Source organism: Pseudoalteromonas rubra, assembly GCF_001482385.1.
Classification (GTDB): domain Bacteria; phylum Pseudomonadota; class Gammaproteobacteria; order Enterobacterales; family Alteromonadaceae; genus Pseudoalteromonas; species Pseudoalteromonas ardens.
Genome location: NZ_CP013611.1, coordinates 2,882,434 through 2,940,104 on the forward strand (window position 1 = coordinate 2,882,434; position 57,671 = coordinate 2,940,104).

41 protein-coding genes, 2 tRNA genes, 3 rRNA genes and 2 pseudogenes (2 of these 48 only partly in view) are annotated in these 57,671 nt (G+C 50.0%); 21 read left to right on the forward strand and 27 right to left on the reverse strand.

Translation table 11 applies throughout. The features are described from left to right. The 5 genes from folE to AT705_RS12530 all read right to left on the reverse strand — a co-directional run. Positions 1-163: the beginning of a GTP cyclohydrolase I FolE gene (gene folE / locus AT705_RS12510; protein ID WP_058796844.1), read on the reverse strand. Its footprint begins 392 nt before the window's first position; only the first 163 of its 555 coding nucleotides appear in the window; its start codon is at positions 161-163; its stop codon lies beyond the left edge, outside the window. A 35-nt stretch (positions 164-198) separates the two neighbouring features. Beyond that, complete coding sequence (gene folM, locus AT705_RS12515; protein WP_058796845.1) at positions 199-906, reverse strand: dihydromonapterin reductase; 708 nt, start codon at positions 904-906, stop codon at positions 199-201. A gap of 127 nt (positions 907-1,033) precedes the next feature. Further along, entirely contained in the window at positions 1,034-1,870 is an 837-nt protein-coding gene (nadE, locus tag AT705_RS12520; protein ID WP_058796846.1) for an ammonia-dependent NAD(+) synthetase, read from the reverse strand. 114 nt (positions 1,871-1,984) lie between these two features. Continuing rightward, a complete protein-coding gene (locus AT705_RS12525; RefSeq protein ID WP_058796847.1) occupies positions 1,985-2,602 on the reverse strand; it encodes a YceH family protein in 618 nt (205 codons plus the stop codon). Between the two features lie 119 nt (positions 2,603-2,721). Then, entirely contained in the window at positions 2,722-6,033 is a 3,312-nt protein-coding gene (locus tag AT705_RS12530; RefSeq protein WP_237113726.1) for an ATP-binding protein, read from the reverse strand. A 253-nt stretch (positions 6,034-6,286) separates the two neighbouring features. Here AT705_RS12530 and AT705_RS12535 point away from each other — a divergent pair, with 253 nt between their 5' ends. Then, positions 6,287-8,578 (forward strand): penicillin acylase family protein, encoded by a 2,292-nt coding sequence (locus tag AT705_RS12535; protein ID WP_058796849.1) that lies wholly within the window; start codon positions 6,287-6,289, stop codon positions 8,576-8,578. Here the strand turns inward: AT705_RS12535 and AT705_RS12540 are convergent. From AT705_RS12540 to lptM, 12 genes and pseudogenes are all read right to left on the reverse strand, one after another. Further along, the gene (locus AT705_RS12540; protein ID WP_082668985.1) at positions 8,575-9,636 is read right to left on the reverse strand and encodes a GGDEF domain-containing protein; all 1,062 of its coding nucleotides are present in this window, start codon (positions 9,634-9,636) and stop codon (positions 8,575-8,577) included. The genes AT705_RS12535 and AT705_RS12540 overlap by 4 nt on opposite strands. A gap of 79 nt (positions 9,637-9,715) precedes the next feature. Then, positions 9,716-10,588, reverse strand: coding sequence for a multidrug transporter (locus AT705_RS12545; RefSeq protein ID WP_058796850.1), 873 nt, complete (start codon positions 10,586-10,588; stop codon positions 9,716-9,718). A 194-nt stretch (positions 10,589-10,782) separates the two neighbouring features. Then, on the reverse strand, positions 10,783-11,475 hold the full coding sequence (locus tag AT705_RS12550; protein WP_058796851.1) for a pseudouridine synthase: 693 nt from the start codon (positions 11,473-11,475) through the stop codon (positions 10,783-10,785). 43 nt (positions 11,476-11,518) lie between these two features. Beyond that, a complete protein-coding gene (locus AT705_RS12555) occupies positions 11,519-12,652 on the reverse strand; it encodes a retropepsin-like aspartic protease (protein ID WP_058796852.1) in 1,134 nt (377 codons plus the stop codon). A gap of 15 nt (positions 12,653-12,667) precedes the next feature. Further along, a complete protein-coding gene (locus AT705_RS12560) occupies positions 12,668-13,540 on the reverse strand; it encodes a dTDP-4-dehydrorhamnose reductase family protein (RefSeq protein ID WP_058796853.1) in 873 nt (290 codons plus the stop codon). 279 nt (positions 13,541-13,819) lie between these two features. Then, positions 13,820-15,319: pseudogene (locus AT705_RS12565) on the reverse strand (peptide MFS transporter). 119 nt (positions 15,320-15,438) lie between these two features. Beyond that, entirely contained in the window at positions 15,439-16,143 is a 705-nt protein-coding gene (locus tag AT705_RS12570; RefSeq protein WP_058796854.1) for an HAD-IA family hydrolase, read from the reverse strand. Positions 16,144-16,203: 60 nt separating this feature from the next. Beyond that, positions 16,204-17,148 carry a tyrosine recombinase XerC gene (xerC, locus tag AT705_RS12575; protein WP_058796855.1) on the reverse strand — a complete coding sequence of 315 codons (945 nt, stop codon included), beginning with the start codon at positions 17,146-17,148 and terminating at the stop codon, positions 16,204-16,206. Next, positions 17,145-17,789 carry a DUF484 family protein gene (locus AT705_RS12580; RefSeq protein WP_058796856.1) on the reverse strand — a complete coding sequence of 215 codons (645 nt, stop codon included), beginning with the start codon at positions 17,787-17,789 and terminating at the stop codon, positions 17,145-17,147. Before AT705_RS12580 ends, xerC begins: the two co-directional genes overlap by 4 nt. Then, positions 17,786-18,616, reverse strand: coding sequence for a diaminopimelate epimerase (gene dapF, locus AT705_RS12585; RefSeq protein ID WP_058796857.1), 831 nt, complete (start codon positions 18,614-18,616; stop codon positions 17,786-17,788). The genes AT705_RS12580 and dapF overlap by 4 nt, the downstream gene beginning before the upstream one ends. An 89-nt stretch (positions 18,617-18,705) precedes the next feature. Next, a complete protein-coding gene (gene lysA, locus AT705_RS12590) occupies positions 18,706-19,959 on the reverse strand; it encodes a diaminopimelate decarboxylase (RefSeq protein WP_058796858.1) in 1,254 nt (417 codons plus the stop codon). Continuing rightward, positions 19,960-20,157, reverse strand: a complete 198-nt coding sequence (gene lptM / locus AT705_RS12595) for an LPS translocon maturation chaperone LptM (RefSeq protein WP_058796859.1) — start codon at positions 20,155-20,157, stop codon at positions 19,960-19,962. It lies immediately after the preceding gene. A 127-nt stretch (positions 20,158-20,284) separates the two neighbouring features. On the opposite strand from lptM, the gene cyaY reads away from it, so the two are divergent. The 7 genes from cyaY (at position 20,285) to add (ending at position 27,168) form a co-directional block, all read left to right on the forward strand. Then, positions 20,285-20,605, forward strand: coding sequence for an iron donor protein CyaY (cyaY, locus tag AT705_RS12600; RefSeq protein ID WP_010387071.1), 321 nt, complete (start codon positions 20,285-20,287; stop codon positions 20,603-20,605). Continuing rightward, the gene (locus AT705_RS12605; protein WP_058797992.1) at positions 20,605-21,258 is read left to right on the forward strand and encodes an alpha/beta hydrolase; all 654 of its coding nucleotides are present in this window, start codon (positions 20,605-20,607) and stop codon (positions 21,256-21,258) included. The genes cyaY and AT705_RS12605 overlap by 1 nt, the downstream gene beginning before the upstream one ends. A gap of 17 nt (positions 21,259-21,275) precedes the next feature. Beyond that, complete coding sequence (locus tag AT705_RS12610) at positions 21,276-22,175, forward strand: DUF2914 domain-containing protein (protein WP_058796860.1); 900 nt, start codon at positions 21,276-21,278, stop codon at positions 22,173-22,175. A 19-nt stretch (positions 22,176-22,194) separates the two neighbouring features. Next, entirely contained in the window at positions 22,195-23,133 is a 939-nt protein-coding gene (gene hemC, locus AT705_RS12615; RefSeq protein WP_058796861.1) for a hydroxymethylbilane synthase, read from the forward strand. Position 23,134: 1 nt separating this feature from the next. Then, complete coding sequence (locus AT705_RS12620; protein ID WP_058796862.1) at positions 23,135-24,934, forward strand: uroporphyrinogen-III C-methyltransferase; 1,800 nt, start codon at positions 23,135-23,137, stop codon at positions 24,932-24,934. Next, entirely contained in the window at positions 24,931-26,034 is a 1,104-nt protein-coding gene (locus tag AT705_RS12625; RefSeq protein ID WP_058796863.1) for a heme biosynthesis HemY N-terminal domain-containing protein, read from the forward strand. The genes AT705_RS12620 and AT705_RS12625 overlap by 4 nt, the downstream gene beginning before the upstream one ends. A gap of 138 nt (positions 26,035-26,172) precedes the next feature. After that, the gene (gene add / locus AT705_RS12630; RefSeq protein WP_058796864.1) at positions 26,173-27,168 is read left to right on the forward strand and encodes an adenosine deaminase; all 996 of its coding nucleotides are present in this window, start codon (positions 26,173-26,175) and stop codon (positions 27,166-27,168) included. A 26-nt stretch (positions 27,169-27,194) separates the two neighbouring features. On the opposite strand, the gene AT705_RS12635 is transcribed toward add, so the two are convergent. The 3 genes from AT705_RS12635 to ubiD all read right to left on the reverse strand — a co-directional run bounded on the left by AT705_RS12635 (position 27,195) and on the right by ubiD (position 30,065). Continuing rightward, positions 27,195-27,605 carry a CBS domain-containing protein gene (locus tag AT705_RS12635; RefSeq protein ID WP_058796865.1) on the reverse strand — a complete coding sequence of 137 codons (411 nt, stop codon included), beginning with the start codon at positions 27,603-27,605 and terminating at the stop codon, positions 27,195-27,197. 129 nt (positions 27,606-27,734) lie between these two features. Beyond that, the gene (fre, locus tag AT705_RS12640) at positions 27,735-28,448 is read right to left on the reverse strand and encodes an NAD(P)H-flavin reductase (protein ID WP_010387081.1); all 714 of its coding nucleotides are present in this window, start codon (positions 28,446-28,448) and stop codon (positions 27,735-27,737) included. Between the two features lie 144 nt (positions 28,449-28,592). Continuing rightward, a complete protein-coding gene (gene ubiD / locus AT705_RS12645; RefSeq protein WP_058797993.1) occupies positions 28,593-30,065 on the reverse strand; it encodes a 4-hydroxy-3-polyprenylbenzoate decarboxylase in 1,473 nt (490 codons plus the stop codon). Between the two features lie 274 nt (positions 30,066-30,339). On the opposite strand from ubiD, the gene AT705_RS12650 reads away from it, so the two are divergent. Then, positions 30,340-32,982 (forward strand): sensor domain-containing protein, encoded by a 2,643-nt coding sequence (locus tag AT705_RS12650; protein WP_082668987.1) that lies wholly within the window; start codon positions 30,340-30,342, stop codon positions 32,980-32,982. Here the strand turns inward: AT705_RS12650 and AT705_RS12655 are convergent. Together AT705_RS12655 and AT705_RS12660 are read right to left on the reverse strand one after the other, a co-directional pair. Beyond that, positions 32,979-33,764 (reverse strand): tetratricopeptide repeat protein, encoded by a 786-nt coding sequence (locus AT705_RS12655; RefSeq protein ID WP_058796866.1) that lies wholly within the window; start codon positions 33,762-33,764, stop codon positions 32,979-32,981. The genes AT705_RS12650 and AT705_RS12655 overlap by 4 nt on opposite strands. A gap of 81 nt (positions 33,765-33,845) precedes the next feature. Beyond that, complete coding sequence (locus AT705_RS12660; RefSeq protein ID WP_237113727.1) at positions 33,846-35,279, reverse strand: M28 family peptidase; 1,434 nt, start codon at positions 35,277-35,279, stop codon at positions 33,846-33,848. A 155-nt stretch (positions 35,280-35,434) separates the two neighbouring features. On the opposite strand from AT705_RS12660, the gene dbpA reads away from it, so the two are divergent. Next, positions 35,435-36,820 (forward strand): ATP-dependent RNA helicase DbpA, encoded by a 1,386-nt coding sequence (gene dbpA / locus AT705_RS12665; RefSeq protein WP_082668989.1) that lies wholly within the window; start codon positions 35,435-35,437, stop codon positions 36,818-36,820. A 139-nt stretch (positions 36,821-36,959) separates the two neighbouring features. On the opposite strand, the gene AT705_RS12670 is transcribed toward dbpA, so the two are convergent. Next, positions 36,960-37,538, reverse strand: a complete 579-nt coding sequence (locus tag AT705_RS12670) for a DNA-J related domain-containing protein (protein ID WP_058796868.1) — start codon at positions 37,536-37,538, stop codon at positions 36,960-36,962. 86 nt (positions 37,539-37,624) lie between these two features. Here AT705_RS12670 and AT705_RS12675 point away from each other — a divergent pair, with 86 nt between their 5' ends. Beyond that, the gene (locus AT705_RS12675) at positions 37,625-40,486 is read left to right on the forward strand and encodes an ATP-binding protein (protein WP_058796869.1); all 2,862 of its coding nucleotides are present in this window, start codon (positions 37,625-37,627) and stop codon (positions 40,484-40,486) included. Here AT705_RS12675 and AT705_RS12680 read toward each other — a convergent pair. The 3 genes from AT705_RS12680 to trxA all read right to left on the reverse strand — a co-directional run bounded on the left by AT705_RS12680 (position 40,463) and on the right by trxA (position 43,771). Beyond that, the gene (locus AT705_RS12680; protein WP_058796870.1) at positions 40,463-41,749 is read right to left on the reverse strand and encodes a methyl-accepting chemotaxis protein; all 1,287 of its coding nucleotides are present in this window, start codon (positions 41,747-41,749) and stop codon (positions 40,463-40,465) included. The two genes, AT705_RS12675 and AT705_RS12680, sit on opposite strands and share 24 nt — an antisense overlap. A gap of 215 nt (positions 41,750-41,964) precedes the next feature. Then, complete coding sequence (gene rho / locus AT705_RS12685) at positions 41,965-43,224, reverse strand: transcription termination factor Rho (protein ID WP_010387091.1); 1,260 nt, start codon at positions 43,222-43,224, stop codon at positions 41,965-41,967. A 220-nt stretch (positions 43,225-43,444) separates the two neighbouring features. Beyond that, positions 43,445-43,771, reverse strand: a complete 327-nt coding sequence (gene trxA, locus AT705_RS12690; protein WP_010387092.1) for a thioredoxin TrxA — start codon at positions 43,769-43,771, stop codon at positions 43,445-43,447. 91 nt (positions 43,772-43,862) lie between these two features. On the opposite strand from trxA, the pseudogene rhlB reads away from it, so the two are divergent. The 7 genes and pseudogenes from rhlB to rrf all read left to right on the forward strand — a co-directional run bounded on the left by rhlB (position 43,863) and on the right by rrf (position 52,468). Then, positions 43,863-45,150 (forward strand): annotated as a pseudogene (gene rhlB / locus AT705_RS12695) (ATP-dependent RNA helicase RhlB). A gap of 38 nt (positions 45,151-45,188) precedes the next feature. Continuing rightward, positions 45,189-46,691, forward strand: a complete 1,503-nt coding sequence (gene gppA / locus AT705_RS12700; RefSeq protein WP_058796872.1) for a guanosine-5'-triphosphate,3'-diphosphate diphosphatase — start codon at positions 45,189-45,191, stop codon at positions 46,689-46,691. A 511-nt stretch (positions 46,692-47,202) separates the two neighbouring features. Beyond that, a 16S ribosomal RNA gene (locus AT705_RS12705) occupies positions 47,203-48,735 on the forward strand. Between the two features lie 76 nt (positions 48,736-48,811). After that, positions 48,812-48,888: transfer RNA gene (locus AT705_RS12710), tRNA-Ile, on the forward strand. A gap of 115 nt (positions 48,889-49,003) precedes the next feature. Beyond that, positions 49,004-49,079 (forward strand) — tRNA-Ala (locus tag AT705_RS12715). Between the two features lie 278 nt (positions 49,080-49,357). Then, positions 49,358-52,237: ribosomal RNA gene (locus AT705_RS12720) — 23S ribosomal RNA — on the forward strand. A 116-nt stretch (positions 52,238-52,353) separates the two neighbouring features. Then, positions 52,354-52,468 (forward strand): 5S ribosomal RNA (gene rrf / locus AT705_RS12725). The 16S, 23S and 5S rRNA genes sit together here with 2 tRNA genes alongside, the layout of an rRNA operon. Before the next feature lie 546 nt (positions 52,469-53,014). Here the strand turns inward: rrf and AT705_RS12730 are convergent. Then, positions 53,015-53,752: a substrate-binding periplasmic protein gene (locus AT705_RS12730; RefSeq protein ID WP_058796873.1), complete on the reverse strand. Its 738-nt coding sequence runs from the start codon at positions 53,750-53,752 to the stop codon at positions 53,015-53,017. Positions 53,753-53,863: 111 nt separating this feature from the next. On the opposite strand from AT705_RS12730, the gene AT705_RS12735 reads away from it, so the two are divergent. The 3 genes in view from AT705_RS12735 to AT705_RS12745 are tightly spaced (at most 3 nt apart) and all read left to right on the forward strand, a layout consistent with a single transcriptional unit that may run on beyond the window. Further along, entirely contained in the window at positions 53,864-54,556 is a 693-nt protein-coding gene (locus tag AT705_RS12735; protein ID WP_058796874.1) for a DNA-3-methyladenine glycosylase I, read from the forward strand. After that, positions 54,553-55,989, forward strand: coding sequence for a protein adenylyltransferase SelO (locus AT705_RS12740; protein WP_058796875.1), 1,437 nt, complete (start codon positions 54,553-54,555; stop codon positions 55,987-55,989). The genes AT705_RS12735 and AT705_RS12740 overlap by 4 nt, the downstream gene beginning before the upstream one ends. Before the next feature lie 3 nt (positions 55,990-55,992). Continuing rightward, on the forward strand, positions 55,993-57,671 hold the 5' portion of the coding sequence (locus AT705_RS12745) for an ABC transporter ATP-binding protein (RefSeq protein WP_058796876.1). 109 nt of this gene lie beyond the right edge of the window; only the first 1,679 of its 1,788 coding nucleotides appear in the window; its start codon is at positions 55,993-55,995; its stop codon lies off the right edge, out of view.

A 57,671-nucleotide genomic window follows, 5' to 3' on the forward strand; every position in this document is an offset into this window, starting at 1 on the left:
CTGCGTTGTTGGTCACATCACTAAGCTCCTGACGGTAGCCCTGAGTCAGGTATTCCATAGCCTTGGCAGCACGTTTGGGGGTATCAAGCAGCCCTTCACGGTCTTTATCTTCGCCTACGGCGGTAATGATCTGTTGGAAACTGCTTTTTAATTCGTCATGCATAATAAAACTCACTGTAGTTAATTCGCTCAGGCCTGCTATTTCAGGTGGCGGCCTCCGTCCACGGCCAAAGTCCGGCCGGTGATGTAATTACTTTTACGCAGCAACTCTACGGCGTCGATCACTTCGCGGCAGCCAGGTTCAATGCCCATAATGGATTTCTTCAGGGTCTTCTCTTTATACTCTTCGCTGTCATCGTCATTAAAAATGATCAGTGATGGGGCAACGGAGTTCACTTTGATATGCGGTGCATACTTGGCGGCAAAAGAACGACTGAGGTTATCCAAGGCAGCTTTGCTCGCGGCATAGGCGATATGTTTCGGGCTGCCTTTTTCAACCACATAATCAGTGATATGAATAATGTCGGCCGTACCTGAGTAGTTTTGTAGTAGGGGTGCGAGGCCCATATTGAGCAGATACGGTACTTTGGCATGGATATGCATCATGGCATCAAATAAAGCACTGTGATCCGGATTCTGCGCTTCACAATCCCAGCTTGAGGCATTGTGTATCACCGCGCGCAAGGTGTCGGTATGTTGCTGAACTTGGGCAATCAGCGTTGCGATTGCGTTTGCCTGATTGAAGTCCACCTGGATACAGATCACGCCTTGTTCAGTCAGGGTATCTATGATCGGGCGTTGTGTGCGATAGGTCATGATCACCGGAATGTCTTCAGCGATAAAATGCTGAACCATCGCCAGACCAATACGCTGTGCGGCTCCGGTGATTAAAATGGGCGCTGTCATTGGCATGTATCCTTCTTTGCAGAGTTAACGGGTGGCGAGTGACCCCGCGACTGTACCCGCAGTGTGCGTCTGGCCTTGTACGTGATTAAACGCAGGCCAGATCACTAAGACTATCTATGTCCGGGTATTACTCATCGTCGTAAATGGTGGGAATAGGCTTACGCTTGTGCTGAGTTTTTTGATAAATATCAACCAGCAGTTGCTCGACATCCAGGCTAATGGACTTGCCTTCCAGAAAATCATCAATGTCATCATAGCTCAGACCTAAGGCTTCCTCGTCAGCAAGACCCGGGCGGTCACACTCCAAATCTGCGGTGGGGGTTTTATGGACCAATGACTGTGGTGCACCCAGGTGATCGGCCAATGCTCTTACCTGGCGCTTAGACAGGCCAAACAGTGGTGCCAGGTCACAGGCTCCATCACCAAACTTGGTATAGAAACCAGTGATATTCTCAGCGCTATGGTCTGTTCCAACCACCAGACCGCGTGTCAGGCCGGCGATTTCATACTGGGCAACCATGCGTTGTCTGGCTTTTACATTCCCTTTCACAAAGTCGACCAGGGCTGCGCTCGGTAGCTCTGTTTCACTGACCTGAATTGCCTGAAGTGCCTGATCGTGCATGGCATCGGCTGCGGCTTTTATATTGACCGTTAAGCGTTTAGTGGGTTGAATGAAGGAGAGAGCCTGTTGGGCTTCATCTTCGTCAGCCTGGGTGCCATACGGTAAGCGCATGGCAATAAACTGATAACCCTGGCGACCTGGTTCGGCATTTAGTTCATCAATGGCCAGCTGGCACAAACGGCCGCAAGTAGAAGAATCAACACCGCCACTGATCCCCAGCACCAGGCTGTGACAATGGGCTGAGATCAGCGTTTGTTTAATAAACTGAACACGTCGGGCGACTTCCGCCGCGACATCAATGGTTGGCTGAACTTTCATTTCAGCAATGATAGCTTCACGCATGGGGTTTCCCTCTGACCAACATTATGTTACCTGGCTGGCCTAAATATGATTGATTGCCCTAAGTTTACTTGAAATTGTTACCAATTAGATCTGTTTCTTGCTGTGATCGTATGGTTACAGACCAAGATGTTGCTTGATGGCCTGAAGTTCCTGCTTAAGCTGATCGATTTCTTCTAGCAGTTCATCCAGGTTTACTGCGGGCTCAACAGGGCTGCTCTCGGCCTGTTCCAGGTCTGCTGTATCGCCGAATAAGTGCTGATAGCGAGCCTCTCGTTTGCCAGGCTCTCTGGCCAGGCGGGTGGCGAGTTCTTGTTGAATGAGTTCATTTAGTGCACTCTCAACTTCAACGACTGTGCTAAACTCGGCCAACCGGCCGCTTCGGGTACGCAGTTCGCCCGGTGTCTGGGGCCCGCGTAAGAGCAACAAGCAGACAACAGCGCGTTGCTGTTCAGTGAGCTTCAGGCTACCAAATTCGCTGTTACAAAAGCGATGTTTGTACTTACTTACTCGACCTGATAAGCCCTCATCGCAAACGACGATGCGTTTTTGTTCGAGTTGGCTCAGGGTGTCAAGCACGTCTGACTCAGACAAGGTCATGACCGGATCGCGGTTAGATTTTTGGTTACAGGCATTGGTCAGCGCGTTGAGTGATAAAGGGTACTGATCGGGGGTGGTGGTTTGCTTTTCCAGCAGACAGCCGATGATCCGTTGTTCAATCTTGGATAAATTCATCTCTATTCCCTATATGAAGTGCTGTGATACTTTGCAGCAGATCAGGTTGATTTTCATAACTTTACTCTATGCGATTTGCACGACCTTGCATAGTGGCGTCAGGTGAATAGCGAATAATTTCAATGTGTGACTCGGCACGCTTTGGTTTCAACGACCCAGCGCTGTAGCATTTTGCTCAGCGCGGCAAAGTTGATTGGTTTACTCAGGTAGGCATCCATACCGGCAGCCAGACATTTTTCTTCATCGCCTTCCATTGCATTGGCTGTGAGGGCAATAATAGGTGTTTGCTGATGCTGCTCTCCAGCGACGCCGGCACGGATCTCTTTGGTTGCGGTGTAGCCATCCATTTCGGGCATCTGGCAATCCATCAAAATAATCGCATACGCCTCTTCGCGGACTTTAAGGTGCTTAATGGCAGCAAGGCCATTGTGCGCGCAGGTGACATGTGCCCCCAATTTCTCAAGCAGTGTGGTTGCTACAGTTTGGTTTATCTTATTGTCCTCTACCAGCAGAATATCCACATCCAGGCAGACGTCCTCTGTGGTATTCGCTACCAGCGGCTCCTTGCGTTTAATCAAGGAGAGGGCATTAGCAGGAGTGAGTGGGCAGAGTAATAAGTTGTTCGCTGAGAACTGTGGCCAGGCCTTGGTTTCCTGCATGGTATGGCACAGCAGGGCGTAGCTGAGCTGCTTTGCTTTGATGTGTTTCAGCAGACTTAGGAGTTCCGATTCGGGCGTCGTACTCAGCACCTCTGTGGCAATGATCAAAGCGGGTTTGTGTGATGTATTTGCATCATATGCTTGAAGCATCTGTGTAACGCTTTCAAAATGCTCTGTTGGGATATGCCAGGCATCCAGCATGTGCCGTGCAGCCAGATCGGACGGAGAGTGTGCATCTATCACATACAGGCTGTCATTGTTGGTATCGAGCGCCCGAATCGGCTGGGGATCTTCGAGCGCAACGTAAAAGGTGAACGTGCTACCTATATTTGGCTTACTGTAGGCATTGAGTGCCCCGCCCATTAACTCGCATAATTGTCTGGCTATGGTCAGGCCAAGCCCGGTACCACCAAACTTACGGGTGGTAGAAGGGTCGGCCTGAGTGAAGGAATCAAAAATTTTACTGAGTTGTTGTTTGCTGATCCCGATCCCTGTGTCTTCAACACTGCACCACAAACGAGACTGCTCACTGGTCCGCTCCGTATAACAGGTCAGTGTGACTTTCCCGCCTTCGGTAAACTTGACGGCATTACTGATCAGGTTATTGAGGATCTGCTTGAGCCGATGGGGATCCGTTTTGGCATATTGGTATTGCATGTTGCGGCTATCAATGAACAACTCGGTCTGCTGGTCGTTTGCACGAGGTGCAAAGGCAGCAAAGCAGTCGCTAATTATCTGGATCAGGTCACATTCAATTTGTTCAATATTGAGCTTGCCAGCCTCAATTTTAGAGAAGTCCAGTATGTCGTTAATAATGGTTAACAGAGATTCTGCTGAGCTTTGCGCCAGCGCCAGATTACGTTGCTGTGTGTCGGTGAGCTGCGAATTGCCCAGGATCTCAAGCATGCCAATGATGCCATTCATGGGGGTGCGAATTTCATGGCTCATACTGGCCAGAAAGTCCGCTTTGATTTTAGCGGATTGCTCTGCCAGCTCTTTTTCAATGATCGCTTTGCGCTTAGCTTGCTGCTGTTGCTGGCCACTGAACAGGCTGGCTAACATCGCGGCGATGGCCTGAATAAAGCGCCGATCACTGTCAGTCCAGTCGGGGTAAGGATCGCCGTATTCAGTGCACAAAATGCCACAGACCGCGCCACGATGAAGGATGGGTGTGATCAGCATCGCTTCGACTTCAAATGGCTCAAGGTACTGATCAGCCAGAGGCCGGGTTATCGGGTGTTTAGTGGCCGTGCTTGCTTCTATGAGCTGCTTGCTGAGTACCGCCGAAAACAAGCCGGGTAGTGTCGCTTTGCGCCAGGGCGGGAAATGTTGCAGGCTGTCTCGTCGGGTATTGCTGAAGCAAGTGGGGTAAAGCTGGGCGTGATCTTCGCTGAGTAGCCAGATACTGGCGCGCGATGCGCGGGCTGCCTGGCAAACTGCATCGGTGCATAGCTCCTGTGCGCGTTCTGTGTGATTGTTGAGAATGGCTTCATGTGTGCTGAGTTGTGCCAGCAGTTCATTATTTCTGGCCACTTTATCATGTTCTATTGCCATCAATTTACGGTCATTGATGTTTTGTACCGAACCAAATACCTGTAACGTCCAGCCATTTTCTTGTTTTGTTTGGGCTTTAATGAGTACCCAGCATTCCAGTCCTTTTTGTGGCTGGACAATGAATTCATCCTCAAAGGGCCTGCCATGTTTGATTGCCTGGTTCATATAATCCTGAAACTTCTTGCGATGGGGGCCCTCTTTAAAAAATTCAGTGCTGCTCATCCAGGTTGGCTGATAATAGGGGGAGATAGCAAAAATCTGACGTGTGACTTCCGACAAAGTGATTTGATGGCTTGCCAGGTCAACAGACCAGGCACCGACCTGAGCCAGCGAGCCCATGTTGGTCAGCGCACTGGTTTTGCTCTTTAGTTCGGAGAGTAAGCGTGTGTAAAATGAAAATGCGAACAAAAAGAACAACACTATAGTCAATAGTGCCAGGCGAAATGGCCATAAGGCGGCGGAAGAGGCCTTCCAGCCGTAACGCGGTGCGGCGTACAGCACCCAGCTGCCCGATGGTACATGGATCGTGAAAGCGAGCGGGTTGTGTTCTTGTATCGTGGGAGAGCCATAGAAATATTCACCACTGTCCCCCAGACCATTTCTGCCCTGAATGGCAATCAGGTAATCACTCTCCAGGTTATTCAGCGACACTTGTTTGTACAGCTTGGGCATATCAATCACAACCGACAATAGCCCCCAAAATGTGTCTTTATCAACATAGACCGGGATGCGGGCGATCAGGGCTACCCCGCCCTGCACCAGCTCAAGTGGGCCGGTCAGCACAATGGTGCGGGAGTCTCTGGCCTTGATTGCGTCTTTTTTTTGTTGCGGGTGAGTGAGGTAGTTGAGCCCTATCGCTTTTTTATTCTTTTCGAGCGGGTAGATCATTTGTAGCACCATGTCCGGCGCGGCGCCGACATTGCGGAGCACTTGACTGGTCTCAAAGAGTGGCGCTGCAAAGCGTTCAAACTGCTTTTGGTCGAGGCGTTCTTGAGGTGCCAATGCAATGGCCAGCCCCCGAACTAGCTGAATATTTGCGGCCAGTGTACCTTCCAGCTGAGTGCGATAGACATTGAGCTCTTCAAATGTGCGGTTCTTTTCCACTTCGATCAGGCGACGTTCGTTTACCCCATCTATGTACCAACCTGCTGCCAGGATCACCAATAGTAATCCACCCACCATAAAACGGGTTAAAAAAGCTTTCCTTGACGACAGCACGTGTATGGTCTGCATGTAAACGTGAAAAAGTATCCTTGAATCATTTAACTATAGTTGTCTGTGTGAAAACTCGCCAAGACTCAGACGAATTTATGATGGAAAAACCTTCTGCATGCTAACTATTGGTGCGCATCTGGCGGAGTTCTTTGCAGGTAAGGCTGCGCCGGGTTAGATGTCACTGACATGTAATGCAATCGCGCTTAATTAACGCTAAGCTGGCTAAGGTCATTAATCAACCAAGTGAGGGAAAAATATGCTGATATGGCTGAAACGCGGGATTGCGGTGCTGGTGTTACTCGCACTGGCTGCCAGTGCAGTGGTATATGGCATTTTATCACTGAGTTTGCCCGCGCTCGATGGGCAGGGTCAGTCGACGGCGTTGAGTGCACCCGTGACGCTGGAACGGGATGCGATTGGTCAGGCGGTGATCACCGCGCGGAATCGACAGGATGCTGCCTATGCGCTCGGCTTTGCGCACGGTCAGGATCGCTTTTTCCAGATGGATCTATTGCGCCGCAATGCGGCCGGAGAGTTAAGTGAGTTATTTGGTGAAGCAGCGCTTGGACTGGACAAACGCTTGAGGTTTCATCGATTTCGTACGCTGAGTCAGCGCATATTACAACAGCTACCGCCATCAGAGCAGCGTTTGTTGGCGCGTTACGCTCAGGGGGTCAATGAAGGACAGGCGCAAAGTGGCGTACAGGGCTTTGAGTATCTCCTGCTCGGCGCAGAAGTACGACCCTGGCAACCAGAAGACAGCTTGTTAGTTATTTTTAGTATGTACCTGGATTTACAAGAAAGCACATTAAAAAGAGATGAAGCACTCATTTTGGTTGAATCACTACTTGGTGAGGAAATGAAGCATTTTATTATTCAGCCAAGTAATTATCAGGCGGCACTCGATAATAGCGAAGTCGTTAAAGGTGATCTCAAAACACCAAAATTAGACGACATTGCTAAATTGGAAGGTGTGACTCATATTGAAGAGCTTTCAATTTTTGGTAGTAATAACTGGGCAGTAACAGGACAGCATACTAAAACAGGATCAGCAATGCTTTCTGATGATATGCATCTGGGTTTAAACACACCTGCTATCTGGTACCGCGCTCAGCTTAATTATGACACCGCCTCAGGTGAGGTGATCCAGGTATCCGGGGTTACTCTACCTGGCGCGCCTGCTGTGGTTGTGGGCAGTAACAATCAGGTTGCCTGGGGATTTACCAATGGTTATCTGGATACGGCTGACTGGATTAAGCTGGACCCACAGGTCGACACTACCTGGCAAGTTACTGAACAACTTAAGTTACCGGATGGCAGGAGTGAGGCATTTACCCTGACATTAAGTGATTACGGGCCGGTTAAGCAGATCCGCGACGAAGCTTATGCATTGAGCTGGGTGGCGCATCAGGATTACGCGGTCAATCTGGGGCTACTGGGACTGGAGTTGGCAGGGAGTGTCGATGAAGCACTGGAACGTGCTGCACAGATAGCTATTCCGGTTCAGAATATGGTGGTTGTGGACGCCCAAGGGAATGCGGCCTGGCGCCCTACGGGGGCTGTACCAGGGCGCGCTATGCCTAGCGATACAGCCATACCCAGTCAGGCGTACAGTGACGGCTGGCAACGTAATGAAGTGCAGCGGCCGGTGGTTAAAAATCCAGCCCATGGCAAGATCTGGACTGCCAACTCACGAGTGGTATCGGCACAGCAACATCAGCGTTTTGGCGATGGAGGATATGCACTGGGGGCACGGGCAGTGCAGATCCGTGATCGCCTGATGGCGCAAAGTCAGTTTGATGAAGCGGATTTTATGCGCCTGCAACTCGACAATGAAGCGCGCTTTTTGGCCCCCTGGCATCAGTTGTTGAGTGCGCTGCTTGCCAGGCAGGGCGATAGTTATGCGCGAGACAGGGGGTATTTGTCTGATTGGCAGGCCTGTGCCTGTCCTGAGTCGGTTGGTTATACCTTAGTCAGGCGCTTTCGCGATCATACCCTGGACTTGCTGTTTGCACCGGTTGAGCACACGCTGCAACAAGTTGACGGCAGTTTGTCGCCCCTGAAGCGTTATCTTGAGCCTGCTGCATGGCAATTGATCCACGAACAGCCTGCACACTGGCAGCAGCAGTACAGCGATTGGGATGCCATGTTGCTGACTGCTTATGAGTCGGCGAAAACGCAGCTGCGTGAGATTGAAGGCCGGGATATGGCCGCGTGGCAATGGGGGCGGGTCAACCAGCTTGAAGTAAAGCACCCGTTTAGCAGGCAAATCCCGCTACTCAGTGGCTTGCTGGATATGCCGGTGGTGGCTGGCTTTGGTGACAGCTATATGCCAGCGGTACAAAAGCCGGCATTTGGCGCTTCTCAGCGTTTTATTGCCCAACCAGGTTATCTGGATAAAGCGATAATGAGTGTCGCGGGTGGGCAAAGTGGCCATCCGCTGTCACCCTTTTACCGGGCTGGCTTCAGCGCCTATGCGCAGGGCGAAGCTGTCCCTTTATTACCAGGGTCCATTAATCATCGCATCACATTTACACCAATCAACTAGCTGGTGTGGGCCGCAGTCACCCGATTGCGGCCCTGTGCTTTACTGGTGTAGAGTGCATCGTCGGCCAGCTGCAAAGCGACGGAAAAAGGCAAAGCGGTATGCCACAAAGCTACGCCAAAACTCATCGTTGTAGTGAGTTCTTCACCATTAAAGCGCTGTTTATCAAGGGTTTGTCGCAATGTTTCAATGCGTATGAGCGCTTCTTCCTGAGTACAGTCAACCAGCACCAATAAAAACTCCTCTCCGCCCCATCTGACGGCGATATCCTGATCGGTAACATGCTCACGTAAGATATCAGAGACGGTTTGCAGTACTTCATCCCCCATATCATGACCCAGTTGGTCGTTAATCTGTTTAAAATGGTCGAGATCCGCCATGACCACGCAGAGACTTTGTCCGTTGTGTGCACAGCTGCTGTGCGCTCTGAGGATCAGTTCTTTGGCATAGCGGCGATTAAACAGATTCGTGAGTGGGTCTCTGGCTGCCAGCTTAGCCAGCTGACGGCGCTGAATAAAGGTGCTTTCGCGCACATGGCCAATAACGTAGATCATGGGTAAGCCGCACACGAACACATTGATAAAGTGAATAGAGCGGGCGTACTCCTGGAGCATAAAAGGGGTATTTACGGTGCTGTAAAGCTCAAACAGCAGGGCAAATAACACAATCATGCTAAGGGACAGAACAATGGCCAGTCGTAGTTTTAGCTTCATATCCAGCAGCAACATACAGGCGATGGTCCACAGGTAATACTGGAAGCCATAATCCATCCCTAACGTGGCACATACCAGCACCGAGTGACCCGTCACTTCAACACAAAAAACCCGCAGTGCCAGGTGGCTGTAACCCCGGTTAAGCAGATAAATCCCCGTTGCCCAAGCTGCAACGCTGGCGATGTTGGCGATGGACAGGATATAGACATGGCTGTACCAAAAAGCAAAGATAAACAGCAAATGTAAGCATAAACAATAGTAAGCGACTTGCTTAAACAGCTTCACTTTGACCAGCTCTACTTCGTCCGGCTGACTATAAAAATGTTGCGCAATCGGCACGTAAGGCACTCAGTTATCATTGTTGCAATATATTCAGTATAGAAAGTGCCGGCGTTTTTTCCCTGAAAATTTATGCCAGACCAGTCACCTAACCCATCATAACCAGGGTCGCTGCCAGTGCGATGAGTAGTAACCCCAGGGTATCACGCCGGGCAACTGGTGTTTTCAGCCACCACACAGCGATGGCAAGCGAAAAGAATACCTCGATCTGGCCGAGTGTTTTTACATAGGCAACGTGTTGCAGACTCATAGCACTAAACCAGCCAACGGAGCCGATACAGCTGGTGGTACTGATGGCACAGGTGAGCCGGCGGTGTTGCCACAGTTGACGCCAGGAGTTTGATTCTGCATAGCTCAAGTAGCAAGCCAGTATTAAGGTTTGACAGGATAGCACCAGCAACAGCACCCAGGCCGCGCTGTGCGGGAAGGGTAACTGGGTGGCAATACTGGCTTCTCGTACCCACAAAGAGGTGAGGGCAAAGGCTCCGCCACAGGCAAGCCCCAACAAGGCGGTCGTCAGTTGAAAATGGCGCAGTGTAACACCGCTGAGTAACAGCACCGCAATACCGCCCAGCAGGACGCCCAACCAGCCCAGCGCGCTCAGATGAGAGCCAAAAAAGACCATGCCCAGGATGGCGGCTAACAAAGCCTCACTTTTGGCCAATCCGACACCGACCGCATAATTGTTTCGTTTGAACAATACCACCATGAGTCCGGTTGCAATGATCTGCATAATGCTCGCGCCTGCAACATAGCCTATCAGTGTTGGGTTCAGGGTGAGTGCGGGTGCTGTTTGCCAGTGGTACAGACCCAGCAGGTATAGTGCGGCCAGGGGCGTGGCCAGCAGAAAGCGGGCCAGTGTGACGCTGGCCACGCTGGCGTGTTGACTCAGGCGACTTTGTAGCGCATTACGCCAGGCTTGGCTGAAGGCGGCCAGGCAGGTAAAGGCAATCCATTCCATATTTTTCGGCTTTGATGAATATCGGAACACTGAAACTAACCGGACCTGCACAGAAATGCCAGACCCTTGAAAAATATTCAGTATAACGCGTGGAAATGATGGTGCGACAATATGCCGCAGTGTGCCGCAATCGGTTGCGCGCTATACTGTTTATTGATGCTACTTTTACCGCCCAGACAGCCGATTGGGCGGTACTATTTTTTTTCCTCTTCGAGCTTAAGCTGTGCCAACGCAATTGGCTGATAGTGCCCTGCTGGCAAAACTTGCGCATCGAGTTGCAGGTTTGCTATTCGCACCCGGTATAAATCCACCACCCGGTAACCGCAGTAACGTGCCATTTTACGGATCTGGCGATTTAACCCCTGCCTGAGGACAATGGTAAAGGTATCTGCAGCGATTGGCTCAACCCGGCAGGCTTGGGTTATCACACCGTCGACCGGCACACCCGCACTCATCCGTGCACAAAATTGGGCATCAAAGGGGCGGTCGACCACCACCCGGTACTCTTTTTCCTGATGATGTCTCGGGTGGATCAGGCGGTTACAAAGCTCACCGTCATTGGTTAGTAGTAGCAGTCCACGGCTGTCTTTGTCTAATCGGCCAATGGGGTAGACTCGCTCACCGGGTGGCAAATAGTGGCTCAGGCTACTTGGGTCGTCCGGGCGTAATTTACAGTCGATACCAACCGGTTTGTGATACATGTAAAGTTGTTTGGGGGCCGGCCCCTCAACCAACTGGCCGCTGACGAGAATATGGTCGGCCTCTGTGACGTGATCTATGTGGTTAGCCGGGTGGCCATTCACCGTGACCTCGGCGGCTTCGATCAATCGTGACGCCTGACGGCGGGAACAGACACCACAGTGGCTCAGATATTTGGCTAGGCGCATTGGCTGCATACAAAGGAAAACCGGGAAGCAAAAGTGCAGTATATCAATTCTGACTGCGGGGGCGCAAAATCAGTACGGCGTTACGCTGATCGATGTCAAAATCAAAGTGACGCAGAAAATTCATGCCCAGCAAACCCGGTCCGGCGCGCATTTCATTCATGACAGCAAACTGTATGGGCCCGCGCACTTGATCGCCAATCTGCATTTGCTCACTTTGGTAAAATTCTACATTCGCAAGTCCATTGGCTGTCGATACGGTCCGGGTGTCAAGGTAATCCACAGCCTGGATCAGCGTGGTAAATTGTTGTTGGGTCAGCGATGTGACGCTGGCGCCGGTGTCGATCATCAATTCGATGGCGGTGCCCGCCAGCTGGGCTTCAAGCACAAAATGACTACCGAGACGGCGCAATGGCACATGCGTAATCCCTTGCTGTAAAGCTTGCGCCTGCTGTTGCAACACTGCTGTTTCCTGATGGTGGCGCAAGGTGTCGTCTGCCTGTGCAATTAAAAACAGCGCTTCGTCAGGTTGAGATAAAGCCAGATGCGCTTTGACCTGGTGTGTCAGAAGCGGCAACATGTGTGGCTTTTCATCGTACCAGGGTGCGGCGAGGGTCAGCAGCTCATGCCATTGTTGTTGCTCGCTCAGTTCGACCAGGCGCGATACTAATAGCGTATCGACCAGAGACTGCCAATCAGCGTAATGGGGGTTGTGTCTGTACGCAATGAGGAGGCGGTTGAGTGCTTCGTCGGGCTGTGCAAGCGCCTGATATAAAAGAATCTCAAGACGCTGTGCTGCCAGTGCTTGCGGTTCTGCCCTGAGGAACCCCTGTACCAGAGCGAGCTGTGCAAAAAGCTGAGCGTGCGAAGCCTGGTCCAGCTTTGCGTTGATCCACTGCCACCACTGCTTAGCAGATTGGCTCACCGCGTGGGGGTGTGTTTCTCGCGCTTGCAGCAGACTGGCCAGAGCCTGCTCATAGTGAGCCTGCTGGAATGCTTGTTGTGCCTGGGTAATTAATATGGGTGTCTGGCGGTCATTAGGCGGGGTTGTCACGGCAACAGGGGTAGTTGATGTTGTGGGAGGGTTATCTAGCACAGCAGGTGAAGGACGATATAGCTGCCAGCCCAAATAGCCATTGAGTAGCAAAGACAGCCCTAAGAGCATCGATTTCACCTGCATTGTATATTACTCCTATTAGTGCCGGGCCAGCACAGCGGCAATCGCAGCACCAAATTCGCGCTGGTGAGTGATACCCAACAAATGCAGTCGAGTATCCTGGAGCGCACAGTTATGTGGCCGGGCTGCACTTTGGGTGGGTTCAGGGACCGCGATGAGCTGCTCACCATCTATGCCCAGCAGCGGTGCTATGGTGCGTGCCATCTGATATTTGGTCATCGCCTGGTTATCCGATACATGATAAATACCGCCCAGCTTTTCTGCCGGAAGTGCCACCAGGTCCGCCAGTGTCAGCGCGATATCTTCGACATGGGTAGGGTAGCGAATAGCCCAGTCATCATGGGCGCTCTTTGCATTTAGTTTGAGTTGCTCAGCGATCACTGTAACAGCCGACTCAGCCAGATATTCAACATCCCCGTACAGCACTGGCACTCGGATCACGCTATGTAAAGGGTCGCTCGATAGCACGGCTTGTTCAGCTTGTTGCTTGCTTTGGCCATAAAAGTTCAGCGGGTTGGTATGTGCCTGCTCAGTATAAGGCGGCTGAGTACCATCAAAAACGTAATCGGTGCTGATAAAAAATAAGCGAACACCCCTTTGGCTACACTGTGTTGCCAGGTGCTCACTGGCGGCCACATTCAGTGCGAGCGTCTGAGCATGATCTGTTTCACAAACATCAGGCTTTCGCTCTGCCGCAGCGTGGATGAGCACGTCCGGTGCATACTGATCGAGAAAAGTGTTGACGGCTTGTTGATCGGATAAATCCAACGACACCAGTGGCGGGGCGGCACGGCGAAAGCCACACCCTATGATTGTGTGCTGTGTCTCCAGTACTTTGACGAGTGCACGTCCCAGTAGTCCGGTCGCGCCGGTAATAGCGATGGTTTGCATAGCAACTCCGTTGATTGTCTGGCTGTTTTATACGGGGAGTGAAAATAATAGCACTCGCGAACGGATCATTGTGCCACACGTTTTTTGTCTTATTAAATAAGCGTTTCACATCGGCAAGGTCGCATGAATACGCGATGTATTTCACCGATCACCGTGGAATATGACAGCAACCTTGCCAGCTTACCCAATTTCCAGACAGTGTCCAGATGCGATGCCTGGTTTTTCACTACCTCTGTGAGGGGGCTTAATCCCGGGCCAGATGAGGCCGGCCCGGAGCGACTAAGCGGCTTGTTGCTGAGTCTGACCTTCCCAGATTTTGGCTCGCAAGCCAAACAGGCCAACCAGGATCCCCACGCTAATACAGAACAGGCTGATCTGCAGGTACAGGTTAGGCATCTGTTCAACGTTGTTGGGGTCAAAGTTACCGGCCAGCAGGCCTGAGATGATGTTTCCAATTGAGTAAGTTAACACAAACACGCCCATCATCTGTCCGGCAAAGCGTTTTGGCGATAGTTTGCTGACGGCACTCAGCGCCACCGGGCTCAGACACAATTCACCAACTGTATGCAGGAAGTAAGTGGTTACCAGCTACATAGGGGCCACTTTAAGTCCTTGAGCAGCATATTGCGCGGCAAAGAACATGACAATAAAGCCGCTGGCCATGATCACCAGGCCAATGGCGCATTTAACTGTGTATGACGGGGAAATCATGCGCTTTGCCAAGTTAATCCACAGGGCTGCAAAGAAAGGGGACAAGATGATGATAAAGAAGGAGTTGGTAGACTGGAACCAGGCAGTAGGAATGCTAAAGTCGCCTATGAGTCGGTCAGTGTAATCGCGGGCAAACAGATTCAGTGAAGATCCGGCCTGCTCAAACCCGGACCAGAAGCAGGCTGAGGCCACACAGACTAAAAAGAGTGCCCACATTTTGCGTTTCTCATCGTGCGCCAGGTCACCGGCAAAGTAGATGAACCCATAATAGGCGAAGAAGATGAGGGTAAACGCCACGGCCACATATTGGGCAACAACAACCGGGTTAATGATGAGCACTCCTGTATAGGTCAGTGCGACGACGCCAGCGACGACGGCAACCACTGCGCCTATGACTGACCAGGCCTTGCGTGCTTTCTCTGCAGACAGCGGGTTGCTGGGTTGATCACCAACATGGGCAATATTACCTAGGGTTTTACGATACTGGATCAGGCCAACGCCCATGCCCACAGCGGCTGCACCGAATGCCCAGTGCCAGCCCAGATTTTCCATGAAATAGCCACAGATGGTATACCCCAGCACAGAGCCTAAATTGATACCCATGTAATAAAGCGCATAGCCACCATCGCGCCGTTCGTCTTCATCACGATAAAGCTGACCAACCATCGCACTGATATTGGGTTTTAGCAGACCCGTACCGGCGGCGACCAGGATAAGCCCAATGAAAAAGGTCTCATGGGCGGGAATGGCCAGCACGATGTGGCCACACATAATGATGATCCCGCCATACCAGACGGTACGTTGTCCGCCCAGCAAACGATCTGCAATCCAGCCACCCGGTAAACCCAGAAAGTACACGGCACCGGTGTATAAACCGTAGATGGCAGCCGCTGCGGCGACAGTAAACTCAAGGCCTTCCTCTTGTAAAGACGCCGTCATAAACAGTACCAATAAGGCGCGCATACCGTAATAGCTCATGCGCTCCCACATTTCGGTGAAAAAGAGAGTTGAGAGGCCCCGAGGGTGGCCAAAAAACCCGGTATCCTGATGGGTATCCAGTGATGACATAATAGACTTCCGATTGTTGTTTTATTATACGAAAGTCTTATTAGTACGTGATTTGTTAAGATTTTGCAACTGATGCCGAAGTCGCCAGTCCGTTTGTTGAAATAAACGTGTTTGTGCGTTTAATCAGCCAACACAGACAGGGCATGAATGTCTGAAATTTCGAGATCAGCAAGGCCCAGATAACGATAGGAAGTATCCTGGTTATTGAGCCATACGCTGCGACATCCTGCCAGGTTTGCACCCTGTACGTCTGTATCCAGACTATCCCCAATGTGTAGCAACTGGTGCGGTGCCACTGCACACTGTTGGCATGCGGCATCAAACAGATCAGCATGGGGCTTGGCGCGGCCATCTCGGCCAGCCATGAGCACGTACTCGAACTGGCCAGCCAGGTTGAAGCGGTTAACTTCCACATTGCCATTGGTGATAGCGATGAGCCGAAAGCGCTTTCTCAGGCGTGCCAATAACGTCAGTATCGACGCGTCGACCACGATCTGACTCCGGGCCGTAGCAAAAGCCAGATAGGCTGCCTCGGCATGAAGATTTATGTCTGAGGCGCTGAATCCAGCTTGTTGTAAACCATAGCGCAGTGCAATCTGACGCCAACGGGTGACATCATGGGTGAGTTCTGGTTGCTGCAAGGCAACCTGTTGGCGACAAGTGAGCCAAAACTGTGGGCCCTGAGCACGCCAGGGTGCCAGTGCATTGACATAATCGTTCATCGCTTGGACCGCAGCGGCGATCACGGGGTGGTTGTTATACAGCGTATCGTCGAGGTCAAAACTCAGCACCTGAATCTCATCAATGGCACGGTTAAATCGCATAACATCTCTCTTGATTTTTTGGTCCGCTTGAGTGTACCTAAAGAATGCCTGAAAGCCTATTCAGTCTTTGCGTTGTTTGCGGGCTCTGGGGTGCGCGTTGTCGTACACTTTTGCCAGGTGGCCGAAATCAACATGGGTGTAGACCTGGGTGGCGGATAAACTGGTGTGGCCTAACATTTCCTGTATGGCCCGCAGATCACCACTGGATTCAAGTAAGTGCGTGGCAAAGGAGTGGCGTAGTTTATGTGGGTGAATGGTGCCCGTTATCCCCTGGCGGATCCCCCACTCCTGCATTCTGGCGCGCACATGGCGCACCGAAATCCGGGTTTTTCGCTTACTGACAAACAGCGCAGGCTCATCGGCATGGGCAAATTGCGGACGATGTTTTAACCACTGTGCTATGGCGTCCAGGGCTTTGGAGCCAACCGGTACAACCCGCTCTTTGTTGCCCTTGCCCAGTACCCGGATCTCGCCATCACGGATATCATGCAGGTTGGCGTTGACTAGTTCACTGATCCGCAGCCCACTGGAATACATCAGTTCCATCATGGCCTTGTCGCGTACGGCAAGCACATCGTCATCCTCTATATCCAGTAGTTGTGCCATCTGATCCACATCCAGACTTTTGGGGAGCGGCTTTTGAAACTTTGGTCCTCGTAGCCCTTGTGCCGGGTTATGGGTGTCATGGTTGACGGACTGCTTATGCTGCAGAAACTTGTACAAGCTGCGTACACAGCTGAGCTTTAGATTGATACTACGTGGATTATATTGTCGGCTGCGCAGTTGCACTGAGTAGCGCCTGACCAGCTCGCTGCTGACGGCCAGCCAGTGATCACAGTGTGGGGCAAAAAATGTGGCGGCTTGCAATAACTGGCGCTGATATTGCCCGAGTGTGTGTGCCGAGTACTGGCGCTCAAACTTTAAATAGGCAGCAAAGTCAGCAATTGGCTCCAGCCAGCCCGGACCGAGCGCGTTGGGGTTCGCATCAAGGTGCGGCTTGCTCATGCCAGATGCTGCAATCTGAGCTGCAAAGAAGACACCAGCTCACTGACGAACAGGTCCCCATTGTCGGGGGCGAAATGATCGGCGCAATGACTCGCAAAGAGTAATACCGCATGTGGGTTATCGCTCTCTCCGAGTGGATAGAGGGCAAAGGACTGACAGCGGGTGTCTGAGATCAGGCTGCTACGTTCCGAGGCGCTCAGGCGACCCAGATAACGGTTACACGCTTTCAGACGACTGTGCCTGAGCGCGTTGAGCGCACGGGCCTGTTCACTGTCGTCATTGAGGTTGACCAGTTGGCAGTGACTGACGTTAGGCAACTGTGTTAGTTCATCACTCAATAATACACTCAGTGCACCGACATCCTGACATTGCCATAGGCGTCGCTGACACTCGCTGAACAACCGATAAATCTGTTCATTCTCTTGTGCATGTACGACCATCTGCGCAATTTGTTTTTGTTGTTGCTGGTTTTGCTCACGCAATGTGCGTTGTTGCAACAATGCCAGGTTAGGTGCACTCTGTGTGTCGTTATACAGATTCAGCTCCAGCAACAGGTAAGGATGCGCCAGCAAAAAATCAGGATGCTGGTGGAGAAATGCCTGTACCTGCTCGGGTGTCAGAGGCTCTGAGGAGTGGCTCATAATGCAATTTGTCCGTCGAAGACGTGTTCTGCAGGACCGGTCATTTTGACACTTTGCCCTGGCCCATTCCAGCGGATCTGAATACTACCACCGGGTAAGTCGACTCGCACTGTACTGGCCAGTTTATCCTGAGCAATGCCGGTCACCACAGCGGCGCAAGCCCCACTGCCGCATGCCAGCGTTTCCGCAGCTCCCCGCTCCCAGACACGTAGCTTGATGTGTTCACGATTAATGATTTGCATAAAGCCAATATTAGCACGTTTTGGAAAACGTTCGTGTTGTTCCAGTAGGGGCCCTAACGTGTCGACGTCTGCCTGCTCAATGTCCTCGACTTCAATCACACAATGAGGGTTACCCATGGAAACCACGCCACAAAAGACGGTATGTTCCTCGGCACGCAAAATATAGGTTTGCTCTTGCTGCTTTGCTTTGAACGGAACCTGCGCTGGCGCAAACTCTGGTTTGCCCATGTTGACAGTGACCTGACCATCTTTTTCAGTGAACAGGGTAATGTTGCCACCTTTGGTGGAGACACTCACTTTATGCTTATTGGTCAGGCCTTTCATGCGCACAAAGCGGGCAAAGCAGCGCGCGCCATTACCGCATTGTTCTACTTCGGTGCCGTCGGCATTGAATATGCGGTAGTGAAAGTCCAGATCCGGGGAATAGGGTGGCTCAACCAAAAGCAGCTGATCGAAACCGATGCCAAAATTACGGTGTGCCAGTTTACGGATCTGGTCCCGTGACAAAAAGACATTCTGGGTCACGTTATCCACGACCACGAAGTCATTACCCAGACCATGCATCTTAGAAAAATTTACAAACATAAAGCCTTATCTATTTTGGTGTCGGCCGCCAGTATGCGCCGCACCTATTTTATGATTGTGATAACCCTACTTTGCCATGCTGTGCGCCATTACGGAAGCACTTGCTCACCCTGCCACAGTGATTCCAAAGTCTCTCTTTTGCGGATCAAGTGACAAGTATCGCCGTCGACCATGATTTCTGCAATCCGAGGGCGTGAATTGTAATTCGAGCTCATCGTAAAGCCATAGGCGCCCGCACCGCGTTGTGCCAGCAGATCGCCGGGTTGAATAGCCAGCGGCCTGTCTTTGCCGATAAAGTCACCTGTTTCACACACCGGACCCACAACATCATAAGTGTACAATGGGGTATCGTCCTGCCTGGGGGCAACGGCAATGATTTGCTGCCAGGCCTGATATAGTGAGGGCCGCAACATATCATTCATGCCCGCATCAACAATGGCAAAATGCTTATCTTTGGTTGGCTTGAGGTACTCCACCTTGGTGACTAACAGCCCGGCGTTGGCGGCAATGGCACGCCCTGGTTCAAAAATCAGTTCCAGATGTTGATAGTTTGCCAGTCGCGCTTTGACCTCAGCCGCATAGGCACTGGGATGAGGTGGCTTTTCGCTGTTGTATGGCACGCCCAGGCCACCCCCAATATCCAAATGCTTTAGTGTGATACCAGCTGATTCCAGCGTCTGAACCAGGGCCAGTACTTTATCCAGTGCGGCAATAAAGGGGGTAACTTCAGTAAGCTGTGAGCCGATGTGGAAGTCTATGCCCACCACTTCAAGACCCGGCAAAGCGCAAGCCAGCTGATAGACATCAAAGGCTTCTTTGATATCGATACCAAACTTGTTTTCTTTTAGTCCGGTGGAAATATAGGGGTGTGTTTTGGCATCGATATCCGGGTTCACACGAATTGAAATAGGCGCGAGCAGATTGAGCTCACTGGCGACTTCGCTGATGCGATGCAGTTCAGCAGCGGACTCGACGTTAAAGCATTTGATGCCTGTTTTGAGTGCAAAAGCGATTTCCTGTGCGGTTTTTGCGACACCAGAAAACACAATTTTGGCCGGATCGCCGCCAGCTTTGAGCACCCGTGCTAATTCCCCCTGGGACACGATATCAAAGCCTGCACCGAGTCTGGCGAGGACATTGAGTACCGCAAGGTTACTGTTGGCTTTGACGGCATAACAAACCAGATGCGGATGCCCCTGTGCGGCATCGGTGAATGCATGATAATGACGCTCCAGCGTCTTGCGTGAATACACATAACAGGGCGTACCATACTGTGCAGCGATGTCGCTTATGGGCACCTGCTCGGCATGCAATTGGTTATCCTGGTAGTGAAAGAAATCCATTTACGACTCCTGTTTCGTATCATCGTCTTCAGACGGTGTAGTATCCTGGGCAGGCTGAGGTGCTTGCTCGGGCGCATTGGTCGGTTGGGAACGTTGCTCGGGTAAATACAGAGGCCCACTCTGACCGCATGCACTTAATAGCAAGAGGCTGGTCAAGATCAGGGTAAATAGGCTAAATTGAGTGTATGTCGCTTTCATTAGATTAATGATGTCAGTGCCTTTATAATCGCAGAGTAACAGAATTGGTAAAAAAAGCAGCTTAGAAAGTAAATTTAATTCCGTCCGAGCGGCGGACTTTCGGGGTTTGCACAGTAAGGATCAAGCTATGACAGATCATGAATATCATGAGTTAGCCGATGCGTTAATGTTGACCATTGAGGAACAAATTGACGACTGCGAGGTCGACCTGGATTATGAATCGGCATCCGGGATCCTGGAAATTATTTTTCCGGACCGTAGTAAAATTGTGATTAACAAGCAAGCCCCGTTGCATCAGGTGTGGGTCGCCACTAAGTTTAATGGGCATCATTTTGAGTTGCGCGATACGCAGTGGATAGACAACCGTAGCGGCGCTGAGTTCTGGCAGTTTATGAGTGATGCAGCAACGCGTCAGGCCGGTCAGACCATTGAATGGCAGCACGACTGATGTTGCCGTTTGTAGAATACCCAGCCCAGGGAACTCACAGGGCAAGCGTAATTTGGTTACATGGCCTTGGTGATTCAGGAGAGGGCTTCTTGCCGATTGCTCCTGAGTTACGATTACCTGCCGACCTAGGCGTACGGTTTGTTTTCCCGCATGCGCCTGAGCAGCCGGTCACCGTGAACAATGGCATGGTGATGCGTTCCTGGTACGACATCAAATCCTTTGATCTGGATAAAAGAGCCGACGAAGCGGGTGTGAGAGACTCTGCGAAGTTGGTCGAGGCGCTTATTGAGGCTGAACTGGCGGCTGGTATCCCAGCAGAGCGCATCATTTTAGCCGGTTTTTCGCAAGGCGGGGTGATGGCCCTGCATGTGGCGCCGCGTTTCAAGGCGCGCCTGGGTGGCGTGATGGCGTTATCTTGCTATATGTGTGCCCCTGAAAAACTTGCGCAACAAGCAGTGCAAACCGACCTGAACGTGTTTATGGCCCACGGCAGCCTGGATCCCGTGGTTCCTATGGTTGCAGGGCGACAAGCATTTGAGACCTTACAAGCACAAGGCTATGAAGTAAGCTGGCAGGATTACCCGATGCAGCATCAGGTTTGTCAGGAAGAGCTGGAGGCAATTCGCACCTGGTTACTGGCTAGGTTAACGTGATAATAGAGTGATCCCCCATGACACAACGCATTGTGATTAAAACAGCGGTAACGAAAGCAAATGAGGCCCCGGCTAAGTCCATCACATACCAGTACCACTGGCGCCGCATTGGTGTGGTCGGCAGCGCGGCAGCTTGTGGCCTGGCTGCTTTGTTTTATGGGATCGTGAATTCGGTCAGTGCCGATGAGCAGCCTGTAACGGCGATGAATACCTATCAGCAAACGGCTCAGGTCGACAGTGTTATTGACACTGCTGATATGGACACATCTGAGTCTGTCAGTGAGCCCGATGGGCAGCTGGCCTTTGAGTCTGTCTCTGCACCATTAATATCTGAACCTGTAGTGGCTGCATTGCCGCAAGCCACAGCGAATTTAGTGGTGTCGGCAGCAGCGGAAAACAGTCAGGTTGAACCCGAGCTGACCGATGAGCAAGAGGTGGTCGCTGATGAGCAAGAGGTGGTCGCTGATGAGCAGGAAACTACTGAGCTGACCGTTGATGAAGACACCAACAACGCGCCGACTAAGCGTTTTGCTGAGGACGCACAGGTTGCCAGTGTGGCCATGGCTGCTCAGGTTGATACCAAGCACATTAGCCGTGCCGTGTTGACCACTGAAGTGATGAACCGGGAACCGGTGAATGTGCTTAAAGACAGTGTTGAGCAATCGGCCTTTTCGGATAAGCTGTATTTCTTTACTGAAGTACGTGGTTTGCAGGGACAAACCATTCGCCATTTATGGTTTCATCAGGATCAGTTAATGGCAGAGATTGATCTGGCCATCAGTGCGAACCGGCATCGTACCTACTCCAGCAAAAACATAATGCCCAGCCAAAGTGGTCAGTGGCGTATTGAAGTGATCACCGCAGATGATCGGCTACTGGCACAAAAAACCTTTAGAATTATCGCAACCGCTCAATAGTGAGCAGACTGAGTAAAGCATGACGACGAAAAAAAATGTGTTGCGCATCGCAACAAGAAAAAGTGCGCTGGCCTTATGGCAGGCCGAGTATGTGAAAGCTGAACTGGAAAAGTTCCACACTGACCTGACGGTTGAACTAGTACCCATGTCGACCAAAGGCGACAAAATCTTGGATACCCCCCTGGCAAAAATCGGTGGTAAAGGATTGTTCGTGAAGGAGCTGGAGCAGGCCATGCTGGAAGGCCGTGCGGATATTGCCGTACATTCGATGAAAGATGTCCCGGTTGACTTTCCTGAGGGTTTGGAATTGCACACCATTTGTGAGCGTGAAGATCCCCGTGATGCATTTGTTTCGAACCGCTACAAGGCGTTGTCTGAGCTTCCGGCAGGTGCTGTTGTCGGCACTTCAAGCCTGCGTCGCCAATGTCAGATCCGGGCCCAGCGTCCTGATTTGGTGATCAAAGATTTACGCGGCAATGTGAATACCCGCCTGGCTAAGCTGGATGCCGGTGAGTTCGATGCCATTATTCTTGCCGCTGCAGGCTTGATCCGACTGGAGATGGCTGAGCGGATCGCCAGTTTTGTGAGTGTTGAAGACTCACTGCCTGCCAATGGTCAGGGGGCCGTCGGTATTGAATGTCGTAGCGACGATGCGCAGGTTCAGGCCTGGCTTGCCCCGCTTGAACACAGCGAAACACGCATGCGTGTGCTGGCTGAGCGCGCAATGAACCGTCGTCTGGAAGGTGGCTGCCAGGTGCCGATTGGCGCTTATGCAGAAATCGACGGTGAGCAACTTACCTTGCGTGGGCTGGTTGGTGCGATAGACGGCAGCCAGATTTTACGCGGCGAGCAAAGCGGATCGGTTGCTGATGCTGAGCAATTGGGAGTCCGTCTGGCGGAATCTTTGCTGGCACAAGGTGCGGATCAAATTTTGGCTGAGGTTTACCGGGACAACTAATGTGAAACTAGCCATCACCCGCCCGGCAGGCAAAGGAACCTTGCTTGGTGAACAGCTTGAAGCACAGGGGATCAGCTGTGACTGCACCCCCGTGCTTGAGCTGGTTAAGCTGCCAGTCAGTGAGGCTGAACTGGCACCCATCATGGAAGCTGAACAGCTGATTTTCATTTCTCAGGATGCAGTGTATTACCTGGCACAGCATCAGCCTACCTTTTCTCCCGACTGTCAGTTTTTTGCTGTAGGTGAAAAAACCGCAGCGGCCATTGAGGCCTGTTTTGACCGCCGTGCTATGGTACCCGAGCAGCATGATTCAGAGGGATTACTCGCTTTGCCCGCACTGCAACAGATTGAGGATAATCGGGTTGTGGTGGTCAAAGGGCATGGCGGGCGCACGCTGATCAGCAAGATGCTCAAACAGCGCGGCGCCCGGGTATCACATTGTGTGGTGTATGAGCGGATCCCGGCTGCCACTGGATCTGATGTCTGGTTGGACCACTGGCAAAGGCAAGGCATTGACGGTATAGTGATCACCAGTAATGCGGCCATTGATGCCATCTTTAATACCCAGCAAAGCAAATTACTAAACTGGCTGAGCAGCCGTCGGTTTTATCTGGTCAGTCAACGCAGTGCAGAATACCTTCGCGAACAATATGCGATAAAGGACAAACAAATCGCCATCAGTGCAGGCGCCGATAACGATGCGTTACTGGCCTGCATTATGGATAATCAGCCCCGTCAAGGTGGAACTATGACAGAACAACAACAAAGTCAGTCAGGCCCTCAGGCTTCGGACAAGTCACCCAAACCCGCCGCTGTGTCGGGCAAAATCAGCAAAACGGCCATCCTGGCTCTGGTGGTGGCGCTGACTTCCGGGGTCGGGGCTGCGGGTGTCTATTATCTGGGACAACAGCAGCTGACTCAGTATCAGCAAACGCTGGCGCAACTGACTCAGGATAATCAGCAATTGCACGGTGAACTGGCGTCGAGTAAACAGACTCTGGCCGAGCTACATGGGCAGCTGGCGCAACGTGATCAGGCGATCGCGCAGCAACTTAAGGCGCAAACGCGTGAACTTGAACAGCGATTACAGGCGACCTTGCAGACAGCCAAGCAGCAGCTTGGGGGCGCTCAAAAAGCAGAAATTGCCGCGCTGACACGCAGCGCTGAATTTCAGGCCAATATTCAGCGCCATTATCTGGCTGCTGCCGCTACACTGACACGCTTGCATACACTAGTGCGTGAACAAAGCAATACAACGACTGTGCAAACCGCCATTGCCGCCGATCTGGCGCTTTTGAAGGCCCAGCCTAAACCGCAGCTGGAAGCGCTATATTTGGATTTGCATGGTTATGTGGTTCAGGCTGATGATTTGCCATTACAGATCATGACCAAACCGGCAGATCCGCAGAGCGAACAGCGTGAATTAACGGAGCAGGTGAGTGACTGGAAGGCCAATGCCTGGCGTTCCTGGTTAAAAATCCAGGATCAGTTCATTAAGTTTCGCACCCATGATAAACCGGTCATTGATCCGATACTGGATGCTCAGGAGCAGCAACTTATTCGCGCTCAGCTGAACAGTTATCTGCGTCAGGCGCAGACCGCTCTGATGCAGCAACAGCAGAGTGTGTATTTCACCGCACTGGAAGGTGCCGGCATGACCTTAGCGCGTTATTACCGCTCTGATGACAGTGCAGTAGTTGCGATGCAGGCAGGTTTGAAAGCGCTGCAACAAAAAGAGTTTGCAGCTCAGGCAATGCTTGAGTTACAGACCCCACAGGCGGTGAAGGAGTGGTTACAATGACACGTACACTGATCTCGATCATTGTGCTGCTGGGCGTGCTGGCAGCAGGCCATTTGTTGATTGACGAAAAAGGCTACTTGTTGATTGCGGTGAACAATCACACCATAGAGACCTCTTTGTTTGCGCTTGCTGTAATTGTGATTTTTGCTGTGTTGCTGGGTGCTTTGGTACTGAGCGTGCTGGGTGCACTTTGGCGGACATTCGCTCGTAGCCGTGGCTGGCTAAAAGGGCGCAAAAATAAGCGTCAGCAACAAGCTTTGGAAGCGGCTGTCTGGGCATGCATTAATGGTGATGACGCGCAGTTGCAGCAGGCTCTGAGCATCGCTGAGTTGCCAGCACAGTGGCAGGATCAGCAGCGCGCAATGGCGGCGCGGGTTGCGTTACAACAGCAACAGTCTGCACAGGCGCTGGCACAGTTACAGGGGATGTCTCCAGAGTCACAGGGAGAGGTCGCTAAGTTGTGGCTGCAAGCCAATCAGGGTGAGCAGGCACTGTCCTTGCTGGGTGCACAAATGGATGAGAAAAAAGTCCCGGACAACGTGGTTGCCAGTTACCTTGATGCGTTGATCCAGGCTGAGCAGCGTGAGCAAGCGTTGACACTTATCCAGCAAAGGCATAAACAATTGCGCTGGTCAGAAGCGCGCTGGAAAAAGCACCTCAATGCGTTGTTTGCCTTAGATGACAGCTCGGCGCAGGCGACCTTTAACGCGCTACCCAAAGCGTTGCGTCCTATGGCTGCAGGTACTTTTACTCAGCAAGCCTTGCGACAGGGACAATTTGATGTCGTGCGCGGTGACTTATTAAAATATCTGAAAAAAGGTCAGTACCAGCAATTGGCTGAGGCGTTGCAGTATGCTGGCAGCTCAGATCCTGAGTTGCGCAAGCTGATACAAGCGGCATTGCATAAGCAGCCGGAGCAACCTGAGTTGCTGTTTAGTCTGGCATGTCTGGCCAATGCAGAGGGAGAGTACGAACTGGCAGCCAAGATATTCGACACGCTGGCAAACTCCCCCTGGCAAACGTTGTGGCAGCAGCAAGCGCAGCGCGCTTATGCCCAGACCGGGCAATTTGATAAAGCCTATCTGCTGGCCACTCAGTAATACCATGATACAGTCAAAACACCGGTCGCCTGACCGGTTTTTTTTGCGATGAATATTCCGCTTTGCGGATATTTGTCCTTGAAACTACACTTAAGCTGCGTATGATCTGAAAAATTTTATCTGCAATCCGAGTGCCTTATGATCAATACCAAACTACCTTTACTTGATTTACACCGCCACTTAGACGGTAACGTGCGTGCTGAGACCATTTTAGACCTTGGTCAGAAGTTTAATATGCCGCTGCCTGCTCACGATGTGGAAGGGTTAAGGCCACATGTTCAGGTCATTGATAATGCGCCAAACCTGATGGCTTTTCTGGCCAAGCTGGACTGGGGCGTCAAGGTGCTGGGTGATTATGATGCTTGCCGCCGTATTGCAGTTGAAAATGTGGAAGACGCCATTGCACAGAACATGGATTACACTGAGCTGCGCTTCAGCCCGTATTATATGGCTAAAACCCATAACTTACATCCGCAAGGCGTGGTCGAGGCGGTGGTCGACGGCATAAAATCTGCCACGCAGGGTCGGGATATCAAGGTGAATCTGATTGGCATTATGTCGCGTACCTTTGGCGTTGAAAAATGCCAATATGAACTCGATGCCTTGCTGGCGTTCAAAAACGATTTAGTGGCAGTGGATTTGGCCGGGGATGAAATCGGCTTTCCGGGTGCCTTGTTCATTGATCATTTTAAACAAGTTCGTGACGCCTACTTGGGCGCAACAATCCATGCCGGAGAAGCCGAAGGGGCCAGCAGCATCTGGCAAGCTATCAATGAGCTGGGCGCGACGCGGATTGGCCATGGTGTGAAAGCCATTGAAGATCCTAAACTGATGGATTATCTGCGTGATAATCGCATTGGTATCGAATCTTGCCTGACCAGCAACTTACAAACCAGTACCGTGGCAAGCATTGAGACGCATCCGCTCAAACAGTTTTTAGATCACAGTATTCTGGCTACCATCAACACAGATGATCCTGCGGTACAAGGCGTGGAGCTGGACAATGAATTTGAACGCGCTGCACCACAGGCTGGTCTCAGTGGTTCTGATATCCTCCAGGCACAAAAGAATGCGGTTGAAATTGCATTTTTGAGTGATGCAGACAAGCAGGCGCTGTTACAAAAGTATGCGTAACCCGCGTTAGTATTTTGCTAAGCTGCTCAGTGTGTTGAGCAGCTTAAGTAGTTTTCTTTTAATGCACTCAGCACTTGGCTGCGGGTGACTACCGCTATCACCTTCTCATTATCGACAACCGGATAGATTTTTGGCTTGTCCTGTTGCATCTGCGTCGCTAAATCCACCACAGTGGTGGTTTTGCTGACCGACAAAGTTTCTTTTCGCATTAACTGACCAACCTGGGTTGCACCATCACAGAAATAACTACTTTGTAGCAATGGCGCAAGCAGTTGTTGCTCGGATATAAAGCCGACCAGTTTACCATTGCGGTCCTGGACCGGGGCGCCAAAAAGGGCAAACTTTTCTAACTGTGCAATGGCTTCCGTGATTTCAGTATCAGGGGTGATCAGCGGAAATTGTGTGGACATGATGTCTGAGATAAATTGTTTAGCCATGGGGTTCTCCTGTTAAGTGACAAACCCAGTATGGATAACTGTTATCAATTTTTAAAATGGATTATTTATATCAGAGTGATTGATTTTATAAATTGAATGCGCGGTTGGGCAACCGCGCATCACAGGGCATTATTTGATAAATGCAAAAGCGTCCGCGAACATGAATTCACGTTGTGCGCCATGATTGATGAAGTCGTCACGCACTATGCCAATCATGTCAAAACGGCCTGCCATGTAGACACTGTATGGTTCAAGCGAGACAATGTCTTTCATGACTGCCTGATGAACATAGCCGGTATGACCCTTCCAGTGCTCTGACGCATGTTCAACCACAGGAATAAACTGAAAGTTTGCTTTGCTGTTTGCCCAGGCTTCCATGTCTGCCTTAGCATACAACGCAGATTCTTCTTTAACGCCCCAGTAAAAGAGTACTGGCTGGTCGTAGTTAATTTCAGCAAGGTGATCGGCCATGGACTTAACATACGAAAACCCTGTGCCGCCTGCCAGTAATACCAGAGGTCTTGCCTGTTCAGGGCGAACCTGAGAAACACCCAGTCCTACTTCCAGGTCAACCTGTGTTTGGTTGGTGTGGGCCGCTTTTAAATGATCCAATGCTTGCATCGCATAAGAGTCGGCACCTGATGCACCAATGTGCAGCTCCAGGGCATTTTTCTTCGATGGGCTGCTGGCGATTGAAAAGGCGCGTTTGTCTTTTTCACCCAGTACTAACTGCAGGTAATGGCCAGCTGCAAATTCGGCATCCTGCTCAGGTGTTAAGACAACTTTAGATACGTATTCGGTCAGTGACGAAATCTCGGCCACTGTGGCTTTGAGTACTTGCATTTTTTACCTTAGAAAATAAGCACGGTGGTGAAAGTGTGTGCACTTTAGCACACTCAGGTTAACCCTGTAACCGCTTTCACACCAAGACAGACAGATTCCCGCTTAGCTTATCGTCGTATGCCAGAAAAAAGTCTGTCGGATTCATTAAGTTTTAATGATTTTCAGGCTATCCCAGATTTCATCAACGCGTTGTTTAGTCGCCTCGTCCATCACGATGGGCTCACCCCATTCCCGATCGGTTTCACCTGGCCATTTGTTGGTGGCATCCATCCCCATTTTTGAGCCAAGGCCCGATACAGGTGACGCGAAATCGAGGTAATCAATTGGCGTGTTTTCTATCATAGTGGTATCCCTGGCAGGGTCCATGCGCGTCGTGATCGCCCAGATCACATCATTCCAGTCTCTGGCATTGACGTCATCGTCACACACAATCACAAACTTGGTATACATGAATTGGCGCAGGAACGACCACACCCCCAGCATCACGCGTTTAGCATGGCCCGGGTATTGTTTCTTCATCGTGACCACCGCCATTCGGTAAGAGCAGCCTTCCGGGGGAAGATAAAAATCAACAATCTCAGGAAATTGCTTTTGTAAAATCGGCACAAAAACTTCGTTGAGCGCAACACCCAGGATGGCCGGTTCATCGGGTGGACGGCCGGTGTAGGTGCTGTGATAGATGGGATCTTCACGATGCGTGATGTGTGTCACTGTCATCACCGGGAAGTCATCTACTTCATTATAATAGCCCGTATGGTCGCCATACGGACCTTCCGGTGCGGTTTCGCCCGGTTGAATGTAGCCTTCCAGGATAATTTCCGCTGTGGCCGGGACATGCAGGTCGTTGGAAATAGATTTAACCACTTCGGTTTTACTGCCACGCAACAGGCCGGCAAAGGCATATTCGCTCAGGGTGTCAGGCACCGGGGTTACGGCACCCAGGATGGTAGCGGGGTCAGCGCCTAAGGCAACAGACACCGGATACGGCTCTCCAGGGTTTTGTTGGCACCATTCCTGAAAATCGAGTGCGCCGCCACGGTGGGACAACCAGCGCATAATGATCTTGTTTCTGCCGAGTAGCTGTTGACGGTAAATGCCGAGATTCTGACGCTTTTTATGCGGTCCTCGGGTGACGGTTAGCCCCCAGGTGATGAGGGGGGCTGCATCCCCTGGCCAGCAATGCTGGATAGGGAGCCGGGTGAGGTCGACCTCATCACCACTCACTACTACTTGCTGACATGGGGCTTTTTTGAGTTCTTTCGTCGGCATATTCAGCACTTGCTTAAAGACCGGGATCTGCCCGAGTGCCTCTTTGATCCCTTTGGGCGGCTCTGGTTCTTTTAAAAATGCCAGCAATTTACCCACTTCACGTAGTTCACTGACGTCATCCTGACCCATGCCCATTGCAACACGTTTGGGGGTGCCAAACAGGTTAGCCAGCACTGGCATATCGAAGCCAATGGGGTTTTCAAACAGGATAGCCGGTCCACCGGCACGCAATGTACGGTCGGCAATTTCAGTCATCTCCAGTTTGGTGGAAATGGGCTGGCTGACCCGTACCAGCTCGCCCTGCTTTTCCAGCAGAGCAATAAATTCTCTTAAATCTTTATATTTCATCATTCATTTGGGCTGCACAGACGTTATGGCGCTAGTATAACAAGTCGCCAGAGGTAGAACAGAGATTTACGACTGGTTTGCCGGTTTGGTTTACTGGCAAGGTGACGTCAGATGAAAAAGGGCGAACTGTGGGTGTATCAAAGTTCTATTAACGACTATTATGCTAACAGGGGAAATAATTGATTCGGCGCAATAGTTTGAACCGGGTATATATCTTTGTTTTTGGCTTTCAGTTATAGTCATTTGCATTGCGCAGTATTTGATTGGAGGCGGCTTGAAGATAACAACCATAATAGCCAGCTCATGTATTGCCATTCTGGCCTTATTTTGTTCCGCTGCGTGTAGTGCAGGCGCGCAGCCATTTTTGCCTGTGAGTGCGTTTGAACAGCACAGTGCTGTGATGTTACTCATTGAGCCCAAAAGCGGTAATATCGTCCAGGCGAATGAGGCAGCTGCGCAGTTTTATGGCTACTCTCAGGCCCGCCTGGAAACCATGCAAATCCAGCAGATCAATCAGTTTACACCCCAGCAGGTTGAGCAGGAGAGAATGTCAGCGCTCAGCGAAGGGCGTAATTATTTTATCTTTCAGCATCAGCTTGCCAGCCAGGAAATCAGAACCGTGAGCGTGTATTCTGCCCCGTTTAGCAATGAACAGGGACAGCCACTGTTGTTGTCAGTGATCCAGGATATCAGTGCACAACGTAGTCTGGAGCGCGACCTGTGGCATTACCAGTCTAACCTAGAGCAGCAAGTCGCCCTGCAAACCGCCGAATTGAAAGAGGCGAATACGGTGCAGTTGATCCTGCTTGGCAGTGTGATTGCGATTCTCGGCGGTTCTATTTTGGTGCTGGTGTTGTTTACCTTGCACTTGCGCCGCGCCAAACGTCGCACCGACCTGCAGAAAAACCGCTTCAGTGCCATTTTTAATGCCATTGGGGATTACCTCATCTATACCAATTCAAGCAATGTGGTAGCCTCGGCCAACCAGGCAGCGCGGCGAGACTTAGGCAGTATTCAGGGTCGCCCAATAGCGCTTATTCTGGAAGATTGTCGCTGCCTGGATAACCTGTGTGCTGAGCCCGTGGAATGTCAGGTTACACTGGCAGGTAAACGGCGCGATGTTGAGATCAGTAAAACCCCAGTGCTGGACAATGCAGGGATAGAGACTGGTTCTATTTATTTGATCCAGGACATCAGCAAGCGCCTTGCGGGCGAAAAAGAACAGCGCTTGGCCAGCACGGTATTTGCGACAACCAGTGAAGGAGTGTTGGTATCGAATCGTGACAATCAGATCCAGATGGTGAATCAGGCTTTTACCGACATTACGGGATTCTCGGCAGCAGAGGTGCTGGGCAATACACCGTCCATATTCAATTCAGGCCGGCATGATGCGGCCTATTTTGCTCAGCTATATGATGCTCTGACCTCGCGTGGACACTGGGAAGGCGAGATCTGGAATAAACGCAAAAATGGTGAGGTTTATCCAAGCTGGCTGCAAGTGTCAGCAGTGTTTAATGCCGCGGGCGAAATCGATATGTATGTGGCACTGTTTAATGACATTACGTCACGTAAGCGCAATGAACAGCTGATGTGGCAGCAGGCCAACTTTGACAATCTTACCGGGCTGGCAAATCGTCACCATTACCATACCAAGTTTGATTTGGCGCTGGCGCAGGCCAAACAAAAGCAAACCCGTCTGGCGGTGTGCTTTATCGATCTGGATCGCTTCAAAGCCGTGAATGATACGCTGGGGCATCATATTGGTGACCAATTATTGATTGACGCGGCCAATCGTATCCGTGAGTGCACCCGTAACTCGGATACCGTTGCGCGATTAGGTGGCGATGAATTTGCGCTGCTGTTACCCGACATGGCAAAGATCAGTGATATGGAAAAATTGGCGACCAAGGTACTACATACGCTGAGTGAACCGTTTTTTCTGGAAGGCCATGAAGCGTTTGTGTCTGGCAGTATGGGGATCACCTTCTACCCCGATGATGGCGCAGATCGCAAAGTGTTGCTGAGAAATGCCGACAGTGCCATGTATAAAGCAAAAGAACATGGTCGTAACTGTTTTCAGTTTTTCACCTCTGCGATGCATGAGCATGCAAAAGCACGCAGTGCGCTGGAAGGAGCGTTGCACCGCGCGCTGACAAATCGTGAGCTTTATCTGGCGTACCAGCCGATCGTCGGGCAGAAACGACTGGGTTGTGAAGCCTTATTGCGTTGGCACAATCCGCAGTTGGGATTGGTGTCGCCTGCTGATTTTATCCCCATCTGCGAAGAGCTGGGATTGATCATCACTATCGGTGAATGGGTGTTGTATCAGGCTTGTGCGCAGGCTAAATCCTGGATCACGCAAACGGGTCAGCCCTTATTTGTTTCTGTGAATGTGTCGAGTACACAATTTAAGCGACAGGACATTGCCAGTCTGGTTGCCAAGGTGCTCAAAGAAACCGGGTTAGCGGCCGATGCGCTGACACTGGAGATCACTGAAACCGTATTGGCGGACAACTCGGGCCATATACAGCGACAGCTGGAGAGCTTGCGTAGGATGGGCGTTGGCCTGGCGATTGATGACTTTGGAACGGGCTATTCGTCATTGAGCTATCTCAAACGTTTCCCGCTGTCTAAATTGAAAATTGATCGCGCCTTTATTCGGGATCTGCCTGAGGATGAGGAAGACCGAGCCCTGGTGAGTGCGATTATCTCTATGGCCGGACAGCTTAATCTGACGGTGATTGCGGAGGGGGTTGAAACCCAGGCCCAGCTGGCGTTTTTACAGTCGCTCGGATGTGATTACACACAAGGTTTCCTGCATGCGAAACCCGCTGATGCGGCACAATTTGAAGCCTTTATTCATAGTTATGCAGAACAGTCTGACGGAGAGGCCGGGCAGGCGAGTATGGCGCGCTAGTCACACGCCTCATTACCAGAACAGAGCTCATTGAGCAGTGTGTGTGCTTTGACGTTGCCCTGTGCGGCGGCCTGACGCAGCAGTTCGATTGCCTGTTTGGGGTCTGGCTCTCCCCCTTCGCCCTCTAGTAGCATGGTTGCGAGATTATACTGCCCCCAGTGATCATCGTGTTGTGCTGCAATCGCAAAGGCTTCGCGTGCCTGCTGCAGTTCACCCATTTGATAGTGCGCTATGCCGCGTTGGTTGTAGGGTGAGAGCCGGTGTTTGGCTGTTGGTGTATGCAGGTGTGGTATCACTCTGGGTTTGACTATCCCACCCATGACATAAATGTCATTGGGGCGGTGGATGGCGTAGATCGCACCTTGCTCAAAATAGTCTGTCAGTTCAGCGCGGGGCCATTGCAGTGTTGCGGTATCAAAATAATTGTCCAGCATCAGGTTATCTAACTGGATCGCCCGTTTTACATCCCGTTTGCGTCCGTAGGTATATCGCCCTTGTTTGACTGTGATAGTGTCGTCGGCTGTCGCCACAACCTGAGTGATCCGAAATTGGGCCTGGTAGACTCGTTGCGTGTCAAAGCGGCCCAAATCAATCAAAATCAGGTCATCTGTTTTGGGCTCGAGTAACAACCGCTGAAACTGCGCTGTTTGCTGGGTATGCTGGAGCCAAAAATACCCGATAATGCTCACTATGGCCGCAATCTGTAACACGCTTTTGAAGCGGATGAGAAAGCGGGTGATCAGGTCGTGGGATGTGAACAGACTGGCGGTGAGTTTATCCATGGGCATTCCTTGGTTGGGATGAGGCACCGGCTGTGTCAGTCCGGTGCCTGTGAGGAAATCACTTGCTGAACAATGCCGGCATTATTTGCCCTGCATCGGTGTTTTGCCATTAGCAGCCATTAAAGCAAAGACGGCATAGGCTGCGGTATTTTGCTTGAGTTTGTCTGGATCCACTTTATCCAGTGTATCGTCGGCCGTGTGATGATAATCAAAATAGTCTGTACCATCCTGATGCAGGTCGAAAATGGGCGCAGACGTCATGTTATTTAGCGGGATGAGGTCCGGACCACCACGCGCGCGATTAGCGCCAATATAGGTAATGCCGAGCGGTTTAAGTTGCTCTGCAATGGCACGCACTAGCGGCAGAGACGCAGCATTCACTTTTGACTCGAACGCATAGACCACGTCAGCGCCAAAGTCTGACTCAGCGGCGGCTACAATCTGCGCCAGTTTGTCTTCATGGCGTTTAAAGTAGGCTTTCGCACCCCACAAGCCAAGCTCTTCCGCGGCAAACAGGACCACCCGGATACTGCGCTTGGGGCGAGTCACTGACGCAATGTGTTTGGCTGCTGCCATGGTCAATGCCATACCAGCGCCGTCGTCCAGTGCGCCTGTTCCCAGATCCCAGGAGTCATGATGGCTGCCGAGCAGCACGTATTGCTCAGGAAACTCTGAACCTGTGATTTCGCCGATCACGTTAAAGCTGGTTCCTTCGCCCAGATCTTCGGTTTGAATATTAATTTCGACCTGAGGGGTGTGGCCATGCTTGAGCAGACGCGCGATTTGGTCGGCGTCCGGATTCGCAATGGCTGTTGTGGGGATTTTTGTAACTTGTTCATCGTAGTGACTGCCGCCGGTGTGGGCAAAGCGGTGATGGGCAGTACTGACGGAACGCATCATGTAAGCGACTGCCCCTTTTTTCGCCGCTTCCACAGCGCCCTTATTGCGTGCCTGAACCGCCGGGCCGTAGCCGTTACCATCGATATCCCGATTCATTCGGTAATTGATGAAGGCAATTTTACCTTTCAGGCTACCCGCTGGTGCGGCTTTCAGTTCATCAAATGTTTCAAACAGCACGACCTCACCACGTAACCCTTGTTGTGGGGTACTGATACTGTTGCCCAGCGCTGTGATATGTAGGGGTTGCTCACTGGGCGCAATCAACTTGGCCGATTCATGATAGCGGCGCCATTCAGGGAAAGTCGCAGCTTCCAGCCAGACTTTATCAAAGCCCAAACGATTAAACTGTTTCTCAGCCCAGGCCACGGTTAATTTGTCGTTTCCTGTGCCGGGCAGGCGTGGGCCAATTTCGGTGGTGAGCGATTCCAGTAACTGCCAGCTTAAGTCGCTCTGACTTGCCAGCGTGCGCACCTTAGCGACGTCTTCGAGTTGTTTTTGCGTGAGTTCATCAGAGTGACTCACAAAACTGGCGGTTAACGCACACAGTGGTAATAGCCAATGTCTGGCGGCGCTGGCTAGCCTGCAAAAAGGCGCAAAGCGTATTCTCTGATCCATAGTAACCCTTGGTAATTTACATCACTGGAGATTGTCGCAACAATTGTTGTTAAATTAAACTGTTTCGGGGTGAATGGGCGTTTTTGCTTACTGAAGTGACGGCGCTATGTGGGATTTGCTAAACTTGGCAGATTGAATTCATCCGAGGTAGCAGTGTGACTCAGTCGTTTAATCAAGTGTCGTTGACCCGACAGCTTCAAAGTGGTTTACAGCAAGCCGGCTTTACTACCATGACGCCCATCCAGGCGCAGGCATTGCCCGCTATTATTGCCCGCCAGGATGTGATTGCGCAGGCAAAAACCGGGTCGGGTAAAACACTGGCATTTAGCCTTGGCTTACTGAATAAATTGGTGGCCGAAGAGCAGGTGATCCAGAGTTTAGTATTGGCGCCAACTCGAGAGCTGGCACAGCAGGTGACTACTGAGATCCGCAAGCTGGCGCGTAGTATGCAAAATATCAAGGTATTGACCGTGTGTGGGGGTGAGCCTATCGGGCCCCAGATAAGTTCACTGGAGCATGGTGCGCACGTGGTGGTTGGCACCCCAGGGCGGATTGAAGAACATTTGTATAAAGGCACACTCGACCTGACCCAGGTGCAGACTTGGGTATTGGATGAAGCCGATCAGATGTTGGCCATGGGGTTTGTCGAAGCGCTGGAGAATATCGCGATATATCTGCCACCAGAACGCCAGACCTTGATGTTCAGTGCCACTTATCAGAAAGACATTGAAGCGCTGACACAACAGTTTATGCGTGAACCTGTGATGGTGAAAGGGGAAGAAGAAGCTCTGAACAGGCAGATTAAGCAGCAGTTTTTTGCACTCAAAAATAACAAGCTGAGATTCAATACACTGCGCCTGTTGCTCCAGCATTACAAACCGGTCAGCTGCATTGCTTTTTGTAATACTAAAGTGGAAACAAAAAAGCTGTACAGTGAGCTCAAGAGCAGTGGGGTCAACGTTGTGACCTTACACGGCGACCTGGACCAGGCTGAGCGGGTCCGTTCGCTGATCCGCTTTGCCAATAAAAGTGCATCGGTATTGGTTGCCACAGATGTCGCCGCCCGGGGTCTGGATATTGAAGATGTTGATATGGTGATCAACTATCATATGGCTCTGGATCCGCAAACCCATGTACATCGGGTCGGCCGAACCGGACGGGGTGGTAAAAAAGGCCTTGCTTGCTCTTTGTATGGTGAAAATGAGGCGTTTAAAGTCGCTAAATTGGGCGAAATTTATGAGCAAACCTTTGAGCCGGTGACTCCGCCGCCACTGAGCCTGCTCGACAAACCTGTGTTTAAGCCTCCGATGGTAACGTTGCAGGTCGATGGCGGCAAAAAAGATAAACTTCGTGCCGGCGATATCGTCGGTTGTCTGACTTCTGAACAAGGGATTGGTGCCAGCCTGATTGGTCATATCGATGTGCTGGACCATCAGGCGTTTGTCGCAGTGGCCCGAGAAGGCGTGAAACCTGCGCTGAGGAAGTTGCAGGAAAGCAAGCTTAAGGGACGTAAATTTAAAGCGAAGCGGATGAGCCTGTGAGGCTATCAATCCCCCTTAATTGCTTAGCAATTCAAGGAGAAGTCTGGCGGTAACAGGGCTTAAAATTGTTAATTCTGGCGCGCTAAATAGCAAGATGATTACTGTGTATCCGCTAAGATTCTCCCGGCTGATGCGAGCACTATGACTCTTCCGCTGTCGCAAAGTGTTTGAGTTGTTCATATTCGTGCTGGAGCTGCTGAAAGGCGCAGTGATTACCTTGTTGATCCGGGTGAGCAGCAAATGCCAGTGCGCGCCAGCGCTTGCTGAGTTGGCGCCGGCAATATGGGTTGGGTAGCTGCCATTTTGCAATTAACTCCGCGTGTTGCTGCGGTGCCAGTTGCGGTAACTTGAGATAGCGTTGCCAGAACTGATCAAGTAACGCTACCACATCGTCCTTACTGGTATCATAATTGCGCCAATCTAAATAATAGTCTCTGAGCGGATCGTGTGCCTGCAAGGCGGAGTTGGCCGGTTGCTCTTTCAGGCGGATATCCATGGCCTCGACCTGAAGGTAGTAACCTTGCTCCGCCATCTCTTGTTGCAGCTGATACAGTGCGTTCATCAACAGAAAATTGCGTTTAAAAAGGTCCTTGTCTGGATCATTATCTAGTTTCGGCAATCCAAAATCAGCATCCAGCGCTGCGGCCAGTCGATGCAGTTGGGTCGCACGCTCACGGGTGATTATTCTAAAAGTGGCATCAAGGAGGGGGTTCAACATTGTTCCGCCTGTAAACATAGTGTATCTTCTTTGTTCAATTCTTATTTTTTGACACGTCTATTGCAAGTAATACGGGGCAGACAGGGATGACAAAGGGGTTAAAGTGGGCTGTGACCACTGTGTTACTGGTGGGGATCTGGTCGGCGCAAGGCCATGCTGAGACATCTGCCGCCAAACCTGCGATTACATCACAAATTGAGGCATTATCAGACCTGTCCAACTGGCAGGAGCAGGTGCTTAGTGCTGAACGCTTGCTGCAGGTCACTGAATTAAGTCCGCAACACCGTGCAGCGACCCTTAAGGCCATAGGTAAAATTGCACTGGAAAGCACGCGCTATGAGATGGCGATCCGTTATTTTGAGCAACTGGAGTCTTTTAGTCGCGATGAGGGATTGTCTGACAGTTTGTATTATGCGCTTAAAATGCAGGGGATCAGTGCGTTTTATCAGGGAGATTATGCTGCATCTGTGGTCGATTATCAGCAGGCGCTCGCCGTTGCAGAACAAAGAAATAATCCCATTGAGCGCGCAGACATTCACAATAATCTGGGTATGTCATTTATCCAGATCCATGACTTAGAAGCCTCTCTGGAGCAGTACCTGGCCGCATACATGTTGTATGAACAGTATGGTAATGAGCAGGACAGGGCAGACATGTTGCTGAATCTTGCTGGCGTTTATATTCGTCAGTTTCGCTATGACAAAGCAGAAGAGCTACTCAAGCGTGCAAAGACGTTATTTGAGGGGCTTGAAGATCATTATGGTGTGGCGTTGGTACAGGGTAACCTGGGCGTTATTTATACCGAGTCAAATCGCCCAGAGCTGGCCCGAGAAGCTGTGAAAGCAGCGGTTGATTACTATCACAGTATTAATGATACACGTCACTTGGCGTTTGAATATGTCAACATGGCGAAACTGAGCCTGTTGATCCGCGATTACACCGCAGCGGAGCAGGAGGTCAATTTTGCCATGTACTACGCTGAAAAAGCCGATAATCAGGCTGGGGTAATGCATGCCTTGCATCCGATGGCAAGGTTGCAGCTGATGCGTGATGATATCGCCGGTGCGGAAGCCAGTATTGATCACGGACTAATGCTGACACGAAAGCTGGGAGATAGGCTCAGGGAGCGTGAGTTTTTACATTTACTGGCGCTGGTTCAGGCGGCAACAGGTAAGATGCAGTCTGCGGCTGAAACACTTGATTATTATCGGGACTTGCAATTCTCGTTGCTGAATGAGGGGCTCATTACGCGCCTCAATAAATACCAAAGTCAGTTTGAAGAAAGTCAGTTAAGTCAGGAGTTTGCGAAAATGAAGCAAGCGCAGGAGCTGCAACAACTGCAGGACGAACAACGTAATCAACTACTGTGGATGAGCGGGCTGATCTTATGTCTGGCGCTGATCTCCGTGTTTGCTTTTTATCATCGCGCGACCGAGCGACGGGCAAAGATTGAACTCAGTAAAAAAGTTGCGCAGCGAACGGCACAGTTACAGCAAAGCGCCGATGAGCTGCGTAATGCCAATCAGGTAAAAAGTCAGTTTTTAGCCAATATCAGCCATGAAATTCGCACGCCGCTGACTGCAATTTTGGGTCATGCCGAAAGCTTGCAGCAGGATTACACGCACGACGCCCACCTTATGTCGTCACTGGCTGTTGTGACACGACAGGGCAATCATCTCAAAGACCTCATCAGCGATGTACTGGACCTGAGTAAAATAGAGGCGCAGCGACTAGAACTGGAGTACACCGAATTTACCATAGAGAATTTACTGGCTGATGTCTGCGATATGTTCCAGCGCCCCTGCATAGAAAAGTCACTTGCTTTGTTAGTGGAAAATGATTTGCCAGTGCCCTATTTGGTTCGGCTCGATTATGTGCGTCTGAAACAGATCTTAATTAATTTACTCAGCAATGCGGTTAAGTTTACGCAGCATGGGCAGGTAGAGCTGATTATCCGCCGGTATGACGATGGCCTCACGTTTATTGTTCAGGACAGTGGCATTGGGATGTCGCCATCTCAGGTGGCCAGGATATTTGAGTGCTTCCAACAGGGAGATAATAGTATCACGCGTCGATTTGGCGGCTCTGGGTTAGGGCTTAGTCTGTCACAACATTTGGCCAAGATGATGGGGGGTGAGATTTCAGTGTACAGTGAAGTCGAGAAAGGGAGCCAGTTTAAGCTGGTTGTCCCCTGTGCCCGCCTGAGTCATACCAAAGGAACCGAGCGCCTTAATGAGGCGCAGTCCACTCCCTCCCAACTCCCCGATTCACGTTTGTCCGGCACGGTATTACTGGCGGAAGATCATGATGACAACCGAGTGCTTATCACTCGTGTGCTGGAAAAAATGGGTCTGGAAGTCGATGCCGTTAGTAACGGCAGGCAAGCTGTAGAGCGCTGTCTCAGCGCGTATCCCGATGTGGTGCTGATGGACATTCAGATGCCAGAAATGGATGGTCTGGAAGCGTTACAACTATTACGACAGGCAGGCTTTGAAGGTGAGGTTTATGCACTGACGGCAAACGTGATGGAGCACGAAATTAAAGGCTATCTGGCTCAGGGGTTCAGTGGCCATCTTAGTAAACCGATTAACAGCGATCTCCTATATCAAACGCTTGCTCAGTCCTTGCATCGCACTAATGCGGCCCAGGCACTGGACTTGTCGATAGATATGAGCGATCTCAAACAGAGTTTTGCACAGACTCTGGAGCAGGAAAGGTACAAGTTAATCGATCTGTGGCAGGATCAGGACTGGCAGGCATTACAGCATCACTGTCATAAATTAAATGGGGCAGCGAGTATGTTTGAGTTTGTGCATATAGCAGATATTGCCTCACAGTTTGAAGCGGCGCTGAAGCAGGAACAAACGGCGCTTTATCAGGATTTGTTTCTGATCCTGTGTGATGAACTCAAAGTGTGCAGTTACTCAGAACAGCTCGATGTCTCCTAATTTACTATGTTCATCAGCCTGGGGGCTGTGGGGTTTCTTTGAGACTGCATTCGTATCGGCATCACTATTATAGCGGCTGGTATCGGTTCTATGAGACATATCTGGATGTGGTCGCTCTGCCGTAAACATAGACAACTTCTCATGAATACATGCAGCCAGATTGATCAGATCAGTACTCGACACTGCCTGAATCTTTGACGCAGACAGTGCATCTGAATTGAGTTCAACCATAGATTCTATGCTGGATTGCGCTTCATCAGAGACAGTTTTCTGTTGGCTTACCTGGTCGTGAATACTGTGCGACATAGCATTAATGTCTATCATAGCCCGCTCTATCTGATCGACCTCTTTTGTTGAGGCTTCTGATAGACCGACCGTTTTATCGGTTTCTTCCAGCGCAGTTAACATCAGGGCGTGTGCACTGTCTGTACCGGCCTGGATTTTATTGACCATGTTGCGCACTTCTTGTGTAGACTGACTGGTGCGTGCTGCAAGACTGCGTACTTCATCGGCTACCACGGCGAATCCCCGACCTTGTTCACCCGCTCTTGCGGCCTCAATGGCGGCATTCAGGGCTAGCAAGTTGGTTTGATCGGCAATGGCATTGATCACATCAATCACAGAACTAATGGCATCGCTGTCTGTTTTTAATGTGGCTATTTGTTCGCTGGTCGTCTGAATATTGCTTGCCAGCGTCATCAGGCTTTGCTGGCTCTTGTCGGTATCCACACGGGTTTTTTTTACCGCCTGAGTGGCGTTTTCGACGGAGCTGTAGATTTTTTCTAGACTGTCATCCAGCTCTCTTGACACCGTTAACATATGGTTGATGGCCGTGGCCAAGTCTTCTCCATGGGCATGTTGGATGGTCGCCTTTTGTGTCATGGAGGCATAGGTATCACGCAGGCTATCGGCCATAGGGGTCAGCCGTGATGAAGAGGCATAGACCTCACCAATGATGTGCTCCATCATTGCCATACTGGCGTTTATAGCCAGGCAAGCTTTGGGCAGTGATTTATCTTTTTCGTCGAAACGAAAGGTTAGATCAATCGTGTCCTGGTGATGCAGCGCACTGACAAAACTTTGCAAGTAAGCCCCTTTTTCTTGTTTCTTATCTACCCAGAGTGTGATCAGAACAGATGAAACCAGCATCATAGCAATGAGTGAAGCGGTGGCTGTCAGAGGGAGGGAGAATATGGCTGTACAGATCAGCACGGCGGCTATGTTCACCGTAGTCACGGCCATGGCACTGGCTATTAAACGCATGGATGTGTTCTTCCTTATCAGGCTTACTAAATAACACGAGCTGTAATGCAATGCGGGCCCAGGTTGTGAGCCGAGTGCTTGGGGGAGGTGGCCTTCCCTGAGATACAAACAAGTGTTTTGCACACTTCCTAATATATAGAACACCAATCAGAGAGTTCCAAGCTATCATGGCATAAAAAAAGCCTGCATCAGCAGGCTTTTTCTTAAGCGATGGGTTACTTACGCTTCATTGAGTCAAAGAACTCGTTGTTGGTTTTGCACATCGACAGCTTATCGATCAGGAACTCCATTGCATCGATTTCGCTCATCTCATGGACAATTTTGCGTAGAATCCACATTTTCTGAAGCTCATCTGGCTTAGTGAGCAGTTCTTCACGACGAGTACCTGAACGGTTAAAGTCGATCGCCGGGAAGACGCGCTTTTCAGCAATCTTACGGTTTAAGTGCAGTTCCATATTACCGGTGCCTTTAAACTCTTCGTAAATGACTTCATCCATCTTAGAGCCCGTGTCGATTAGGGCTGTGGCAATAATGGTCAGACTGCCGCCTTCTTCTACGTTACGTGCAGCACCGAAAAAGCGTTTTGGTTTGTGTAGTGCGTTGGCATCAACACCACCTGTCAGGACTTTACCTGAAGATGGAATTACAGTGTTGTAGGCACGTGCTAGACGAGTGATTGAGTCCAGCAGGATGATGACGTCTTTCTTGTGCTCTACTAAGCGTTTCGCCTTTTCAATGACCATTTCTGCAACCTGTACGTGGCGGCTTGCTGGTTCATCAAAGGTAGAGGCAACTACTTCACCTTGCACCAGGCGCTGCATTTCTGTTACTTCTTCCGGACGCTCGTCAATCAGTAGTACCATGAGCGTTGCGTCTGGGTTGTTGTAAGAAATAGACTGCGCAATATTCTGTAGCAGCATGGTTTTACCAGCTTTAGGTGGTGCAACAATCAATGCACGCTGGCCTTTACCGATAGGAGAAGCCAGGTCCAGAACTCGGGCAGTGATGTCTTCTGTACTGCCGTTACCGCGTTCCATCACCATACGCTCGTTGGCGTGAATAGGCGTCAAGTTTTCGAACAGGATTTTCGTTCTGGAGTTTTCCGGCTTATCAAAGTTAACTTCATTCACTTTCAACAGTGCGAAGTAGCGCTCACCATCTTTAGGTGGGCGGATCAGACCGCTGATACTGTCACCGGTACGTAGGCTAAAGCGTCTGATCTGGCTGGGCGAAACATAAATGTCATCCGGACCTGCTAGGTAGGAGGCTTCCGATGAGCGTAAAAAGCCGAAGCCATCCTGAAGAATTTCCAGCACGCCGCCACCATAAATGTTTTCGCCGCTTTTTGCGTGCGCTTTCAAGATGGCGAAGATGATGTCTTGTTTTCTCAGACGGGCGACGTTTTCGAGTCCCATAGACTCGGCAAGTTTTACAAGCTCATTGATTGACTTGTCTTTCAGTTCGCGTAAATGCATATTGGTGGGTTCTTTATTTAAAAGTTGTTCTCTCGTGGTACGAGGGATTGAATTGAAATTGCTTAAGGTTAGTGGCTCTATAAGTTAGCAGCTAGGGGAGCAGTCGTCCAGTCTTTATACAAATTTAATCAGGCAGTGCCAACACAGCACCACCTGTTACATTCAGACTGTGACTTATTCAGCGACCAGCGTAAGCTGATGCTGGTAATTAAGTGTTTAGTTAGATGTTGTTCTCAAGGAACTCGATCAGTTGTGTTTTAGACAACGCACCAACTTTAGTGGCTGCAACTGCACCGTCTTTGAATAGCAGCAGAGTTGGAATACCACGGATACCAAATTTAGGTGGTGTTAGTGAGTTTTGATCGATGTTGAGCTTAGCTACAGTTGCGCGACCTTCGAACTCGTCTGCAATTTCGTCCAGGATAGGTGCAATCATTTTACATGGACCACACCATTCAGCCCAGAAATCTACCAGTACAGGGGTATCCGACTTAAGCACGTCTGCTTCGAAGCTGTCATCAGTTAATTGAATAATTTTGTCGCTCATTGCGCTCTCCGTTAGAATTAGGTCAATTATTTAATGCGTATTTAAACACTCTTGTTTCTTATTGCAAGTTTAAACGTTATGCTTAATCGCTATGACTAAGACACATTTGACCAATAAAAAAATTTATCGACTTTGCTTTAGCGCCGGAAGTGGTCGCCGGTTTGACAGCGAGTGGCTTCGAATACTGTACGCCAATCCAAGCAAAGTGCATGCCCTACATTAGTGAGGGCAGAGACATTGCCGGTCAGGCTCAGACAGGTACAGGTAAAACGCTGGCGTTTTTAACTGCAACTTGTCACAGGCTGATGCAAAGCCAATCTGACGCCCAGGTTGCCGGTCAGCCACGTGCGTTGATTATGGCACCGACACGAGAGCTCGCGATCCAAATCCATAAAGACGCACAAATCATGGCGCCGGCGTGTGGGTTAAAGCTTGGTTTAGTATATGGTGGCGAAGAATACGAAAAACAACGGTCACAACTAGAAAAAGGGGTGGATATCCTCATTGGTACGACCGGACGCCTGATCGATTTCTATAAACAAGGTGCCTATAACCTTAATAATATTGAAGTTGTTGTATTAGATGAAGCAGACCGAATGTTCGATTTGGGCTTCATCAAAGATATTCGTTATCTGTTCAATCGCATGCCGGATACGCAACAGCGTCTGAATCTGCTGTTTTCTGCAACTCTGTCTTACCGTGTTCAGGAGTTAGCTTTTGAACATATGCACAACCCTATCCATGTGCAAATTGAACCGGATGTTAAAACAGGCAAACGGATCAAAGAAGAGTTGTTCCATCCCTCGCAAGAGGACAAAATTCCTTTACTCCTTACCTTGATTGAGGAAGAGTGGCCAGATAAGGCCATTGTATTTGCCAATACTAAACACAGTTGTGAAAACGTGTATGAATGGCTAAAAAATGATGGGCATCGGGTTGGACTGTTAACCGGTGATGTCAATCAGAAAAAGCGTTTGTCGATTTTGTCTAAATTCACTAAGGGTGAATTGGACCTGTTGGTTGCAACCGATGTTGCAGCACGAGGTTTGCACATTCCTGAAGTGAGTCATGTACTCAATTTTGATTTGCCAGATGACTGTGAAGATTATGTGCATCGCATTGGCCGTACTGGCCGAGCAGGTGCGTCAGGGCATGCAATAAGTTTTGCCTGTGAGCAATATGCATATAACTTACATGAGATTGAAGAATACATTGACCATGCAATTCCGGTTTCACACTACGATAAGTCAGCTCTGCTAGATGATATTAAAGCGCCAGCCAGACAACAAAGGCGCAGAAATACATCCGGTCAGCGCGGTAATCGCAGTGGTAATAACCGTCGACAAGGTAGTTACCAAAAATCGCGCCCGCGAAATTAATTGGGCGTTTTGGTAGAGGTAGATAGAGGTTAGTAAGCGTGGTTCAGAGATCTCCACATGAAAATGTGTATGCGGTGATTGATTTAGGATCAAACAGCTTCCATATGTTAATCGCAAAACATATGGCCGGTGGCGTGCATACAATTGGTCGGGTCAAACGTAAAGTGCGGCTGGCAGCTGGCTTGGATGAGCAAAATTTGCTGAGTGAAGAAGCGATGCAGCGAGGTTGGGAATGTTTATCCTTGTTCGCTGAACGACTTCAGGATATCCCGGCTAACAATATACGTATTGTGGCCACAGCAACCTTGCGCTTGGCAACTAACGCTGATGTGTTTAAGCATCAGGCCGAGCAAATTCTGGGTCACCCTATTTCTATTATCAGTGGCGAAGAAGAGGCCCTGTCTATATACAAGGGCGTCGCACATACCTCAGCCTGCCAGGGCCGACAGCTTGTTGTTGATATCGGTGGCGCGAGCACCGAAATTGTCATTGGTCAGGGCTTTGAAGCACAGCTGTACCACAGCCTGAATATGGGATGTGTCACCTATTTAGAGCGTTATTTCTCAGATGGTGCACTGAGTGAGGCCAACTTCTCCGCTGCAACGTCAGCAGCGCACGAGGTGGTTGCCCCGTATGCTGCGCAATATAAATCGTCTGGCTGGGAGCTTGCAATTGGCGCATCCGGGACTGTTCAGGCCATTCAGGAAATTTTTGCGGCACTAGGCCTGGATGAGATGCTGACGCTGGATAAGCTCCAGGCAATTCGTGCGCAAGCCATTCAGTTCGAAAGTATAGAGCAACTTGAGTTGCCCGGACTGAGTGAAGAACGCCGTTTGGTCTTTGTTTCTGGTCTGGCAATTTTGATAGCATTGTTTGAAGCACTACAGATTGAGCAAATGGGTCTTGCTGGCGGTGCTTTGCGTGAAGGCATTCTATATAGCATGATTGATCAGCTCAATCAGGCTGATATTCGCAAACGCACACTCGATGGCTTTATGTCTCGATATCATGTTGATACTGGGCAGGCGACACGTGTGTTTGATATCTGCAAAATCTTTCTACAGCAGTTGAAAGCACCAATGCAGTTTGATTTTCAAAGTGCCTGTAGTTTATTGCATGCTGCTGCATCCATGCATGAGATTGGTCTGGTCATTGACTACAAGTCTTATCATTTGCACAGCGCCTACATTTTAAAACACACCGGCATGCCTGGTTATTCCCGAGTACAAAAGCAAATGGTGGTAACTTTAGTGGGTAACCACCGGCTCGACGTGGAAGAAGATACCTTTATCCAGTTTGGTCATCATCAGGGATTCGTTGAATTACTTGTCAGGATCTTCCGGGTTGCTGTTATTCTGTCTATGCGCCGTCAGGATGATGTTTTGCCAGATCTATACATCACAGCGACTGAACCTGAAACGCTTACCCTGACTTTACCGGATGAGTGGCTGCATGAGCACCCATTAATGCGCAGCGAATTAGAGTTAGAAGCTGGGTATCAGGAAAAAGCTGGTTGGATATTGAAAATTGAGCGCGATTAAGCGCTCTTTTTGTACATAAAAGGTCTAAAAATGTGCGTTTAGTGTAATTTGTGTCCGAACGCGCTGTTTTTCTCACTTTTCTTCAAAAAAGGGGTTGCGCTGGGTTTCGATTTCCCTATAATGCGCTTCCACCGACACGGGGCACAACGCTGAAAAGCAACGAGCCAGCGAGTTGGGAGTCAAATAAAGCTTGATTCTGAAACTTTTCAAAATTAAGTGTTGACATAAAGTGGGAAGTGATTAGAATGCACAACCCTCAGCGCTAACAGCGCAGCGATAACGAGTTATCGCACTGTTCTTTAAAAATATGAAGCAATCATCTGTGTGGGCACTCGTACAGATTGAGTTCTAACAGCGAATTTCAGTTTACTGAATGACGCACAAAAATTTAGAGTCTCAATTTCTTATGAGTGACTAACATAGTCAATTCGTTTTGATTTTACTTTTTTAAAAGTAGAAACAGACAAAATCAGAATTCATTGAGCACGAATCTTCGGATTCAAAAAACTTTTAATTGAAGAGTTTGATCATGGCTCAGATTGAACGCTGGCGGCAGGCCTAACACATGCAAGTCGAGCGGTAACATTTCTAGCTTGCTAGAAGATGACGAGCGGCGGACGGGTGAGTAATGCTTGGGAACATGCCTTTAGGTGGGGGACAACCATTGGAAACGATGGCTAATACCGCATAATGTCTACGGACCAAAGGGGGCTTCGGCTCTCGCCTTTAGATTGGCCCAAGTGGGATTAGCTAGTTGGTAAGGTAACGGCTTACCAAGGCGACGATCCCTAGCTGGTTTGAGAGGATGATCAGCCACACTGGAACTGAGACACGGTCCAGACTCCTACGGGAGGCAGCAGTGGGGAATATTGCACAATGGGCGCAAGCCTGATGCAGCCATGCCGCGTGTGTGAAGAAGGCCTTCGGGTTGTAAAGCACTTTCAGTCAGGAGGAAAGGTTAGTAGTTAATACCTGCTAGCTGTGACGTTACTGACAGAAGAAGCACCGGCTAACTCCGTGCCAGCAGCCGCGGTAATACGGAGGGTGCGAGCGTTAATCGGAATTACTGGGCGTAAAGCGTACGCAGGCGGTTTGTTAAGCGAGATGTGAAAGCCCCGGGCTTAACCTGGGAACTGCATTTCGAACTGGTAAACTAGAGTGTGATAGAGGGTGGTAGAATTTCAGGTGTAGCGGTGAAATGCGTAGAGATCTGAAGGAATACCGATGGCGAAGGCAGCCACCTGGGTCAACACTGACGCTCATGTACGAAAGCGTGGGGAGCAAACAGGATTAGATACCCTGGTAGTCCACGCCGTAAACGATGTCTACTAGGAGCTGGGGTCTTCGGACAACTTTTCCAAAGCTAACGCATTAAGTAGACCGCCTGGGGAGTACGGCCGCAAGGTTAAAACTCAAATGAATTGACGGGGGCCCGCACAAGCGGTGGAGCATGTGGTTTAATTCGATGCAACGCGAAGAACCTTACCTACACTTGACATACAGAGAACTTACCAGAGATGGTTTGGTGCCTTCGGGAACTCTGATACAGGTGCTGCATGGCTGTCGTCAGCTCGTGTTGTGAGATGTTGGGTTAAGTCCCGCAACGAGCGCAACCCTTATCCTTAGTTGCCAGCGATTCGGTCGGGAACTCTAAGGAGACTGCCGGTGATAAACCGGAGGAAGGTGGGGACGACGTCAAGTCATCATGGCCCTTACGTGTAGGGCTACACACGTGCTACAATGGCATATACAGAGTGCTGCGAACTAGCGATAGTAAGCGAATCACTTAAAGTATGTCGTAGTCCGGATTGGAGTCTGCAACTCGACTCCATGAAGTCGGAATCGCTAGTAATCGCGGATCAGAATGCCGCGGTGAATACGTTCCCGGGCCTTGTACACACCGCCCGTCACACCATGGGAGTGGGTTGCTCCAGAAGTGGATAGCTTAACCTTCGGGAGGGCGTTCACCACGGAGTGATTCATGACTGGGGTGAAGTCGTAACAAGGTAGCCCTAGGGGAACCTGGGGCTGGATCACCTCCTTATCGACTTAGAACTAATTTGTTCGAAGTGTCCACACAGATGATTGTTGATTAGAATTAGAGAACACAAACATTGTTTGGGTCTGTAGCTCAGCTGGTTAGAGCGCACGCCTGATAAGCGTGAGGTCGGTAGTTCAAGTCTACTCAGACCCACCACTTCTTCCCGATGCTGCGTTATTAAGCTCGTCGTTTAGAAACTACTAAACGTCCTCACTTAATGCCTTGCCTCGAAAAGAAGCTCGGTTCAGAACAATGTTATTCCTAGTAATGTGGGGCTATAGCTCAGCTGGGAGAGCGCCTGCCTTGCACGCAGGAGGTCAGCAGTTCGATCCTGCTTAGCTCCACCACTTTACTACCTACTCCTCATAGATAAACACTCTTACCAACGACTTGGTACTCTGAGAGTTTTTAACTCTGAGAAGTAATTCTCTTGCTCTTTAAAAATTTGGAAAGCTGATATTAAATTCTCGGAATGACAATGAAAATTGTTGTTCTATAGAGTTTTCGAAAGAAAAATGCCGATAAATTCGAAAGAATTTATTAGCGTCTACTTTAGTATTACTTAACTTCTGGCGAAGTTAAAACTGTCTTTGACACTACAATTCAAAACTATTTTGGGTTGTATGGTTAAGTGACTAAGCGTACACGGTGGATGCCTTGGCAGTTGGAGGCGATGAAGGACGTACTAACTTGCGATAAGCCTAGTTGAGCCAGTAAGAGGCGCTTGAGACTAGGATTTCCGAATGGGGAAACCCGGCCCTTTGGGTCATCATGCAGTGAATACATAGCTGTATGAAGCGAACGCGGAGAACTGAAACATCTAAGTACCCGTAGGAAAAGAAATCAACCGAGATTCCGAAAGTAGCGGCGAGCGAAATCGGATTAGCCCTTAAGCTTTAATGTAGTTAGTGGAACATTCTGGAAAGTATGACGATACAGGGTGACAGTCCCGTACACGACAACTTATTTAAAGTGAAATCGAGTAGGTCGGAGCACGTGAAACTTTGACTGAATATGGGGGGACCATCCTCCAAGGCTAAATACTCCCAACTGACCGATAGTGAACCAGTACCGTGAGGGAAAGGCGAAAAGAACCCCTGTGAGGGGAGTGAAATAGAACCTGAAACCGTGTACGTACAAGCAGTAGGAGCCCCTCGAGGGTGACTGCGTACCTTTTGTATAATGGGTCAGCGACTTATATTCTGTAGCAAGGTTAACCATTTAGGGGAGCCGTAGCGAAAGCGAGTCTTAACTGGGCGCTTAAGTTGCAGGGTATAGACCCGAAACCCGGTGATCTAGCCATGGGCAGGTTGAAGGTCAGGTAACACTGACTGGAGGACCGAACCCACTAACGTTGAAAAGTTAGGGGATGACCTGTGGCTAGGAGTGAAAGGCTAATCAAACCGGGAGATAGCTGGTTCTCCCCGAAATCTATTTAGGTAGAGCCTCGGACGAATACTTACGGGGGTAGAGCACTGTTAAGGCTAGGGGGTCATCCCGACTTACCAACCCTTTGCAAACTCCGAATACCGTAAAGTACTATCCGGGAGACACACGGTGGGTGCTAACGTCCATCGTGGAGAGGGAAACAACCCAGACCGTCAGCTAAGGTCCCAAAGTGTATGTTAAGTGGGAAACGATGTGGGAAGGCTAAAACAGCTAGGAGGTTGGCTTAGAAGCAGCCATCCTTTAAAGAAAGCGTAATAGCTCACTAGTCGAGTCGGCCTGCGCGGAAGATGTAACGGGGCTAAACATACCACCGAAGCTACGGCTGCGAACTTAGTTCGCGGGGTAGGGGAGCGTTCTGTAAGTGGCTGAAGGTGTGCCGGGAGGCATGCTGGACATATCAGAAGTGCGAATGCTGACATGAGTAACGATAATGCGGGTGAAAAACCCGCACGCCGGAAGACCAAGGGTTCCTATCCCATGTTAATCAGGGTAGGGTGAGTCGACCCCTAAGGCGAGGCTGAAGAGCGTAGTCGATGGGAAACGGGTTAATATTCCCGTACTTGGTATAAATGCGATGGGGGGACGGAGCAGGCTAGGCAAGCATGGCGTTGGTTGTCCATGTGAAAGGCTGTAGGCTGGTGACTTAGGAAAATCCGGGTCGCTAAGGCTGAGAGTCGAGACGAGCCACTACGGTGGTGAAGTTGTTGATGCCCTACTTCCAGGAAAAGCCTCTAAGCTTCAGTTTATATCGAATCGTACCCTAAACCGACACAGGTGGTCAGGTAGAGAATACTAAGGCGCTTGAGAGAACTCGGGTGAAGGAACTAGGCAAAATTGTACCGTAACTTCGGGAGAAGGTACGCTCTTACTTGTGAAGACTTCGCGTCGTAAGCAGGCGAGAGCCGCAGTGACCAGGTGGCTGGGACTGTTTATTAAAAACACAGCACTGTGCAAAATCGTAAGATGACGTATACGGTGTGACACCTGCCCGGTGCCGGAAGGTTAATTGATGGGGTTAGCTTAGGCGAAGCTCTTGATCGAAGCCCCGGTAAACGGCGGCCGTAACTATAACGGTCCTAAGGTAGCGAAATTCCTTGTCGGGTAAGTTCCGACCTGCACGAATGGTGTAACCATGGCCACGCTGTCTCCACCCGAGACTCAGTGAAATTGAAATCGCAGTGAAGATGCTGTGTACCCGCGGCTAGACGGAAAGACCCCGTGAACCTTTACTACAGCTTGGCACTGAACATTGACCCTACATGTGTAGGATAGGTGGGAGGCTTTGAAGCGCAGTCGCTAGATTGCGTGGAGCCGTCCTTGAAATACCACCCTTGTAGTGTTGATGTTCTAACTTAGGTCCCTGATCGGGATTGAGGACAGTGCCTGGTGGGTAGTTTGACTGGGGCGGTCTCCTCCCAAAGAGTAACGGAGGAGCACGAAGGTTGGCTAAGTACGGTCGGACATCGTACGGTTAGTGTAATGGTAGAAGCCAGCTTAACTGCGAGACAGACACGTCGAGCAGGTACGAAAGTAGGTCATAGTGATCCGGTGGTTCTGAATGGAAGGGCCATCGCTCAACGGATAAAAGGTACTCCGGGGATAACAGGCTGATACCGCCCAAGAGTTCATATCGACGGCGGTGTTTGGCACCTCGATGTCGGCTCATCACATCCTGGGGCTGAAGTCGGTCCCAAGGGTATGGCTGTTCGCCATTTAAAGTGGTACGCGAGCTGGGTTTAGAACGTCGTGAGACAGTTCGGTCCCTATCTGCCGTGGGCGTTTGAGAATTGAGAGGGGCTGCTCCTAGTACGAGAGGACCGGAGTGGACGAACCGCTGGTGTTCGGGTTGTCATGCCAATGGCATTGCCCGGTAGCTACGTTCGGAATCGATAACCGCTGAAAGCATCTAAGCGGGAAGCGAGCCTCGAGATGAGTTCTCACTTTAACTATAAGTTAACTGAAGGGCCGTTGAAGACTACAACGTTGATAGGCGAGATGTGGAAGTGGTGTGAGCCATTGAGCTAACTCGTACTAATTACCCGTGAGGCTTAACCATACAACGCCAAAGTGGTTTTGTTTGTTAGAAGTTAAGAAATAAAGTAGACGATAAGAATTTAATACGCTTTTCCAGATTTTAGTGAGATGTTGATAAACATCTTGCACACAGAATTTCCTGGTGAACATAGCATTTTGGAACCACCTGACCCCATGCCGAACTCAGTAGTGAAACGAAATAGCGCCGATGATAGTGTGGGGTTTCCCATGTGAAAGTAGGACATCGCCAGGGCCTAATAAAAGAAAGCCCGATTCGAAAGAGTCGGGCTTTTTTGCGTTTGAAATTTTAAAAAGCGTCGATGAAGCTGTAGATAGAGTAGCGTTGTCTATTCATCCATGAAGTTGGTATCTAGCAACCTTTGGACACACTTCCTTGTGGAGGGCTCCCGGCGCGTAACGCGTGTTATCGGCGTCCATACCTCGCGTTCATTGCGCTGCGAAGCGGTGCTTCGGTCACAATTCACCCATGTGAAAGCAGGACATTGCCAAGCTCCTAATAAAAGGTCGATGAAAGACATTCATCCATGAATTTCATCGACATTCGTACTTCCATGTACGTCAAACCCGTTGCAGAAATGCAGCGGGCTTTTTGCTATGTACGATTTAAAAAAGTTGTATAACTTTCCGGTCACAAAGCCGATCCCCCGTCATCCCGCACTTGATGCGGGAACTACTAACAGGCTATACGATGACTTTGAATCGTACTTCCACCTGGTAGTCATGATCAGGTACCTGATCAAGTGCTTTTTAAAGATAGGTCTTTGTGTATAAAGAACAATCACTGGGTACTAATCGAAGAGCAATTGGCTTGATACTGCGTCAGATAAAGCTTGTTTGAGGTAAGCTGCTGGAGTGCGTTATTGAAGAGTGCCACATATTTTTTGTTATGTTGGTTTATCAGTAAAAACCCCTGATTAACAAAAGCTGGTTTAGGCTGCCGTACCAGGCGTTTTACCTCAGAGTTAGACAGGGCTTTTGCATACTCTCTCTCAGTTTGTTCATCCAGAACGGCAATATCCGCGCGTTGACGCAGCAGGAATTGCAAATTTTTGGTGGTGTAGGTCGCCTCCATCACTTCAATTTCATATTCTTTGATCGCCTGCCATAGTGTTTTTGGATACGTTAAACCTTTATTGAGAAGTAATCTGTATGGCTTGAGGTCGGCATAGGAGTTAAATTTAAACGGTATACTATCCAGGTGATAAAAGTGGGAAACTTCAGAGGTGAGCGGGTATGACGTATACAGGTACTCAGTTGCTCTTTTTTCATTGTAATACCAATAAGCACTACCAATAAACTCTGCTTTTTTTCCCTCTTCATATGCGCGCTGCCAGGGCATAAATACAAACCGAACACGGATCCCGTGCAAAGCAAAGGCATCTCGGATAAGCTGAGCGGTACACCCTTGATCCTCACGATGCCGGTCTACGTATGGAGGCCATTGACCAGTTGTAATATGCACTGTTTCAGCACTTAACGTAAAACTATAGAATAAAGCAAAAATAATGTATTTCACTGACAACGCTCTGAAAACCGGGCTAAACAAAACTATAGCGCTTATTGTTGAATAAAACGAATCGACCAACAAAAGCGTCTATCCCATTGATCAAAATTAAAAGGCTAAGCTGTGGAGAGTTTTTTAGATATTTATGAACGAGCGTGCGCGCGAAAAGGTTCGAAGGACACACTGGAATCATTACTCAGTGAACCAGTATCAAAAACGCAACTTGCCATGCTTCCCGATGATGTCTGGCTGGAAGAGTTTACTCGTAAAATATTTCAAAGTGGTTTTTATTGGTCAGTGATTAATGCCAAGTGGCCAGGTTTTCGTGACGTGTTCTGGGATTTTTCTGTTGAGAAGTTACTTTATATGTCGCCTGAGATGTTTGAACAGCGCGCTCAGGACGAGCGTATTGTACGTAACTATAAAAAAGTACAAAGCATTGCCCATAACTGTCTGATGATCCATGAATTGGCACTAGAGCATGGCACTTTCAGTAAGCTTGTTGCCAATTGGCCGGAGGACAACATCATTGAACTATGGCTGTTACTCAAAAAACAAGGAAGTCGATTAGGGGGCAATACCGGCCCTTATGCACTGAGAGCTGTCGGTAAAGACACGTTTATTCTGAGCCGGGATGTAGAAGCCTATCTGCGCGCTCATGAGGTGATCTCAGGTGGTCTGCATAGTCAGAAATCACTGCGCTCTGCACAAGCCTTCTTCAATGAGTTACGTGGACAAAGTGGTTATTCATTGCAAAAATTAAGTCAGCTTGTCGCTTATAGTGTGGGTGACAACGTGCTAGGAGTAACATCATGAGCCAGTTTTTTACCCGCTACACCGAGTTGGGAGAGACTTATCTGGTCCCACAGCAGCCTTATCAGTTTGAGCAGGCTCAATTACTACTTACCAATCAGCCATTGTTAACTGAATTAGGCTTTGAGATCGATCAGCAAGCATTGCGTGACTACCTTGCAGGTGTATCTCAAGTCGGGCGCATTCAGCCAGTTGCAATGGCGTATTGCGGCCATCAGTTTGGTCATTTTAACCCGCAACTTGGTGATGGACGAGCACACTTAATTGCGTCAATCGCCGCAGCGGATGGTCTCAACTATGATATGCACCTTAAAGGATCCGGCGCGACAGTCTTCTCGCGTGGGGGGGATGGCTTGTGTGCACTGGGCCCGGCTATCCGGGAGTACATCATGAGCCATGCAATGCAAGCATTGGGTGTACCAACGACCCACTGTCTGGCAGTCTTGTCCACTGGTCAACAGGTGATGCGTCAGACGCCAGAGCCCGGCGCTGTTGTATGTCGCATTGCCCGAAGTCATATCCGGGTTGGCACCTTTCAGTTGATGGCAATGAATAAGGATGTTTCGGCGATGAGTAAACTCGTCGAGTTATGTATCCGTGAATACTATAGTGACATTACGTCCAGTGGTGAAGCGCGTATCTTTGATTTCTTCACGCAAGTATGTCAGCGCCAGTGTGAACTTATTTTAAAATGGATGCAGGTTGGTTTCATTCACGGGGTTATGAATACCGACAATACCCTGATAAATGGTGAGACGATTGACTATGGCCCCTGTGCGATGATGGAGTCTTTTTCATTCGATACGGTGTTTAGCTCTATTGATCGTCAAGGACGCTATGCCTTTGGTCAGCAACCGAACATTGCCAGCTGGAATTGTGGGCGTCTGGCGGAGTCTTTGATGGTGTTGATCGAGGATAAAGACGCGGCGCTGGAGTGCTTTTCAAGTATTCTAAGCCAGTTTGCTGAGAGCTTTAATGAGGGCTACCAAGTGATGTGGTCTAAAAAGCTTGGGATAGGCACCTGGGAGGACTCAGATCAGGCATTACTGAGTGAGTTGTTATCGCTGATGCAGCAAAATAAACTGGATTACACCAACACGTTTGCTGCTCTGACAAACGCATTACACGCCAGTCCGCTACCAACCTATCCGTTACCTGAAGTGTTAGCTGGCTGGGTGAGTAAGTGGCGAAAGCGGATTAGCGGACACAGTGCAGCTGAGGCACTGGCGCTGATGCAATCTGTAAATCCGGCGATTATTCCGCGTAATGATTTGGTGGAGCGATTTATTGCCCAGTTTAATGAAGGCACTCAGAGTGATGAGTTTACTGACTGGCTAACTGCGCTGAAGACTCCCTATACCTATCAAGCCTATCCTGTTCAATGGACGGCGACTATGGCACATGAACAAGCCTACCAGACGTTTTGTGGAACGTAAGCTATGAGTGAGCAGAGCAACCAGGCATTGACCTGGCAGGAAATCAAGCGACAGATCCTGACACATAAAACCCCCTTGATTTACGCACATCTGATTGCTTTTTGTGCCGCTCTGGTGAGCGTGCCCATTCCACTCATGATGCCTTTATTAGTGGATGAAGTGTTACTGGCACGCCCTGGTGCTGCAGTGGAGACCCTCAATCATATATTGCCTGCTCAGTGGCACGGCGCGACGGGTTATATTGTCTCTATCCTGATAGCGGTGGTGTGTATGCGCTTGGGGGCATTGGTGTTGGGTGTTGCGCAGTCACGTCAGTTTACAATCATAGGAAAGGACATTTCTTATCGGATCCGGGAAAGGCTGCTTGGCCATCTGGCAAAGGTGCAGCTCAAGGAATATGAAACTCAGGGCGCTGCGGCGATCAGTTCACGATGTATCACAGACATTGAGACGCTAGATGGCTTTATCAGCCAAACCTTGTCTCGTTTCTTGATAGGCATTTTGACGATAGTCGGGACGGCAGTGGTGCTGCTATGGATCGACTGGCTGTTGGGCTTGATCATTCTGACACTCAATCCTGCTGTGATTTATTTTTCCCGGCAATTCGGGAAGCGCGTTAAAGATTTGAAGAAGCGTCAGAATAATGCATTCGAGGCATTTCAGAGTGCACTGGTCGATACGTTAGACGCCATCGCTCAGCTCAAGGCAATGCGCCGCGAGCAAAGTTATTTCGATACGGTTGTGGGGGCAGCGAAATCGCTTCGTTACCACTCTGTACAGTCACAGTGGAAAACAGATGCAGTCAATCGTCTCAGCTTCACCGTTTTCTTGTTGGGATTTGAAGTCTTCCGTGGCATCGCTATGCTGATGGTGGTTTTCTCTGACTTAACCGTAGGTCAGATATTCGCCGTATTTGGTTACTTGTGGTTTATGATGGGACCAGTACAAGAGATCCTGAGTATTCAGTATGCTTATTATGGCGCGACCGCTGCGCTTCAGCGTCTGAATCAGGTGCTGGCATTCAGTACAGAGCCTCAACAGCCTGCGAACAGCGAGGTATTCAAACAACCGACGATCCGCATCGATTTTCGTCATGTTAGTTTTGCCTATCAAGATGGCTTGCCGGTACTCAATGATGTGTCTTTGAGCTTGCCCAGCGGTAAGAAAACAGCGTTAGTTGCGGTATCAGGCGGTGGTAAGTCGACCGTTGTGCAGTTGCTGCTTGGGTTATATCAGAAGCAGTCCGGTGATATTTTGATTAATGACGTGCCTGCCGAAGAGGTTGGTTTTCATGCCATTCGGGAGCACGTCGTGACTGTGCTTCAGCAGCCCATTCTATTTAATGCCAGCATTCGGGAAAATCTGGCCATGGGTAAAGCCTGTGATGATGAGTTGTTATGGCATGCGTTAAAGGTGGCGGAACTGGCTGACACTGTCACTGACATGCCTCAACAGCTCGATACTGTGGTGGGTCGTAATGGGGTGAGACTGTCGGGCGGACAAAAGCAACGCCTGGCTATTGCCCGTATGGTTGCCGCGGATCCAAAAGTGGTTGTGCTGGATGAAGCCACGTCTGCGCTGGATGTGGAAACTGAGGCCAAAATACATCGTAATTTGAATACTTTCTTATCAGGCAGGACGACTCTCATCATTGCTCATCGACTGAGTGCAATTCGTCAGGC

Excerpts from the sequence above, each read along its gene's own strand:
- folM (WP_058796845.1), bottom strand. The coding sequence starts at position 906 with ATGACAGCGCCCATTTTAATCACCGGAGCCGCACAGCGTATTGGTCTG.
- nadE (WP_058796846.1), bottom strand. The coding sequence starts at position 1,870 with ATGCGTGAAGCTATCATTGCTGAAATGAAAGTTCAGCCAACCATTGAT.
- AT705_RS12525 (WP_058796847.1), bottom strand. The coding sequence starts at position 2,602 with ATGAATTTATCCAAGATTGAACAACGGATCATCGGCTGTCTGCTGGAA.
- AT705_RS12535 (WP_058796849.1), top strand. The coding sequence starts at position 6,287 with ATGCTGATATGGCTGAAACGCGGGATTGCGGTGCTGGTGTTACTCGCA.
- AT705_RS12545 (WP_058796850.1), bottom strand. The coding sequence starts at position 10,588 with ATGGAATGGATTGCCTTTACCTGCCTGGCCGCCTTCAGCCAAGCCTGG.
- AT705_RS12550 (WP_058796851.1), bottom strand. The coding sequence starts at position 11,475 with ATGCGCCTAGCCAAATATCTGAGCCACTGTGGTGTCTGTTCCCGCCGT.
- AT705_RS12555 (WP_058796852.1), bottom strand. The coding sequence starts at position 12,652 with ATGCAGGTGAAATCGATGCTCTTAGGGCTGTCTTTGCTACTCAATGGC.
- AT705_RS12560 (WP_058796853.1), bottom strand. The coding sequence starts at position 13,540 with ATGCAAACCATCGCTATTACCGGCGCGACCGGACTACTGGGACGTGCA.
- AT705_RS12570 (WP_058796854.1), bottom strand. The coding sequence starts at position 16,143 with ATGCGATTTAACCGTGCCATTGATGAGATTCAGGTGCTGAGTTTTGAC.
- xerC (WP_058796855.1), bottom strand. The coding sequence starts at position 17,148 with ATGAGCAAGCCGCACCTTGATGCGAACCCCAACGCGCTCGGTCCGGGC.
- AT705_RS12580 (WP_058796856.1), bottom strand. The coding sequence starts at position 17,789 with ATGAGCCACTCCTCAGAGCCTCTGACACCCGAGCAGGTACAGGCATTT.
- dapF (WP_058796857.1), bottom strand. The coding sequence starts at position 18,616 with ATGTTTGTAAATTTTTCTAAGATGCATGGTCTGGGTAATGACTTCGTG.
- lysA (WP_058796858.1), bottom strand. The coding sequence starts at position 19,959 with ATGGATTTCTTTCACTACCAGGATAACCAATTGCATGCCGAGCAGGTG.
- lptM (WP_058796859.1), bottom strand. The coding sequence starts at position 20,157 with ATGAAAGCGACATACACTCAATTTAGCCTATTTACCCTGATCTTGACC.
- cyaY (WP_010387071.1), top strand. The coding sequence starts at position 20,285 with ATGACAGATCATGAATATCATGAGTTAGCCGATGCGTTAATGTTGACC.
- AT705_RS12605 (WP_058797992.1), top strand. The coding sequence starts at position 20,605 with ATGTTGCCGTTTGTAGAATACCCAGCCCAGGGAACTCACAGGGCAAGC.
- AT705_RS12610 (WP_058796860.1), top strand. The coding sequence starts at position 21,276 with ATGACACAACGCATTGTGATTAAAACAGCGGTAACGAAAGCAAATGAG.
- hemC (WP_058796861.1), top strand. The coding sequence starts at position 22,195 with ATGACGACGAAAAAAAATGTGTTGCGCATCGCAACAAGAAAAAGTGCG.
- AT705_RS12625 (WP_058796863.1), top strand. The coding sequence starts at position 24,931 with ATGACACGTACACTGATCTCGATCATTGTGCTGCTGGGCGTGCTGGCA.
- add (WP_058796864.1), top strand. The coding sequence starts at position 26,173 with ATGATCAATACCAAACTACCTTTACTTGATTTACACCGCCACTTAGAC.
- AT705_RS12635 (WP_058796865.1), bottom strand. The coding sequence starts at position 27,605 with ATGGCTAAACAATTTATCTCAGACATCATGTCCACACAATTTCCGCTG.
- fre (WP_010387081.1), bottom strand. The coding sequence starts at position 28,448 with ATGCAAGTACTCAAAGCCACAGTGGCCGAGATTTCGTCACTGACCGAA.
- ubiD (WP_058797993.1), bottom strand. The coding sequence starts at position 30,065 with ATGAAATATAAAGATTTAAGAGAATTTATTGCTCTGCTGGAAAAGCAG.
- AT705_RS12655 (WP_058796866.1), bottom strand. The coding sequence starts at position 33,764 with ATGGATAAACTCACCGCCAGTCTGTTCACATCCCACGACCTGATCACC.
- AT705_RS12660 (WP_237113727.1), bottom strand. The coding sequence starts at position 35,279 with ATGGATCAGAGAATACGCTTTGCGCCTTTTTGCAGGCTAGCCAGCGCC.
- AT705_RS12670 (WP_058796868.1), bottom strand. The coding sequence starts at position 37,538 with ATGTTGAACCCCCTCCTTGATGCCACTTTTAGAATAATCACCCGTGAG.
- AT705_RS12675 (WP_058796869.1), top strand. The coding sequence starts at position 37,625 with ATGACAAAGGGGTTAAAGTGGGCTGTGACCACTGTGTTACTGGTGGGG.
- AT705_RS12680 (WP_058796870.1), bottom strand. The coding sequence starts at position 41,749 with ATGCGTTTAATAGCCAGTGCCATGGCCGTGACTACGGTGAACATAGCC.
- rho (WP_010387091.1), bottom strand. The coding sequence starts at position 43,224 with ATGCATTTACGCGAACTGAAAGACAAGTCAATCAATGAGCTTGTAAAA.
- trxA (WP_010387092.1), bottom strand. The coding sequence starts at position 43,771 with ATGAGCGACAAAATTATTCAATTAACTGATGACAGCTTCGAAGCAGAC.
- AT705_RS12740 (WP_058796875.1), top strand. The coding sequence starts at position 54,553 with ATGAGCCAGTTTTTTACCCGCTACACCGAGTTGGGAGAGACTTATCTG.